This is a genomic window from Asticcacaulis taihuensis, assembly GCF_900100255.1.
Lineage (GTDB): Bacteria > Pseudomonadota > Alphaproteobacteria > Caulobacterales > Caulobacteraceae > Asticcacaulis > Asticcacaulis taihuensis.
Genome location: NZ_FMTS01000007.1, coordinates 56,672 through 114,342, shown reverse-complemented (window position 1 = coordinate 114,342; position 57,671 = coordinate 56,672). Strand labels below are relative to the sequence as shown.

46 protein-coding genes (1 of these 46 cut by a window edge) are annotated in these 57,671 nt (G+C 60.9%); 24 read left to right on the top strand and 22 right to left on the bottom strand.

All coding sequences use genetic code 11. The features are described 5' to 3' along the window. Nucleotides 1-471: the 3' portion of a hypothetical protein gene (locus BLO49_RS15725; protein ID WP_090650324.1), read on the top strand. 378 nt of this gene lie to the left of the window's left edge; only the last 471 of its 849 coding nucleotides appear in the window; its start codon lies off the left edge, out of view; it ends in the stop codon at nucleotides 469-471. Continuing rightward, complete coding sequence (locus BLO49_RS15720) at nucleotides 468-1,040, top strand: hypothetical protein (RefSeq protein WP_090650323.1); 573 nt, start codon at nucleotides 468-470, stop codon at nucleotides 1,038-1,040. The genes BLO49_RS15725 and BLO49_RS15720 overlap by 4 nt, the downstream gene beginning before the upstream one ends. Here the strand turns inward: BLO49_RS15720 and carA are convergent. Then, the gene (gene carA / locus BLO49_RS15715; protein ID WP_090650321.1) at nucleotides 1,037-2,212 is read right to left on the bottom strand and encodes a glutamine-hydrolyzing carbamoyl-phosphate synthase small subunit; all 1,176 of its coding nucleotides are present in this window, start codon (nucleotides 2,210-2,212) and stop codon (nucleotides 1,037-1,039) included. The two genes, BLO49_RS15720 and carA, sit on opposite strands and share 4 nt — an antisense overlap. A 185-nt stretch (nucleotides 2,213-2,397) precedes the next feature. Between carA and BLO49_RS15710 the strand changes: the two genes are divergently transcribed. Together BLO49_RS15710 and BLO49_RS15705 are read left to right on the top strand one after the other, a co-directional pair. Further along, complete coding sequence (locus BLO49_RS15710) at nucleotides 2,398-4,038, top strand: Na+/H+ antiporter (RefSeq protein ID WP_090650320.1); 1,641 nt, start codon at nucleotides 2,398-2,400, stop codon at nucleotides 4,036-4,038. Nucleotides 4,039-4,285: 247 nt separating this feature from the next. Continuing rightward, complete coding sequence (locus BLO49_RS15705) at nucleotides 4,286-5,509, top strand: glycosyltransferase family 4 protein (RefSeq protein ID WP_170828360.1); 1,224 nt, start codon at nucleotides 4,286-4,288, stop codon at nucleotides 5,507-5,509. An 11-nt stretch (nucleotides 5,510-5,520) separates the two neighbouring features. On the opposite strand, the gene BLO49_RS15700 is transcribed toward BLO49_RS15705, so the two are convergent. The 3 genes from BLO49_RS15700 to BLO49_RS15690 form a co-directional block, all read right to left on the bottom strand. Beyond that, complete coding sequence (locus BLO49_RS15700) at nucleotides 5,521-6,018, bottom strand: SRPBCC family protein (RefSeq protein WP_090650317.1); 498 nt, start codon at nucleotides 6,016-6,018, stop codon at nucleotides 5,521-5,523. Continuing rightward, the gene (locus BLO49_RS15695) at nucleotides 5,999-6,358 is read right to left on the bottom strand and encodes an ArsR/SmtB family transcription factor (protein ID WP_090650316.1); all 360 of its coding nucleotides are present in this window, start codon (nucleotides 6,356-6,358) and stop codon (nucleotides 5,999-6,001) included. The genes BLO49_RS15700 and BLO49_RS15695 overlap by 20 nt, the downstream gene beginning before the upstream one ends. Before the next feature lie 363 nt (nucleotides 6,359-6,721). After that, nucleotides 6,722-8,536 (bottom strand): glycoside hydrolase family 15 protein, encoded by a 1,815-nt coding sequence (locus BLO49_RS15690; RefSeq protein WP_090650314.1) that lies wholly within the window; start codon nucleotides 8,534-8,536, stop codon nucleotides 6,722-6,724. 428 nt (nucleotides 8,537-8,964) lie between these two features. Here BLO49_RS15690 and otsB point away from each other — a divergent pair, with 428 nt between their 5' ends. Beyond that, entirely contained in the window at nucleotides 8,965-9,792 is an 828-nt protein-coding gene (otsB, locus tag BLO49_RS15685) for a trehalose-phosphatase (RefSeq protein ID WP_245679064.1), read from the top strand. Then, nucleotides 9,767-11,164 carry an alpha,alpha-trehalose-phosphate synthase (UDP-forming) gene (gene otsA, locus BLO49_RS15680; protein WP_090650313.1) on the top strand — a complete coding sequence of 466 codons (1,398 nt, stop codon included), beginning with the start codon at nucleotides 9,767-9,769 and terminating at the stop codon, nucleotides 11,162-11,164. The genes otsB and otsA overlap by 26 nt, the downstream gene beginning before the upstream one ends. A 6-nt stretch (nucleotides 11,165-11,170) precedes the next feature. On the opposite strand, the gene BLO49_RS15675 is transcribed toward otsA, so the two are convergent. Further along, nucleotides 11,171-11,533 carry a hypothetical protein gene (locus BLO49_RS15675; RefSeq protein ID WP_090650311.1) on the bottom strand — a complete coding sequence of 121 codons (363 nt, stop codon included), beginning with the start codon at nucleotides 11,531-11,533 and terminating at the stop codon, nucleotides 11,171-11,173. 108 nt (nucleotides 11,534-11,641) lie between these two features. After that, nucleotides 11,642-12,646 carry a cellulase family glycosylhydrolase gene (locus BLO49_RS15670; RefSeq protein ID WP_090650309.1) on the bottom strand — a complete coding sequence of 335 codons (1,005 nt, stop codon included), beginning with the start codon at nucleotides 12,644-12,646 and terminating at the stop codon, nucleotides 11,642-11,644. A gap of 98 nt (nucleotides 12,647-12,744) precedes the next feature. Here BLO49_RS15670 and dnaG point away from each other — a divergent pair, with 98 nt between their 5' ends. The 3 genes from dnaG (at nucleotide 12,745) to BLO49_RS15655 (ending at nucleotide 19,874) form a co-directional block, all read left to right on the top strand. Continuing rightward, on the top strand, nucleotides 12,745-14,649 hold the full coding sequence (gene dnaG, locus BLO49_RS15665) for a DNA primase (RefSeq protein ID WP_090650308.1): 1,905 nt from the start codon (nucleotides 12,745-12,747) through the stop codon (nucleotides 14,647-14,649). A gap of 112 nt (nucleotides 14,650-14,761) precedes the next feature. Next, nucleotides 14,762-16,873 (top strand): RNA polymerase sigma factor RpoD, encoded by a 2,112-nt coding sequence (gene rpoD, locus BLO49_RS15660; protein ID WP_090650306.1) that lies wholly within the window; start codon nucleotides 14,762-14,764, stop codon nucleotides 16,871-16,873. 229 nt (nucleotides 16,874-17,102) lie between these two features. Beyond that, nucleotides 17,103-19,874 carry a PAS domain-containing hybrid sensor histidine kinase/response regulator gene (locus BLO49_RS15655; protein ID WP_090650304.1) on the top strand — a complete coding sequence of 924 codons (2,772 nt, stop codon included), beginning with the start codon at nucleotides 17,103-17,105 and terminating at the stop codon, nucleotides 19,872-19,874. A gap of 250 nt (nucleotides 19,875-20,124) precedes the next feature. Here the strand turns inward: BLO49_RS15655 and BLO49_RS15650 are convergent, their stop codons facing one another. After that, the gene (locus BLO49_RS15650; RefSeq protein ID WP_090650303.1) at nucleotides 20,125-22,497 is read right to left on the bottom strand and encodes a hypothetical protein; all 2,373 of its coding nucleotides are present in this window, start codon (nucleotides 22,495-22,497) and stop codon (nucleotides 20,125-20,127) included. Between the two features lie 391 nt (nucleotides 22,498-22,888). Then, nucleotides 22,889-23,398, bottom strand: a complete 510-nt coding sequence (locus BLO49_RS15645; protein ID WP_090650399.1) for a GNAT family N-acetyltransferase — start codon at nucleotides 23,396-23,398, stop codon at nucleotides 22,889-22,891. Nucleotides 23,399-23,524: 126 nt separating this feature from the next. Here BLO49_RS15645 and BLO49_RS15640 point away from each other — a divergent pair, with 126 nt between their 5' ends. Then, a complete protein-coding gene (locus tag BLO49_RS15640; RefSeq protein ID WP_090650301.1) occupies nucleotides 23,525-24,370 on the top strand; it encodes a sulfite exporter TauE/SafE family protein in 846 nt (281 codons plus the stop codon). An 87-nt stretch (nucleotides 24,371-24,457) separates the two neighbouring features. Next, on the top strand, nucleotides 24,458-25,942 hold the full coding sequence (locus tag BLO49_RS15635) for a hypothetical protein (protein ID WP_090650299.1): 1,485 nt from the start codon (nucleotides 24,458-24,460) through the stop codon (nucleotides 25,940-25,942). A gap of 37 nt (nucleotides 25,943-25,979) precedes the next feature. On the opposite strand, the gene BLO49_RS15630 is transcribed toward BLO49_RS15635, so the two are convergent. Further along, nucleotides 25,980-26,438 carry a hypothetical protein gene (locus tag BLO49_RS15630; protein ID WP_090650298.1) on the bottom strand — a complete coding sequence of 153 codons (459 nt, stop codon included), beginning with the start codon at nucleotides 26,436-26,438 and terminating at the stop codon, nucleotides 25,980-25,982. A gap of 128 nt (nucleotides 26,439-26,566) precedes the next feature. Between BLO49_RS15630 and pstS the strand changes: the two genes are divergently transcribed. After that, on the top strand, nucleotides 26,567-27,634 hold the full coding sequence (gene pstS, locus BLO49_RS15625; RefSeq protein ID WP_090650296.1) for a phosphate ABC transporter substrate-binding protein PstS: 1,068 nt from the start codon (nucleotides 26,567-26,569) through the stop codon (nucleotides 27,632-27,634). A 214-nt stretch (nucleotides 27,635-27,848) separates the two neighbouring features. On the opposite strand, the gene BLO49_RS15620 is transcribed toward pstS, so the two are convergent. Both BLO49_RS15620 and BLO49_RS15615 read right to left on the bottom strand, forming a co-directional pair. Further along, nucleotides 27,849-29,501, bottom strand: a complete 1,653-nt coding sequence (locus BLO49_RS15620; RefSeq protein ID WP_090650294.1) for an alpha-L-fucosidase — start codon at nucleotides 29,499-29,501, stop codon at nucleotides 27,849-27,851. Further along, complete coding sequence (locus BLO49_RS15615) at nucleotides 29,498-31,477, bottom strand: sialate O-acetylesterase (protein ID WP_090650293.1); 1,980 nt, start codon at nucleotides 31,475-31,477, stop codon at nucleotides 29,498-29,500. Before BLO49_RS15615 ends, BLO49_RS15620 begins: the two co-directional genes overlap by 4 nt. 242 nt (nucleotides 31,478-31,719) lie before the next feature. Here BLO49_RS15615 and BLO49_RS15610 point away from each other — a divergent pair, with 242 nt between their 5' ends. From BLO49_RS15610 to BLO49_RS15580, 7 genes are all read left to right on the top strand, one after another. Beyond that, nucleotides 31,720-32,778: a LacI family DNA-binding transcriptional regulator gene (locus BLO49_RS15610; protein ID WP_090650291.1), complete on the top strand. Its 1,059-nt coding sequence runs from the start codon at nucleotides 31,720-31,722 to the stop codon at nucleotides 32,776-32,778. Nucleotides 32,779-32,966: 188 nt separating this feature from the next. Further along, nucleotides 32,967-34,160: a fumarylacetoacetate hydrolase family protein gene (locus BLO49_RS15605; RefSeq protein ID WP_090650290.1), complete on the top strand. Its 1,194-nt coding sequence runs from the start codon at nucleotides 32,967-32,969 to the stop codon at nucleotides 34,158-34,160. Nucleotides 34,161-34,205: 45 nt separating this feature from the next. Further along, entirely contained in the window at nucleotides 34,206-34,967 is a 762-nt protein-coding gene (gene xylB, locus BLO49_RS15600; protein ID WP_090650288.1) for a D-xylose 1-dehydrogenase, read from the top strand. A gap of 114 nt (nucleotides 34,968-35,081) precedes the next feature. Beyond that, nucleotides 35,082-36,026 carry an SMP-30/gluconolactonase/LRE family protein gene (locus BLO49_RS15595; protein WP_090650286.1) on the top strand — a complete coding sequence of 315 codons (945 nt, stop codon included), beginning with the start codon at nucleotides 35,082-35,084 and terminating at the stop codon, nucleotides 36,024-36,026. Beyond that, a complete protein-coding gene (locus BLO49_RS15590) occupies nucleotides 36,019-37,806 on the top strand; it encodes an IlvD/Edd family dehydratase (RefSeq protein ID WP_090650285.1) in 1,788 nt (595 codons plus the stop codon). Before BLO49_RS15595 ends, BLO49_RS15590 begins: the two co-directional genes overlap by 8 nt. Nucleotides 37,807-38,143: 337 nt before the next feature. Continuing rightward, on the top strand, nucleotides 38,144-39,574 hold the full coding sequence (locus BLO49_RS15585) for a sugar porter family MFS transporter (RefSeq protein WP_090650283.1): 1,431 nt from the start codon (nucleotides 38,144-38,146) through the stop codon (nucleotides 39,572-39,574). Between the two features lie 104 nt (nucleotides 39,575-39,678). Next, nucleotides 39,679-40,530 (top strand): aldose 1-epimerase, encoded by an 852-nt coding sequence (locus tag BLO49_RS15580; RefSeq protein WP_090650282.1) that lies wholly within the window; start codon nucleotides 39,679-39,681, stop codon nucleotides 40,528-40,530. A gap of 92 nt (nucleotides 40,531-40,622) precedes the next feature. On the opposite strand, the gene BLO49_RS15575 is transcribed toward BLO49_RS15580, so the two are convergent. The 7 genes from BLO49_RS15575 to fucP form a co-directional block, all read right to left on the bottom strand. Beyond that, nucleotides 40,623-41,351 (bottom strand): SDR family oxidoreductase, encoded by a 729-nt coding sequence (locus BLO49_RS15575; protein ID WP_090650281.1) that lies wholly within the window; start codon nucleotides 41,349-41,351, stop codon nucleotides 40,623-40,625. 108 nt (nucleotides 41,352-41,459) lie between these two features. Further along, nucleotides 41,460-42,698, bottom strand: a complete 1,239-nt coding sequence (locus BLO49_RS15570) for a UxaA family hydrolase (RefSeq protein ID WP_090650280.1) — start codon at nucleotides 42,696-42,698, stop codon at nucleotides 41,460-41,462. Next, nucleotides 42,688-42,990: a UxaA family hydrolase gene (locus tag BLO49_RS15565; RefSeq protein WP_090650279.1), complete on the bottom strand. Its 303-nt coding sequence runs from the start codon at nucleotides 42,988-42,990 to the stop codon at nucleotides 42,688-42,690. Before BLO49_RS15565 ends, BLO49_RS15570 begins: the two co-directional genes overlap by 11 nt. Continuing rightward, nucleotides 42,987-44,027 (bottom strand): aldo/keto reductase, encoded by a 1,041-nt coding sequence (locus BLO49_RS15560; RefSeq protein WP_090650277.1) that lies wholly within the window; start codon nucleotides 44,025-44,027, stop codon nucleotides 42,987-42,989. The genes BLO49_RS15565 and BLO49_RS15560 overlap by 4 nt, the downstream gene beginning before the upstream one ends. A gap of 86 nt (nucleotides 44,028-44,113) precedes the next feature. Continuing rightward, complete coding sequence (locus tag BLO49_RS15555) at nucleotides 44,114-44,869, bottom strand: IclR family transcriptional regulator (protein ID WP_090650276.1); 756 nt, start codon at nucleotides 44,867-44,869, stop codon at nucleotides 44,114-44,116. A 9-nt stretch (nucleotides 44,870-44,878) separates the two neighbouring features. Next, complete coding sequence (locus tag BLO49_RS15550) at nucleotides 44,879-45,706, bottom strand: amidohydrolase family protein (RefSeq protein ID WP_090650274.1); 828 nt, start codon at nucleotides 45,704-45,706, stop codon at nucleotides 44,879-44,881. Further along, nucleotides 45,706-46,983, bottom strand: coding sequence for an L-fucose:H+ symporter permease (fucP, locus tag BLO49_RS15545; protein WP_090650272.1), 1,278 nt, complete (start codon nucleotides 46,981-46,983; stop codon nucleotides 45,706-45,708). Before fucP ends, BLO49_RS15550 begins: the two co-directional genes overlap by 1 nt. Nucleotides 46,984-47,134: 151 nt before the next feature. Here fucP and BLO49_RS15540 point away from each other — a divergent pair, with 151 nt between their 5' ends. Then, nucleotides 47,135-47,494, top strand: coding sequence for an L-rhamnose mutarotase (locus BLO49_RS15540; protein WP_090650397.1), 360 nt, complete (start codon nucleotides 47,135-47,137; stop codon nucleotides 47,492-47,494). A gap of 72 nt (nucleotides 47,495-47,566) precedes the next feature. Then, nucleotides 47,567-48,511 (top strand): Gfo/Idh/MocA family protein, encoded by a 945-nt coding sequence (locus BLO49_RS15535; protein ID WP_090650271.1) that lies wholly within the window; start codon nucleotides 47,567-47,569, stop codon nucleotides 48,509-48,511. Here BLO49_RS15535 and BLO49_RS15530 read toward each other — a convergent pair whose 3' ends face one another. From BLO49_RS15530 to pyk, 4 genes are all read right to left on the bottom strand, one after another. Then, entirely contained in the window at nucleotides 48,512-49,723 is a 1,212-nt protein-coding gene (locus BLO49_RS15530; protein WP_139159713.1) for a glycosyltransferase family 87 protein, read from the bottom strand. Then, on the bottom strand, nucleotides 49,723-50,985 hold the full coding sequence (locus BLO49_RS15525) for a glycosyltransferase family 87 protein (protein WP_090650267.1): 1,263 nt from the start codon (nucleotides 50,983-50,985) through the stop codon (nucleotides 49,723-49,725). The genes BLO49_RS15530 and BLO49_RS15525 overlap by 1 nt, the downstream gene beginning before the upstream one ends. A gap of 226 nt (nucleotides 50,986-51,211) precedes the next feature. Beyond that, nucleotides 51,212-51,547: a hypothetical protein gene (locus BLO49_RS15520; protein WP_090650265.1), complete on the bottom strand. Its 336-nt coding sequence runs from the start codon at nucleotides 51,545-51,547 to the stop codon at nucleotides 51,212-51,214. A 6-nt stretch (nucleotides 51,548-51,553) separates the two neighbouring features. Then, a complete protein-coding gene (pyk, locus tag BLO49_RS15515; RefSeq protein WP_090650263.1) occupies nucleotides 51,554-53,017 on the bottom strand; it encodes a pyruvate kinase in 1,464 nt (487 codons plus the stop codon). Nucleotides 53,018-53,472: 455 nt separating this feature from the next. On the opposite strand from pyk, the gene BLO49_RS15510 reads away from it, so the two are divergent. The 3 genes from BLO49_RS15510 (at nucleotide 53,473) to BLO49_RS15500 (ending at nucleotide 57,605) form a co-directional block, all read left to right on the top strand. Further along, nucleotides 53,473-54,861, top strand: a complete 1,389-nt coding sequence (locus tag BLO49_RS15510) for an MFS transporter (protein WP_090650262.1) — start codon at nucleotides 53,473-53,475, stop codon at nucleotides 54,859-54,861. 112 nt (nucleotides 54,862-54,973) lie between these two features. Then, entirely contained in the window at nucleotides 54,974-55,894 is a 921-nt protein-coding gene (locus tag BLO49_RS15505; RefSeq protein ID WP_090650261.1) for an ROK family protein, read from the top strand. After that, the gene (locus tag BLO49_RS15500) at nucleotides 55,863-57,605 is read left to right on the top strand and encodes a carboxylesterase/lipase family protein (RefSeq protein WP_245679063.1); all 1,743 of its coding nucleotides are present in this window, start codon (nucleotides 55,863-55,865) and stop codon (nucleotides 57,603-57,605) included. The genes BLO49_RS15505 and BLO49_RS15500 overlap by 32 nt, the downstream gene beginning before the upstream one ends. Nucleotides 57,606-57,671 lie beyond the last annotated feature (66 nt).

The window sequence follows — 57,671 nt, the reverse complement described above, 5'->3', positions numbered from 1 at the left end:
ACGGAGGCGCCAATGACTGAAACACCTGTAATTGAAACACCTGTGGCGGACGCTCAGGCCGACCTGCCGCCACCTGTTCAAAAGGCGCCGGTCAAGGATGCCGCTCCAGCGGTTTCCGCCGAGGCCCCGACTTCCGAACCCAAGGCCGCGGAGGCGCCCCGTAATACCCGGCCGAAATTTGCCTGGCCGAAACTGTCAATGCCCAAATTGGATGTGCCCAAATTCCACTTACCCGAAATCACCCTGCCCAAATTGACCTTTCCCGGCTACCTGTTACGGCCGGACCTCGCCTGGGCATGGATCGGCACGGCCCTGGTCGGTGTCCTGCTGTTTTTCGTCTGGCGCGGGCGCAGGCCGCGTTCGGAAATCACCTATGACCGGGTGCCGCAGGTCAGCGCGCGTTTCGTTTTCGGACCTAGTCGCCTCAGCGCCAGCGGGCCGCTGGTCATGGAAAGCGGAGGACACACATGACGCTGACGACTGAAACATCTGCGGCCGGCGCAATCTGGTTCGATGACCTGATCGATGCGGAAACCCGTGCCGAGATCGAAAAAGAGGTGATCGAAGCGGCGAACCGGGACCGCGTGCTGCGCGATCTCATCCTGACGACGCCCATCCTGCGCAGCGCGATCCTGAGGGCAGTCACGGCGGCCCTGCATTTCGATCCGCTGGCCCTGCTGGCCGATGGCTGGTGTACGGCGAAGGACATTCGCGCCGCCTGCCGCGAAGGCGGAAAGACCGGTGCGCCGATTGTGCTCAAACTGTCATCACACAGTATAGAACGAGATATTCACCCGGCCATCAAGGTGACCATCGGCTTTGAGAAAAGCTTCGATCTGGACGTCGGGCTGGGCCTGGCTGGGACGTTTGACGGCATCACCCTGACGATCCGTGACAGTAAACTGGAATCAGTCGGCGCCGGCACCTGCGGCCTGGCCCTGCTGGTCAGGGTGGCGGGCCGCCCGGTGATCAGCCGCGATATCACAACGCTGGACCTGCCGGCGGAATACCGCTTCGCCCAGCCGCTGGCTTTGCGTTAAGCTGAAACCTTTGCATTGCGCATGTTCTGGGCGAAGCGCTCGAAAAGGTAGAGGCTGTCCACCGGGCCGGGCGAGGCTTCCGGGTGGTGCTGCACCGAGAACACCGGCTTGCCGGTCATGGCGATGCCGCAGTTGGAACCATCGAACAGCGAAATGTGGGTTTCGACCACGCCCTCGGGGAGCGAATCGCGGTCGATGGCGAAGCCGTGGTTCATCGAAACGATCTCGACCTTGCCGGTGGTCTCGTCCTTGACCGGATGATTGGCGCCGTGGTGGCCCTGGCTCATCTTGATGGTTTTGCCGCCGAGCGCGATGCCGAGCATCTGGTGGCCGAGGCAGATGCCGAACACAGGCACGCCCGACTTCACGAGCTTCTGAATGACCGGCACGGCATATTCGCCGGTGGCGGCAGGGTCGCCGGGTCCATTGGACAGCAGAACACCGTCCGGCTTGCGGGCCAAAATATCTTCGGCCGAGGTCTTGGCGGGGACGATCTGTACCTCTGCCCCGATATCGACCAGGGCGCGCAGGATGTTCTGCTTGACGCCATAATCGATCACCACGACCTTGAATTCCTTTTTCGTGCCGTCGCTGAAGCCTTGCGGCCATTGCCACAGGTCGGTGGTGTAGGCGGCCGATTGCGTCACCGTGGCGTCGATGGCGAGATCGAGGCCGCCGAGGCCCTTCCATTCGCGCGCCTTGGCCTTCAGGGCTTCGAGATCGAAGACGCCGGAGGGCGAATGGGCGATGACGCCATGCGGCATCCCGTGTTCACGGATTTTCTTGGTCAGGGAGCGCGTATCGATGCCAGACAGGCCGACGACGCCGCGCGAGACCAGCCAGTCATTGAAGGACAGGGTCGAGCGCCAGTTGGCCGGCGGAGTGGGGGCGTCGCGGAAGATGGCGCCCTTGGCGGCGCGTTTCGGGTCATTCCCCAGTTGCTCGACATCGTCGGCATTAACGCCGACATTGCCGACATGCGGGAAGGTGAAGGCGATGATCTGCTCCATATAGGAAGGATCGGTCAGAATTTCCTGGTAGCCGGTCATGGCGGTGTTGAAGCACACCTCGCCCAGCGCCTCGCCCGTGGCGCCGCAGCCCAGGCCCTGATAGACCGTGCCATCCGAAAGGACCAATACGCCCGTGCAACCTTCCAAAAGCTCAGTTGTCATGGGGTATCATCTCCTTTTTGAAATAAAGCAGCGCCACCCGGCGCGCAAACGGCGCGACACATAGGCAGAGCGAGCCGAAAGGTCAATTGTTAATGACTAAAAAGACATCACGATTCCGCGCCTTTTGTAAGAAGGTGTGTAACACGGCATTGACCCCTTAGACTTTAATAGGGTCTAAGGCGAACATGGAAAGTGTTGCCATCTCCCTGTTTCTGTTGCTGGCCGTTGTCGTCAGCGGCTGGCTGTCGCGCCTGTCGCCCCTGTCCATACCGACACCGGTGGTGCAGATCGCGCTGGGCGCCGTTATCGCGCTTTCCACCGGCGCGGCGGTCGATCTGGAGCCGGACGTCTTCTTTCTGCTCTTCCTGCCACCGCTGCTTTTCTATGACGGCTGGAAAATCCCGAAGGAGGGTCTGTTCCGCGACAAGGGCACCATATTGCAGCTTGCCCTGGGTCTGGTGGTCTTTACGGTGGTGGGGCTCGGCCTGTTCATTCACTGGATGATCCCATTGATGCCCCTGGGGGCCGCTTTTGCCCTGGCGGCGATCCTGTCGCCCACCGATCCCATAGCCGTTTCCGCCATATCGACCAAGGTGCCGATCCCCAAGCGGCTCATGCACATTCTCGAAGGCGAATCCCTGTTGAATGATGCGTCGGGCCTGGTCTGTATGCGTTTCGCGGTGGCCGCGGTGGTGACCGGCAGTTTCTCGCTGGTCGATGCCTTTGGCGCCTTCCTGTGGCTGGCCATCGGCGGCCTGGCCATCGGTATCGGCGTCACCTGGGTGGTGACGCGTGTGAAGGGGCTGATTTCGCGCCGCATAGGCGAGGAGGCGGGGTCGCAGGTGCTGATCAGCCTGCTCATCCCCTTCGGGGCCTATCTGCTGGCCGAACGCCTGCATTGTTCCGGCATTCTCGCCGCGGTCGCCGCCGGCATAACCATGAGCTATGCTGAGCAAAGCGGTCAGGCCCTGGCCGATACCCGCGTTCGCCGCAATGCCGTGTGGGACATGATCCAGTTCACCGCCAACGGCATCATATTTGTGCTGCTCGGCGAACAGTTGCCGAGCATCGCCTCGCGTGCGGCCCATGTCGTCCAGTCCACCGGCCACACCGATCCGTTGTGGCTGATTGTCTATGTGGCGGCCATCAGCCTGGCTCTGATTGTCCTGCGTTTCCTGTGGGTGTGGGTGGCCCTGCGCTTCACCCTGTTCCGGGCGGTGCGTAAGGGATTGCCCGTGCAGCGGCCGAGCCTGCGCCTGATCGCCGCTACGTCGCTTGCCGGGGTGCGCGGTGCCATTACGCTGGCGGGTGTTTTGACCATTCCGTTTTTTGTCGCCGATGGCTCGGCCTTTCCGTCGCGCAACCTGATCATCTTCCTGGCGGCGTCGGTGATCGTCGTCTCCCTGCTGCTGGCCAGTATCGGTCTGCCTTTCCTACTGAAGAACCTGAAACTGCCGCCCGAGCCGAAAGCGCTGGCGGAAGAGGACAATGCCCGTGCCGCCGCCGCCGAAGCGGCCATTGAGGCGATTGAGCAACTTCAGAAAGCGAAGAAGGTGGGCCGCAACGAAACCGAACTATATGGTGAGGCCGCGGCCCGCGTGATGGAGGTCTATCGCCGCCGCATCGAAAAGCAGGGTCTCCAGGGCGAGGCGGTGTCGCACCTGCGCAAGCTGGAGGAGATCGAGCGGCAATTGCGCCTGGCCGGCATCCGCGCCGAACGTGACGTCTATTACGAACGGAGCCGCTCGCGGGAACTGTCCGACGAGATATCCCGCCGGCTGATCCGCGAAGCCGACCTGGCCGAGGCGCGTCTGACGGGCAGCTAGGTCGTCCTGCACTGACGAATGAGCATTTCGCCAGGGGCTGGAAGGGCATATGGCAGCGCAAATATCTGACCGACATGTAACCTTACCGTTGCAGTTGCGGAATATTTCGCCGATTAACTTTTCTTTTCAGACTGGCGTTATATTTACTTAAGCATAACGTATCGTGCCACGGCGCGAAAATGGGCGAAACATGCGGGAAATTGTTCAGACCACAGGTAGTATTGCAATGCCGGACAAGGTGGTTGTCATGACCGATACCTCCTGGCCGCTCGGCGGCGCGGAGGCGATGGCGCTGCTGTCGGCGCGGGTCATGGCGGACGCCGGCATTCCCGTCGTATTCATCGCCGGTGACGATGCCTCTAAATGCCCATTGATCGACAATAAAAACATAGAAATCATCGCCCTGGGCGGTGCGCCGCTGCTCGACAGGGCGTGGGCCGAGGCCGGCCTGGACGGGCTGCATAATGCCAGGGCCAAGAAGCTGATCGAGACATTTATCGCTGAACGCGACACACCGGGCACAGTCTACCATCTGCATAACTGGTCGCAGATTTTCTCGCCGTCGATCTTTCAGGCGCTGGCGCCCGTTTCGTCGCGCCTGTTCATTTCGGCGCACGACTTCGCCATCGCCTGCCCCAACCTGAGCTATTCCAACTACCAGAATAATGGCGCGATCTGTACGCTGAAGCCGCTCAGTATGGCCTGCATCGGCACCCACTGCGACCGCCGTGCCTATTCCCACAAGCTTTGGCGCGTTACGCGCTCACTGGCGCTGCGCCTCAACGCCGGCTTTGCGCGGACAAAGGCGTTGATTGGCATCATACACCCGTTCATGTTTGAGTGGTATGAGCGCGGCGGCATTCCGAAGGATCGTATTCGTGTCGTGCGCAATCCCGTCAACCCGTTCCGCGAGGCGCGCGTCGAGGCCGAAAACAACAGGGATTTCTTCTTCATAGGTCGTCTTGTATCGGAAAAAGGGCCTGACCTGGCTGCCGAAGCTGCACGCATGGCCGGTGTTCCGATCCGCATCATCGGTGATGGCGATCTTAGGGAAACCATGCAGGCCCAGTATCCCGAAGCGAAATTCGAAGGCTGGCGCAACCATGCCCAGATCGGCGAGTTGCTGAAAGACGCCCGCTGCGTCATTGTGCCAAGCCGCCTGCCGGAGACCTTTACCCTTGTGGCTCACGAAGCGCTGCGCAGCGGCATACCGGTCATCGCTTTCAACGATGTCGACGGTGTTGAAATGGCTGAACTTGGCGGCGCCATTGTCGTGCCGCCGCGCGAAGCGTCAAGTCTGGCCTGGGCCATCCAGCAAATGAAGGATGATGCGGCGGTCAGGACGATGAGCGACATTGCCTATCGTGAAGGGCACCGTTTTTCGAATACCAACGACAGTTGGCGTGATACCTTGCTCGGCTACTACAGCGAACTTTTGATCCAGAGCGGAATCGAAGTAGCTGTGGTTTAAGGAGCTATTTCTTAAGTGGCCTGTGTATGGTCGGTCAGCAATGCTTCCAGTTGCTCGAACTGCTCGCCGAAGCCGCTTGTGGCGCCGGAGATCATGGCCTCGTCGAGCGCTTCTTTCGACGGGTAAAGATCGCGCCAGATTACCAGAGTCCGGCCGTCGCGTTCCTCGAAGGTGACCGTGGTGACGGCGCCTTCGTCCTCGCCTTCCTCATTGGTCCAGACAATGCGGGCGTTCGGCACCACATCGAGATATGTGCCGAAGAAGGCCATTGGCTGTTCCATGGAGGGGTGGTTGATCACCAGGCGATAGCTGCCGCCGGTGCGCACATCCATCTCGCACGACAGGATGGTCATGCCGAATGACTTCGGCGTCCACCAGCGCCGGAACAGGTCGGGTTCGCTCCACGCCTTGAAGACGATATGCGCCGGACCGTTGACCGCCCGGGTGATGACGAACTCGCGGTCGGAAACGCGTTCCGCCGTTGTGGGGTTATTTTGGGTCTGGCTCATTGTTTAACTCCCTTTGTTTCAGTTCTTCGACAATCTCGTCCAGTGCCTCGAACCGCGCGGTCCAAAGCTGCTGATATTGTTCGATCCAGGCGGCTTCTTCCGCCATTTTCCGCCGGCCCAGCCGGCAGGTGCGCACGCGCCCGACCTTTTTCGTGACGACAAGGCCCGCCGCTTCCAGAACGCTGACATGCTTCTTCATGCCGGTCAGGGTCATATGAAAACGCTCGGCCAGATCAGTGATCGAGGCGTCAGACCGGCCAAGCTGCTCCAGCACCCCACGTCGGGTGGGGTCCGAGAGCGCGGCGAAGGACAAATCAAGGGGGGCTATATACTGAACCATTTAGTTCAGTATATAGCTTAAGGTAGGGTGATACGCAAGAGCCTGGTACGAAAAGGCATTCAGCAGTCTTAGCGGCCGTCTTGCTACAGCGTGGTCAGTTTAAGAAACAATCCGCAGATTACGCAGATTACGCAGATTACGCAGATTACGCAGATTACGCAGATTACGCAGATTTTTTAATGCATCTTCGATGCATGTGTCAGCCTGGCCGCGTATGGTTTTTCGACGCGAAGCGACAATCCGTTACAGGGAGGTTTGCCTTAAGTCCGCCGGTAAATATCAAAATAATCTGCGAAATCTGCGTAATCTGTGGATCACTTTTTAAGCGGCTCGACGCCTGCGCTAGCGCAACCTTGATGGGCGCTACCGCACCGTCGTCCACGGGCGGCTGAGCAGGACGGCGCAGGTGATCAGCCCGACCAGCGAATAGGTCTGCGGGAAATTACCCCACAGTTCGCCGGTATCGACTTTCACATCCTCCGACAGCAGGCCGGAATGGGTACGGCGCGCCAGCATGGCCTCAAACAGATCTCGCGCCTCCTCCGTGCGGCCCATCAGGTGCAGGGCCTCGATGTACCAGAAGGTGCAGAAATTGAAGGCGGTTTCCGGTTCGCCGAAATCGTCCGGTTCGACATAGCGGTAGAAGTTGTCGCCCTTACGTAGTTGTCGTTCGCACTCCTTGAAGGTGGCGACACAGCGTGGATCATCGGCCGGCAGGAAGCCCAGTTCGAATAGTTGCAGCAGGCTGGCATCGACCTCCTCGCCGCCGAAGGAGCCGGCGAAGATGCCCAGTTTTTCGTTCCATGCCTTTTCCTCGATCGTCTTGCGGATGATGCCCGCGCGTTTGCTCCAGAAGCTGCTGCGGTCCTTCAGGTCGAGCGACAGCGCCACATTGGCCAGCCGGTCGCACGCCGCCCAGCAAAGCAATGCCGAATAGGTATGAACACGCGCTATGGTGCGGAATTCCCATAGCCCGGCATCCGGCTTGTCGTAGACGTCAAACGCGCGATCGCCGACCTTTTCCAGGGCGTGGAAATCGGCCTCGGTGCCGACGCGCAGGAAGCGGGCATCGAAGAAGGACTGGGTCAGCGGCAGGATCATCTGGCCATAGACATCGTGCTGGTGATGCTCATAGGCCTGGTTGCCGACGCGCACCGGTCCCATGCCGCGGTAGCCCTTCATATCGGGCGCGATGCGCTCGGTCAGGTCGCCTTGTAGGGAGACGCTGTAAAGCGGCTGCACATGGCCTCCGGCCGCCTGGTCGGTGAGGTTGCGCAGATAGACGAGATAGCTTTCCAGCATGTCGGCAGCGCCCAGCCGGTTCAGCGCCCGCACCACATAATAGGCATCCCTGATCCAGCAGTAGCGGTAATCCCAGTTGCGGCCGGTATTGGCCGCTTCGGGGATCGAGGTGGTCATGGCCGCCACGATGGCGCCGGTGTCATCGTAGGAACAGAGCTTGAGTGTGATGGCGGCGCGGATCACCGCTTCCTGCCATTCCAGCGGGATGGTCAGGGTGCGCACCCAGCCCTGCCAGTAGGCGGCGGTGGCGCGCAGCATGTGCTCGGCATCGGTCAGCACGTCATTTGGGTAGGGCTCGTCCGGTCCCAGATGGAAGCCAAGCGGGCCTTCCAGCCGGAAGGTCTGGTCTTCGCGCAGGTAGGTGAGGGGGGCATTGGTGGTCAGGCGCATCACCGCCGGGCCGCACTCGTAGCGAATGTGGCTGGAGCCATAGGTGGCGGCGCCGAGGTCGCGCCCCCAGTTTCCGGTCGGCGCCATGCGGATACGGATGCGCGGCGTGCCCGAAACCGGCCGGATTAGCCGGTAAAAGGCCCAGGGCTTGTAGGTGCGGTTAAGGTGATGCAGGCGCGGGGCGAAGTCGATGATCTCGACCACGGCGCCGTGGCGGTCGCGCATTTCGGTGCGCAGCACGGCGGTGTTGCGAATATAGGCTTGAGTGGTTTCCGTTATGTCGGCCATCTCGACACTCCAGCATCCCGCGTTTTCTTGGCCGGCATTTTCGCTGCCGCCGCAGTTGGGTTCAAGCAGGGCGGAAAAGACCGGTTCGCCGTCGATGCGTGGATAGCAGGCCCAGACAAAGCGGCCCCGGCGATCAATCAGGGCGGTGGCGGCGCAATTGCCGATGGGGGAGAGGTCGAGATTGGTCTGTTCAGGCACGAGAACACTTTCCGAAAGTGTGACGCACTTTTCGGATTAAAAAGTGCGGTAAAGTAAAGAATTCAGAGCGCTTTCCGATCTGACGCATTCAGATCGAAAAACGCTCTGAATAGCTCCAGGCAATATATCTTGATACGGGAATGTGCATTCGCAGTGATCACAAAAACTCTCACAATCGATCACAGAAACGCGAGGTCGGTTGAAAAGAGTTTCCCATGGGTGCTAGGTTGATAGACGCATGGCTATACGGCCTCAAGACGAAAATATTGTCTTTATGGAAATTTTATTTTCCATATTCATCTCAATAATCTCAATAAATATTCTTATTTTGTCACAATTGAGGCTGGGCTGTACTTTGAAAACGATGGTCGGCAAAGCTATTTGCCGTATCCATCGGCGTTAATGAAGTGGAATGGGCTAATGAATATATGGAAAGTCGCAAACGGCAGGATGCCGCGCGGATGACGGTCGCCACAAAGATCAACGCCCTGATGCGCTGCGCCCTCGATGATATCTCCCTGTTTCTCGATCTCGACGGCACCCTGGCGCCATTTACCGACACACCGGAGGCGGTGGGACCGGATATTGCCCGCAATGCCCTCATCCGCAACTTGGCTATGCGTCTTGAAGGTCGCCTGGCGGTGGTCAGTGGCCGGCCGATCGCCGATATCGACCGCATTCTGGAAGGCGTGGTGCCGGCGGTGGCCGGCAGTCACGGCCTGCAACGCCGCGATGCCCGCCTGGATATGATCGTGGCGCCGATTCATTCCGGCGTGGCGCAGGCCAGACAGGAAATCGCCGCCTTCGTGCGCAAGTATCCGGAACTGCATGTCGAGGAAAAGCCTTTGAGCGTGGCCCTGCATTACCGTGCGGAACCGACCCTGGAACCGGTGGTCGATATCTTCGCCGAGGATCTGGCCCGCCGCACCGGCCTCAAGCTGCAACGCGGCGTCATGGTAATCGAATTCCTGACCCCCGGCATGGATAAGGGCCGGGCCGTGCGCGCCTTCATGGTCGAGCCGCCCTTTGCCGGCACGCGGCCGGTGTTCGTCGGCGATGACCTGACCGACGAGGACGGCTTCCGCGTGGTGCGGTCTTTCGGCGGCATCGGCGTGCTGGTCGGGGGTTTGCGCGAAACCTTCGCTGATTACCGCCTAGGCAATGTGGACGCCGTCCATCACTGGCTCGCGCGCGGGCTGCAAACTGAATGTCTTGAACTGGAGACCGCCATTGAGCCGTCTTATCGTCGTATCTAACCGCGTCAATCCGCCGGCCGATCCCGGTGTCGGCACCGCCGGCGGCCTGGCCATGGCGCTTTCGGCCGCCCTGCGCGAGGACAAGGGGCTGTGGTTCGGCTGGAGCGGCCATACGGTCGAGCCCTATACCGGCCAGATGTCGATGCAGGTGGTCGGCGGCGTTACCGTGGCCCTGCTCGATCTCGATGCCCAGGACGAGCAGGAATATTACAACGGCTACGCCAACCGCACCCTGTGGCCGCTGTTCCATTACCGGCCGGACCTGGTGAACTATGAGCGCAGCTTCGATGAGGGCTATGAGCGGGTCAATACGCGCTTCGCCGAGACCCTCCTGCCGTTGATCGGGCCGGACGATATCATCTGGGTGCAGGACTATCACCTGATTCCGCTGGGCCGCGAACTGCGCAAGCGCGGGGTGAAAAACCGCATCGGCTTTTTCCTGCATATCCCCTGGCCGGCGCGGCGGATTCTCTCCACCCTGCCGCGCCATGGCGAACTGGTCGAATCGATGTTCAGCTATGATCTGGTCGGTTTCCAGACCGAGGACGATGTCGAAGCTTTTACCGATTACGCCATCCATGATGCCGGGGCGGCGCTCGAAAAGGACGGCGTGATCAGCGCCTTTGGCCGCCGCATCCGCGCCCGCGCCTTCCCGATCGGAATCGATGCCACCGATTTCGAGGCCACGCTGAAAAGCGAACGCGCTGAGCTGTTCTACAAGACCATGCTGAACAGCCAGGCCGGCCGCAAGATGCTGCTGGGTGTCGACCGGCTCGACTATTCCAAGGGGCTGGAGGAGCGCTTCACGGCCTATGAAACCCTGCTGGCCAATAATCCGGGAATGCACGGGCACCTGTTCCTGTTGCAGATCGCCACGCGGTCGCGCGATGAGGTTGACGCTTATCAGGATCTGCGCGGCCGTCTGGATAACCTGTCGGGCAAGATCAACGGCGCCTATGCCACGGTCGACTGGGTGCCGCTGCGCTATGTCAATCGCGCCTATCGCCGTGATGAACTGGCCGGCATCTACCGCGCCGCCGATATCGGCCTGGTGACGCCCCTGCGTGATGGCATGAACCTGGTTGCCAAGGAATATGTGGCGGCGCAGGACCCGGAAAATCCCGGCGTGCTGGTCCTGTCGCAGTTCGCCGGCGCCGCCGAGCAGATGAAAGACGCGCTGATCGTTAACCCGCTCAGCCGCGAGGACGTATCGGAAGCCGTGCATCGCGGCCTGTCCATGCCGCTGAAGGAGCGCAAACGGCGCTGGGAATCGCTGATGGAGAACGTCCGCACCAACGATGTCTCGCGCTGGCGCGATGACTTCGTCGCCTGCCTGAAAACGCCGATCGCCGAACTGGCAGGAGTGGAATAAGCGCGGCTATTGGGAAGATGAACTGCCAGAGGACGCGCTTTGGGAGGCGCTGTCCGACGAAGCGCTCATAATGGTCATCCCGCCCATGTTGCTGGCGGGACAATTGTCCATGGTCCCGTGAGCGGGCATGTGGCTCTTGTCAGGCATCCCGCTCATATGGCCGTCCATATGACTCATGCTGCTCATTGACATGTTCTGGGACATGTTTGGAGACATGCTGTCACAGGCCATCATGGAGCTGCCGGAACTGGAAGCGCCCGCGCCCTGGGTATCAGCGGAGGGTGTTGATTGCGCCTGGGTGATAGCGGGCAGGGCCGCCACGCCGGTGAGGAAGGCAGCCGTGGCTGCCAGGGGCAGAAAGGCTTTCATGGGAAAATGTCCTTGTGAGGGATGCGCGCGCGGCACCCTATGCTTCCCCTTGTAAGGATGTGCGTTCTTTGTCGGCTGTTTAAAAGTAAACAGAACGTAAAAACGTCGTTATCTCGCAGTAGCGCGCAGGCCGTAGGGACCATCAACGATTTCCTGGCCACGACGGGTCAGTTTCACCTTGCCGTAGCTTTCCGACATATCGAGCACTTTCGTGACGCCGCCATTGCCTTTCCAGCTCCAGGTGATCCAGCCGGTGCCGGTGTCCTGCGCCGCCTGCATCAGGTGCAGGTGGTCGACAGCATTGCCATCCTCGATCAGTTCCTGATCACCGAATTCTCCCAGCAGGAAGGGCACGCCTTCACGGCGCAGATCGGCGATGTTCCGGTCGATCTTTTCCGGCGAATTCCACGGCTTATTGTAGGCATGAACCGATACGATCAGGTTATGCAGCGGGTCGAGCGCCTGCAGGGTCTTGCCGCGCCCTTCGAGGAAGCTGCCGGTCGCCTGTCCGCAATCGGCGGCATCGATCACGATCGGTGCGCGATAGCCGCGCGTGCGCATGGCGCGGATCAGGTCGGTATAGGTCGCCATGTAGCTGGCGTAATTGTCCTTCGAGCTACCCCACTCATTGGCGATATTGAGCATCAGGTACGGTTGATATTTCCGCTCGCTCAGCACGTCGGCCCAGCGCCGCAGCCAAAGGTCGCCGGTATCCCGCCGCAGGCGGGCACTGTCGGTGCCGCAGGTGATATCCTGTTCCCAGTAGAAGACCATGACCGGCAGCTTCAGGGCAACGGCCTTGTCGAGCGCCTTTTTCAGATCTTTCGCCGAGGTGTTGCGGCGCAGTTGCAGGCGGATGATATTGGCGCCGGTCGAAGAAATCGCCTTGATGGCCGGCAGGGCGGCTTTCGGATTGTCGCCATATTGGAGATTTATGCCACGGGCGATGAAGGCGGTGCCGTCCGGCCTGAGGATTTCGCTGCCTTCGGTATGGAAAACCGGCGCCGGGGTTTTGTGCAGGGCATCAAGGGCCGATTGCAGGGTGGTGCAACCCGACACCGTCAGTGTCAGGCATACGGCCGCCAATGCCTTGATCCAGTGTTTTACCGCCATTCGCAGATTCTCCGCATCATCGGGAGAATGGCGGCAAAAGTTTGCCAAGATGATAATATCTGTTCTTCATTTTGACAGCGAAATGCCTATATAGGCCGGTGCGGTTCGATGATCATTTTCTTGAAGAGCTAAAGACGCGCCTGCGGCCCTCGGAGGTCATAGGCAAGAGCGTCAAGCTGCGCAAGAATGGACGCGAATGGGTGGGTCTGTCGCCTTTCAGCAAGGAAAAGACGCCCTCCTTCTATGTCAATGACGAGAAGCGTTTCTTCCATGATTTTTCCTCCGGCAAGCATGGCGACATCATCTCCTTTCTGCAGGAAACCGAACGGCTGAGTTTCAACGAGGCGGTCGAGAAACTGGCCGCCGAAGCCGGCATGGCCCTGCCGGTCGATACCCCCCAGGCCAAGGCGGCCGAGATGAAGCGCCGGGGGCTGACCGACTGGATGGACCTGGCGCAGAAGTGGTTTGTCAGCCGGTTGCAGGACAAGACGCCCGCCGCGCAGAATGCGCGCGACTACCTGGAGCGGCGCGGATTATCAAAAGAAGACATCGTCACCTTTGGCCTGGGCTATGCCCCGCGTGACCGCACGGCGCTGAAAGATGCGTTGGTGCAGCGTGGCGCCAAGGTCTCCGAACTGGTCGAATGCGGCCTGCTGATCGAGATCGAGGGCGGCTCGGCCCCCTATGACCGTTTCCGTGACCGCCTGATGTTCCCGATCGAGGATCAGCGCGGCATTGTCGTTTCCTTCGGTGGGCGGGCGCTTAATCCGGACGACAAGGCCAAATATCTCAATGGGCCGGAAACGACCCTGTTCCACAAGGGGCAGATGTTGTTCGGCCTGCCGAAAGCGCTAAAACTGCTGGGGGCGCAGGAAACCCACGCAGAGCTGGTGGTGGTCGAGGGCTATATGGACGTCATCGCCTGTCAACGCGCCCATGTGGCGGCGGTGGCGCCGCTGGGCACGGCCCTGACCGAGGAACAGATCGAAATCCTGTGGCGCCGCCACCCCGAACCGACCCTTTGCTTCGATGGCGACAAGGCCGGGCAACGCGCGGCTTCGCGTGCCCTGGATCGGGCGTTGCCCAAGCTCAAGCCCGGCCGGTCTTTCAAGGTCTGCCTGATCACCGGCGGCAAGGACCCGGACGATGTGCTGCGCGAAAAGGGGGCGCTGGCCCTGCGCGAGGCGCTGAAGGAGACGCGGCCGTTCGTCGAGGTGCTGTTCAGCCGCGAGGCGGAAGCCGAGCCGCTCGATACGCCGGAACGCAAGGCCGGTTTCAAGAAACGCCTTCGCGCCCTGGCGGCGCAGATCGAGGACAAGGACCTAGCCGAAGCCTATCGCCAGGACCTGCTGGAGCGCTATGACGCGCTGGTGGCGCCGCAGAGGCAAGCCGGTTTTCAGGGGAAGGCGCCCTTCGTTCCAAACCAGGGTGCGGCGCCGCGAAAAGCCTGGCAGCCGGGGCAAAAGCGCGAAATCTATATCCCGCCGGCCATGGAAGAAACACGTCGCGCGGCGGTCAATCTGTCCTCTGCCCTCGATCCGACGGCGGCCAGCCTGGCGCAGGGCCTGGTCGATAATCCGGACTGGATGCTTGACCAGGTGGAGGGGTTGGAAGCCTATGGCTTTGGCGACGACGCCCTGGCGCCCCTGGCAAAGGCGCTCATCGCGCTCAGTTTTCAGCACGAAGGGCTTGACAGGCCCGCCTTGAGTCGCCATCTGCAAAAGCAAGGACTTGGTGCATTGTTAAGCGAGATACAGAAGGCGGCCCTAAAGAGCGGCGCGCCATTCCTCTCACCGGACATATCTTCAGCTGATGCCCATGCCCGCTGGTTACAGGCGTTCAACGCGGTCTCGCGTTTGACGGCCTTGGATCGTGCTTTGAATTCGGCCCGCGAACAGGTGGGGACAGAATTTTTTTCACGGCTCAAGCTCGAACGCGATGCCCTGCGGAAGTCCTTGAGAAGCGGACAAATCTGGCAGGACGGCGACGAAAGCCCAACCTAAAAAGCATGACAAGTCATGTGGTTAAGCTTTCGTTCAGACTGTTTTCAATAAGACACATGAGCGGCTCCTGAATTTTCAGGCACGTTGCGGAGACCCATATGAGTGTGACAAAATGAGCACGGCGACAGAAAAACCTGAAAATGAGGCTTCGTCCGACGGTCCCTTGCTCGACCTGACCGATTCCGCGGTCAAGAAATTCATCAAGGCGGCCAAGGCGCGCGGCTACGTTACCATGGACGAGCTGAACAAGGTGCTGCCGTCGGAAGAATTCACCTCCGAGCAGATCGAAGACACCCTGGCGATGCTCACCGAGATGGGCGTGAATGTCATCGAGTCCGAGGAAGAGGCGTCCGAGGGCGGCGAGGTCGTCGTCCGCGAGGAAGCCGGCGCGGTGGTGGAAACCACCAAGACCTCGAACTATGATCGTACCGATGACCCGGTGCGCATGTATCTGCGCGAAATGGGCTCGGTCGAGCTTCTGAGCCGCGAAGGCGAAATCGCCATCGCCAAGCGCATCGAGGCCGGCCGCGACACCATGATCCGCGGCCTGTGCGAATCGGCGCTGACCTTTGAAGCCATCATGATCTGGCGCGAGGAACTGGGGTCCGGCCGCATCCTGCTGCGTGAAATCATCGACCTGGAAGGCACCTATGGCGGTGGCCCGCAGGAAGGTCCGCCGCCCGGCGCGCTCGGCGAAGACGGTGAGGAAATCGAGGAAGTGATCCAGCCCGGACCGCGCCCGCAGCGCTTCGTGCCGCCGGTCATCAAGATTCCCGATCCGGAGCCGGTCAAGCCGGAGCCGAAGCCGGAATCGAAGGCCGTCTCCGAAAAGGTGGTCGAGCCGAAAAAGCGTGCCTCCGGTGACGAGGACGACGACGACGATTACGTCCCGATGGACGAGGAAGAAAAGAAGCCTGAGCCCGAGGAAGAGGAAGAGGACGATTTCGACGATGGCGCCGGCCCGTCGGTTTCGGCCATGGAATCGGAACTGCGCGAAGGCGTGATGGCGACGCTCGACGCCATTGCCGGCGAGTTCGAAACCTATCGTCACACCCAGGAAAAGATGCTGACCGCCAAGCTGGAGGGCCTGCCCCTCGATCCGGCGGATCGCGCGGCCTATGACGAGGTTACGGCGACGATCACCCGCCACCTCAAGACGCTCAAGCTCAACAACCAGCGGATCGAAGCCCTGGTCGAGCAGCTTTACACCATCAACAAGAAGCTGATGGGGCTGGAAGGCCGCCTGCTGCGCCTGGCCGATAGTTACGGCATTTCACGCACGGAATTCCTCACCGCCTACTATACGCGCGAACTCGATCCCGCCTGGGGCGACAAGGTGCGCGACATGGGTATCCGCTGGCAGAAGTTCATCGATAATGACGGCCCTGCGATCAACCGCATTCGCGGCGAGGTCACGCAACTGGCCACCGATATGGGCGTGGCGGTCGATGATTTCCGTCGCATTGTCGGCACGGTGCAGAAGGGCGAGCGCGAAGCTCGCCAGGCCAAGACCGAAATGGTCGAGGCCAATCTGCGCCTCGTCATTTCGATCGCCAAAAAGTACACCAACCGCGGTTTGCAGTTCCTCGACCTGATCCAGGAAGGCAATATCGGCCTGATGAAGGCGGTCGACAAGTTCGAATACCGCCGCGGCTACAAGTTCTCGACCTACGCCACCTGGTGGATCCGTCAGGCGATCACGCGCTCGATCGCGGACCAGGCCCGCACCATCCGCATCCCGGTCCATATGATCGAGACGATCAACAAGATCGTCCGCACCTCGCGCCAGATGCTGCATGAGATCGGCCGCGAACCGACACCGGAAGAACTGGCTGAAAAGCTGGCCATGCCGCTGGAAAAGGTCCGCAAGGTGCTGAAGATCGCCAAGGAACCGATCTCGCTGGAAACGCCGATCGGCGACGAAGAAGACTCGCACCTCGGCGACTTCATCGAGGACAAGAACGCCGTCCTGCCGATCGATGCCGCTATCCAGTCCAACCTGCGCGAAACCACCACGCGGGTTCTGGCCTCGCTGACCCCGCGTGAAGAACGGGTTCTGCGGATGCGTTTCGGCATTGGCATGAACACCGACCACACTCTGGAAGAGGTCGGCCAGCAGTTCTCGGTCACCCGCGAACGTATCCGTCAGATCGAGGCCAAGGCGCTGCGTAAGCTCAAGCACCCGTCGCGGTCACGGAAGCTGCGGTCGTTCCTGGATTCGTAACTTATGGGGTTTGGGGCCTGCGGCCCCATAACCTTGCCTTATTCAAAGAAAAACCCGGCCTTTTGGGGCCGGGTTTTTCTTTGAAAGAGTGAAGACTTGGGGCCGCAGGCCCCAAACCCCATAAGTCATCGAACAGACACGATCCACATTGATCCTTTATGGCAAACTGTCATGATTTGTGACAACGCAGGGGGGCGCCTGCGGAGTTCTCAGTGGGGTTCAGGGGCATATGCCGCTCAGCAAACTTTCGCCAGGCGAACAGGCTGATTTTTTCCGTCTCGTGCTCGATTCGACCGTCGAAGGCGTCTGCACCCTGGATCGGCAGGGGCGCGTTACCATGTGCAACGCCGCCTTCCTGCGCATGTTCGGCTTTTCCGAAACCGATACCGTCATTGGCACCGTGGTGCATGACCGCATTCACCATCATCATGCCGATGGCAGCCTCTATCCCCTGGACGATTGCCCGCTTTACCGCGCCTCCTTGAGCGGTGAAGCCTGCCATGTGCCCAATGACGCCTTCTTCCGCCAGGATGGCACCTCCTTCCCGGTCGAATACCGCGTCCAGCCGCTGAAAAGGGACGGGGACGTCACCGGCGTGATCTGCACCTTTGTCGATATCAGCGAGCGCGTGGCGCAGGCGCAAAGCCTGGCGGCGATGCAGAAGGTGGCCGATTCCACGTCCGACCGCCTCAGGCTGGCGCTCGCTTCCGGCGCCGTGCTAGGTACCTGGTTCTGGGATGTGCCGCGGCAAAAGGTGACCGGCGATGAAGGCTTTGCCCGCACCTTCGGCGTCGATCCGGCCGCAATGGCCGAGGGCGTACCTTTTGAAGCCATAGGCGCAGCCGTTCACCCCGATGATCTGCCCGGACTGATCGTGGCCGTTGAAAAAACGATGGCGACGGGTGAAGCGTGCGTCATCGATTATCGCGTTCGCAAAGGTGACGGCTGGCGCTGGGTCAATGCCACCGGCAAGGCGGTGCTGGATGGTAACGGGCAGGCGATCAACCAGTCGGGCATTGTCATCGATATAGATGACCGCCGTCGCACCCAACTGGCGCTCGACGAAAGCCACCACCAGCTCAGGATGGCGCAGAAGGTCGGCGGAATCGGCGTGTTCGCGGTTGCGGCCGGCGCCGACGACCTGACGGTTTCGGAAGAATTCTGCACCATTTTCGGTCTCGACCCCGCCCCGGTGGTATCGCTGAGGGCGGTCGCCGATCTGGTCCTGCCGGAAGACGCCGGGGCGCAGTCGACAGAGAATGACCGCGCCGAAGGCACAACGCCTTCTGAAACCGAATACCGCATCCGCCGGCCCGATGGCGAGGTGCGCTGGATATACCGCCGGGCAGAGTTCATCCGCGATGGCGATGGTCGCCCGTCACACATGGTCGGCATGGTGCAGGACATCACCGCCCGCAAGATGGCCGACCTGCGGCTGAAGGAAAGCCAGGCATACCTCAACCTGATGCTGGAAAGCGTGCAGGATTACGCCATCATCTCGCTCGATGAGGCCGGACGCATCATGCTGTGGAATTCCGGGGCGCAGAAGATCTTCGGCTACAAGCCGCAGGACGTGATGGGCAACCATATCGAGGTCATCTTCACGCCAGAAGACCGCGCGCATGGCGCGCCGCGCACCGAACTGGCCATGGCCGCCACCAATACCCGTGCCTCCGATGAGCGCTGGCATCTGCGCCAGAGCGGCGATCGCTTTTATGCGTCGGGCACCATGGCGGCGATGTATGATGAGGAGGGCCGCGTCAGGGGGTTTATCAAGATCGCGCGCGACATGACCGCCCAGCAGCAGGCCCAGGAAGCCCTGCTGGAAGCGCGCAATGCCGCCGAGGCCGCCAATATCGCCAAGACGGAATTCCTGGCCAATATGAGCCACGAGATACGCACGCCGATGAATGCCATCATCGGTCTTTCGACCATCCTGTCCAAAAGCCAGCCCCTGACGCCGCGCCAGACGGAATATATCCGTACCCTGTCCAACAGTGCCGACAGCCTGCTGGCCCTGATCAATGACCTGCTGGATATTGCGAAAATCGAGGCGCGAACGGTCGAGCTGGAGCATATTCCTTTCAGCCTGACCCGGCTGATGCAGGAGGTGGCCAGCATGATGGCCGTGTCGGTGCGCGACAAGGGCCTGACCTTCACCGGCGATGGCGAATGCGTCGAGGAGCGCATGTTCATCGGCGACCCGACGCGCCTGCGCCAGATTATCGTCAACCTGTGCAGCAACGCCATCAAGTTCACCGAAAAGGGCGGCGTCCATGTCGGCATCACCTGCCATCCATCGGACCTGCCGGACAGTGAAATGGTCTGCATTTCCGTCACTGACAGCGGCATCGGCATCGCACCGGAAAAGATGGAAACCATCTTCCAGAAGTTCGTTCAGGCCGATACCAGCATCAACCGCAAATATGGCGGCACCGGCCTGGGGCTGGCCATCACCAAGACCCTGACCGAAATCATGGGCGGCAGCATCTCGGTCAGGAGCGAGGTGGGCGAGGGTTCGGTCTTCGAGGTCTGCATTCCGCTGAAGATCGCCACCAGTGACCAGGTGAACCGGACGGAATATTCGATCCACGCCATTGTTGACAATACAGTCGAGGCCCATGTCCGGCCCCATGTCCTGCTGGTGGAGGATTACGAGCCGAATATCCTGGTCGCCACCACCTTCCTGGAAGATTTCGGCTACTATGTCGATGTCGCCAATAACGGCATGGAAGCCTTCGAGGCTGTAAAGAAACGCGCCTACGTGGCCGTGCTTATGGATGTTCAGATGCACGGCATGAACGGTCTGGACGCCACCCGCCGCATCCGCGAATGGGAAGAGGCCGAGGGGCGCCCGCGTGTGCGCATTATCGGCATGACCGCCCACGCCCTGGCCGGCGACCGCGAGCGCTGCCTGGCCGTCGGTATGGACGACTACATCCCCAAGCCCTTCCGGCCCGAGGAACTGCGCCGCAAGATCGAGCAGGGGCAGGTGGCTTAGGTGTTGTCGGGCATTATCGGGGACGCCAGCGGTACAGGCTGCGTTATATCCGCGTTTGGCCCAAAGGCGACATAGCCACTCGCGAACAAGCTTCCGCTTTGTGCACACTATCTGAACAACGGCAATTGTCGAACTCGTTTTGCCGTTCATCCCTCGGGTAAACTGCCAAAAGCTGCCGTTCAACGGCTTACACGTTAGTCGGCTCCTGGGGCCACGACAGTGTCGAGCTGGCGGACGATGAATGAGGCCTCTAAGCCTTGAGGATGCCTTTCGCATAGATCTCCGGCTCAATCTTCTCGGACAGAGCACGATAAGACGAGTCGATGTCACGTGGGCGCGCAGAAACTACTATGCCTTGGCCGACCAACGCCTCGAGCGTGTTGCGGATCTGGTACCAGCCAACGTCGGCTCTGTTGAGCTTGAACTCGTCGCGAATACTCTTCGCGATTTGCTTCTTCTCGACGGCTTTGAAGTACGCCGCCCACACCTTTCGCCCATCAGCTAGAACCTTTTTGGCTTCCTTTGAGAGCTTTAGGGTCGCGAGATGGCTGGACATGAAGTCAGATTCGAAGCGGCTTAGAGCCCCCACTTGGTCCTCGGTGTAAGGGATAAAATGGTTCACCAGTGACCAGCTCTTTCCCTGCCACATGAGGCCATCGGCACCAGCAGAAAGGTTTCTGTTGTTGAAGAGCATCCAGACCAGGCAATCGTTCGCCATCTCTTTGGGGATGTCCTGCGAAGGGATAAGGAACTGGTCGCGATCATTGAGCCAAGTTTGGCGGATGATACGTTTGGCTGTAAAAACAACCGCAGATTGCCAGAGGTTTTCTTCGGTCACTAGGAAACCTCCAGCACTGGCGTAACCCGAGGAAAATAGCACGGTGTTACCTGCATGCTGAAGGTCAGAACCATTGCTGATCATGCCGCCAATCGCGCCCTCTGCCCAGCGTGTACCGCGTACATCGCCAGTGCGTGTGGTCGGCTCCAGCGCGTTTGTGAGGGGCAACGCTGGTGTCGAGTTCGGCTTGGTGCGCTTGATCCAGGCGTTGAGCAACCTGTCTTTGGGGACGTCGTAGAACCGTTTTGCCCCGATCGGTTGGGCATGCTTGTTCAGCACCTCAGCTTCGATCTCGAATGGCTCCTTGCGCTTCTTGGCTGTGTCCCACACCAGAAAACCGATGGGAAATTCGCCCTTCAACCCATCGAAAGCACGGCTGGGGACAACGAAGCCACCCAAATATTGAGCATTCCATTCGTCACGGAAGTCGTCGAAGTTGGGAGCGTTGACGTACTTGAGCTTCGAGAACATGGCCACGATTGCATTGGGGAGCTCGGCTTGGATACGCAGTAGGAACTGGATGAACAGTTCTCGGCGCGCGAAACCAACGTCACCGCCAAAAGCACGCCCCACCACCGTGGTCGCTACCCCCGTACCGGCATTCATGGCCTCAGCATATGGAGGGTTGATTAGGACGACGATCTTCTCCTTGGCGGCAATGGCGTCGCGGAGCTCCTGCGGGAGCTTGTCCGTGAGGCTATAGTCGATCTTGCCATCTTCGGTGACGTCGTCGTTGAGGTAGTCGTACTGGAACCGGTGAGCGGCCACGCAGGTCTTGGTGGCCTTCATGACGTCGACATCGGACTGGTCGAGGGTCGACATGAAAAGGTTGCGGTGGTTAGAGTGCTTGACCTCAAGGTTTCCCACTCCGCAGCACATGTCCCAGACCTTGTACTTCTTCTGCCAGTTCTTCCCCAGCACAAAGGCCAAGTGGTCATAGGCTTTGTCGACGACATGCAGCGGGGTGTAGAAAGCCCCCTTAAAGACACGCTCCACAACCGGGATCAGGCTGTCTCTGCGCTCGAGGATGTCGTTCCGATAGTCCTTCTTGGGAGGCCGGTGGTAAATCGACCAGAAGCGCCGGTAGCCTTCCACGTTGCGTAAGGCATGCAGCTTGCCGTGTAGGTCGAACACCGGATCACCGTCCATGAAGAGCAGCTTGGCGGTCAGATCCTTGTGCGTCGAAACGGTGCCGTCGTTCATGATGTCGGCGAAGAAGAGAAGGTTAAAGCTGTCCTCCTCGACATCCTCGATCTCCTGGCCGACCATCTCCACCCACTTGTCGAACACTTGTTTGAGGTTGTCCGGAGTGATCTGAGTACGGATGATTGCGCCGGACGCGATCGCGTCCTTTACTGTCGTGACGAACTCTGCGGCATCATTTTCGATATTGAAGGCAACGAAGTGGGTGCCGATGTGTATCGAGATCGCGTCCACGGCCTCCTTTGGCACCGCTGAGGCGGACTTGCCCCACTTGATGGTCTTCTTGGCCAAGAACGGGATGACGTGGCTGCTCTGCATTAGGGCGGCCTTACCTGTGTCCATAACGCACAGTAGCGCTGGAACGTGCTCGCCCTTGTTCAGCGCCACCTGCACATAGTGAAGCAACTGAGTGAACATTTCATAGAAGGTCCAAGAATCGTTGGCCTTCGCCTCAAACCAAACCTCTTTGGTCTGGATATCGATGATATTCTTGGAGTAGCTCTTCAGTCCGAGAGCTTTAATGTAGGCGTCCTTGACGTCTTCTTCGCTCTTGGACTTCTGCAAATCGGCGTAAAGCCCCACGTTCGATACCTTCCGATGTACGAAGCTGTCCCTCAGTAAGGGATGCACAGTGATTTATCAACGGCAACGACTCCAACAAAATAGCATAGGCCGTTCTGCCTTAACCGGCACAAGCGGCGCGTATTTGTTCTTGTCGCTTTCTGAAGATTCTTCTACCAGACATTTCGCTACCGGCCACAAATAAGTCAGTCAGTTTTAACGTTCCGATGACTGCTCATGGCGCGAGGGCGTGTTCTGTAGTCCTTCGCGCGATTTGACGTAGTCAATATTGGCACGGCTGTCCGATGTCGCCACGGTAATGGCTGCTTTCGGACGATTCTTTGTCAACTGCTACCGACGTAGTTCTCTTTCCGCCTTGGGGCGCAAAGCTTTCTGATTAACACAGATTAGGTCAGTCTGTCGGAAGAGGTGGCTGAACCGTGACCTGCAGATACCTGACGCCCTTGCCGCGATCGGCCAGATGCGCCCGGCCGACCTCGGTAAAGCCCAGCTTTTCATGGAAGGCGTCCGAGGCCGGATTGGGGGGATCGTAATTGACCTCGCAGACGACATTGTCATGGCCGGCGGCGCGGGCGACGGCGAAAACGGCCTCGTAAAGCTGCCGCGCCAGGCCCTCGCCGCGCCGGGCGGGGCTCACCGCCACGCGATCGACATAGACGAAGCGTGGATAACGTGACTTGAACCACAGGAAGTTAGGGCTATCGTAGAGCGTATCCTGGTCGCAGACGATCACCAGTCCGTCGCCATCATCGATCGTGGCGGCGAAGAAGGCGGTGCCGATCAGGCGCTCCAGCCCTTGCCGGGACAGGGAAGACAGTTCCGTGGCGTGGTCTTCGTTCAGCCGGTGCAGGGCATCAAGAAGAGGGGCTGGCAGGGGCGCGGTCAGGTGAGTAAGGGGCATGATATCCTCCATACCCGTAAGCCTCTCTAACGGGTAGCGCCAATTTATTTGATTTGTCTCCGGCGGCGGGGGCTTTATGGTGCCGGCTCACGAAAAGCTCAGCCTGCACGGGACAGCCCTCGCTTCATGACCCAGTTCGATCTGCCCGCGTACCTGACCAACCTGGTTTCGGGCATCCATATCAACCCGCTCTATTCGCTGTCCGGTCTGCTGGTGGGTATCCTCGTCGGCCTGACCGGCGTCGGCGGCGGTTCGCTGATGACGCCGCTTCTGGTGCTGTTGTTCCATATCCACCCGGCTACCGCCGTTGGCACCGACCTGCTCTATGCCTCGATCACCAAGGGGGTCGGCACGGTCATTCACGGTTTCAAGAACACCATCAACTGGATGATTGTCGGCCTGCTCGCCCTGGGTTCGATCCCGGCCACGGCCGCCACCCTCTATGCCGTCCATTATTTCGGTAAGTCCGACGCCGTCTCCTACCTGATCACCCATGTGCTCGGCTACGCCCTCTTCGTTACGGCCGCCATGCTGCTGCTGCGCGGCCTCATCCACAAGCTGGCGAAAAAGCGCCAGGATAAGGCGATCGAGGAGCACAAGCCGCTCCATACCGGCCGCCGCGCCTTCCTGACCGTCCTGACCGGGCTGGTGCTCGGCTTCCTGGTGTCGCTGTCCTCGGTGGGCGCCGGCGCGCTGGGCGTTACCGCCCTGATCCTGCTCTATCCGCAATTGCCGACCGTAAAGATCGTCGGTTCGGACATCGCCCACGCCGTGCCGCTCACATTCCTGGCCGGTCTCGGCTATTTCTATATCGGCAATGTCGATTTGAGCCTGCTGGCCTCGCTCCTGACCGGCTCGATCCCCGGCATCATCATCGGCTCGATGTTTGCATCAAAGGTGCCGGAAAAGGTGCTGCGCGCCCTGCTGGCGGCGGTGCTTACGCTCGTCGGCTTCAAGCTGGTGACCGCCTGATATCTTCCCCCGGCAGATTCCGCTTGTGACGCCGCGGATTACCGTTAATCTGTGTTAACGGTCATTGACGACCAGGCTGGGGGGCTTATGCGCGTATTGTCAAACATCATGGCCGGACTTGCGGCGCTGGCGGTAGGCTTTTGCGCCCTTCCGGCCCTGGCCGCGCCGCCGGCGAGCAGCAGCGGCACGGCTGTTGCCATCATGCAGGCCACCGCCGCCACGCAGTCGGGTGATTGCGCCGCCGCCATGGCGCCGCTCAACCAGCTCTGGCACGATCCCTATCTCGAACAGAGCGATCCGAAACTGGCGGCGCAGTTCCGCTTTCAACTGATCGCCTGCACCGCTCAGCCTCAGGGCATTCCGGCCGCCCTGGCGCTTTCCGCCGAAAACATAACCCGTGCCTATGACATCAATGCCTATGACCTGCATGTCTTCCTGCAACTGATCGGCGGCAAGGGCGATGAGGCGACCGCGACGCTTAATGCCGCCCTGACACAGTTCCCGGCGCAGGCGCCTGACCTGACCGATATGAGCGTCATCGGTGTGCTGATCGCCAACCGTGAAAGCCACCCGGAGGTCGCCCAGGCCGTGCTGAACCGCCTTGAGGAAGGGCGCTGGCAGATCCACGATATTTCCGGCCGGCCGCTGATGGGGCTGCTGCGGCTCGAAGGTCTGCGCGCGTCGGTCAAGGCGGGTGATACGGTCCATGCCGACCTCTATCGCGCCGACCTGAAAAACGATGCGCCCTTCTACATCGTCAGCCAGGGCGATGGTGATATCAGTCAGGCCGCCGTGCCTGCCGAACCGGTCCGGCCGGTGCTCAACCGCGAGATCGAAGAGGTGAAGGCGGTCATCACGGCCAATCCGGCCAACCTGTCGGCGCTGGCCTATCTGATGCACCTGGAAATCACCAACGACCAGAACGCCCTGGCCCTGACCCAGCTTGGCGGCATACTCGATCTGGTCGATAAGTACGGTCTGGACAAGTTTTCATCGCCGGACGCTTATCCCGGATTGCTGACCACCACGGCCGAGCTTTATGCCCGCATCGGACGTTTCCTCGAAGCCGGCACGGCCTATGAGGCGGGGGCCAAGGCCCTGGGGCCGGAAAAATCGGCCGACCTGCTGCTCTCCTACATGAATTTCCTCGTCGATCGCGGGCAGGATACCGATGCCCTGGCCGTCAAAGGACGCATCACTGCGCCTGACGCTGCCCAGCAGGCGACGCTTGCCATGACCGAAGCCTGCGCGCGGGCCTATGGCGGTGACAAGGCCGGCTTCGCCGCAAGCATGGCCACGCTGTCCGGGCAAAACCTGATGCAGGTCAAGCCGTTGCTTTGTGCCGGCGACAGTGATAGCGCTGCGAAGGTTTTGATTGCCGCCATGGCCGATCCGGCGACGCGTGACACGATGATCGCCTTCATGCAGGAGGGCTTGCCGCCCATTTCCGTCAGCAACCGTGATGACGCCTTTATCTCGGCCCTGCTGGCGCTGAAAAAACGGCCGGATGTGCGGGCGGCGGCCGAAGCCAGCCATATCATCATCCGCCAATGGCCGGTACGGCTGAACTAAGGCTTTGCTGTCTCTGCGGCACTTCCTGCGTCGTCATCTATTTCAACCCGCACCAGATATCGACCGGCTTTTGCTGTGCTGTCTTCACATAGTCCTGGAAGACGCTGCACCCGATGCGGCCGGATGTGTCCTTCACGGTGATCTGCACCAGCGGGGCGCCGCCGGTAATATCCTTGACCCGATCCTTTGGCATCCCTGCGCCGGTCATATGGACGTTTTGGTCCGTGGCGCTGACCTTGACTGTGTCGGTACTGAATTCGATAACGCCGGCCGCCGTTGCCTGATTGGCGGTTTCGGGGCGCGGCAGGCCGTAATATTTTGCAGCAATGGTCACCTGTTTCAAAGTATCTGCCGCTTCCGGCTTGATATGCAGGGCGATATCATAGGCAAAATCAGCCGGTTTCGCTGCCACCGGTGGCGGCGCTTCGGCTGGCTTCGGCGAGCATTGTATCAGGGGCAACGCCATCAGGCCGGCGGCAATGATCTTCCAGGACATGACGCACTCCCTTTATCGCTTTCTTATATGTTCAAGCCAAATTGCGAACGCCGCTTTTATACTGTATTGGCGCAGGTGTCACAATTACGGTCCCTAGTGGCGACGTTTGGAAATATCTGGAGAAAACCATGTTCAAGCCGGTTCTCGCATTCACCCTCATACTGGCGCTGGCAGCCTGCAGTCCGTCCAAGCCCGCCGGCGACGCCGCATCCACCGCGCCCGCAGGCGGCATTTCCGGCGCCGGCGCCACCTTCCCTGCGCCGGTCTATGCCGCCTGGGCCGCCAAGTACAAGACCGAAGCCGGCACGACCATGAACTACCAGGCCATCGGTTCCGGCGGCGGCATCAAGCAGATCGAAGCCGGCACGGTTGATTTCGGCGCCAGCGACAAGCCGCTGAAGCCGGAAGACCTGGACAAGAACGGCCTCTACCAGTTCCCGACCGTGATGGGCGGCATCGTGCCCCTGGTCAACCTGCCGGGCATCGAGCCGGGCAAGCTGAAGCTGAGCGGCCCTCTGTTGGCCGATATCTTCCTCGGCAAGGTGAAAGCCTGGAACGACAAGGCGATCACGGCCCTTAACCCCGATCTCAAGCTGCCCTCGACGCCGATCACCGTGGTCCACCGTTCGGATGGTTCCGGCACCTCCTTCCTGTTCACCACCTATCTGTCGTCGCAATCGCCGGAATGGGCGTCCAAGGTCGGCGGCTCCGACGCCGTCGAATGGCCGACCGGCATGGGCGGCAAGGGCAATGACGGCGTCGCCGCCTTCGTCAAGCAGACCGTAGGTTCGATCGGCTATGTCGAATACGCCTACGCCAAGAAGAACGGCGGCACCTTCGCCCTGGTCAAGAACAAGGCGGGCAATTTCCCGCAACCGGCCGCCCCTTCCTTCTCGGCCGCTGCCGCCAGCGCCGACTGGAACCACGCGCCGGGCAACTACATGCTGCTGCTCGACCAACCGGGCGCCGACGCCTGGCCTTTGGCCGGCGCCACCTTCATCCTGGTCCACAAGACGCAGACCGATGCCGCCAAGGGCGCCGCCGTGCTGAAGTTCTTCGACTGGGCCTATAAGTCGGGCGATGCTGACGCCGGTTCGCTCGACTATGTGCCGATGCCGGATTCGGTGAAGACCATGGTTCGCCAGCAATGGTCGGCGGTACAGGCCGATGGCAAGCCGGTTTATACGGCGCAGTAAGTTTCCTGACGCTCAAATGAAAAACCCCGCGATCACAGATCGCGGGGTTTTTTAGTTTATAAATCCTCCCCTCCTAGAGGGGAGGTGGCGAGCAAGCGAAGCGCGTCGAGACGGAGGGGTAAAACCGGCGTCGAATATGGCGCTTGTGGCTGTTATCCCCTCCGGCGGGACTTCGCCCGCCACCTCCCCCTCCAAGAGGGGGAGACCTAAAGTCTTACACCAGCCCCGAACCCGTAATCTTCAGCACCGGCGTAAAGGCCGGCTTCGCGTCCGGCAGTTTCACGCTCAGTCCATCCATGCCCAGCTCGAATTTCAGCGGTTCGGCATGGCCCAACAGTTCGACCTTTTCAACCGTGCCCTTTCTCTGTGGAGAGCCCTCAGCCATGGAATAGATTTGAACGTAACTATTCTCCGGCCAGTCCTGCACCAGGGCATACAAGGCACCTGCTTTCGTGGTGAAGCGGATGTCCTCATGGCTGAACGGCTTGGCCTTCCATTCATCCATGTCGCCGGCCGCCGGCGGCGCGAACGGGCCTTCGCCGAAAATATCCCACGGACGGGTGGCGAAGATGGCCTCGCCATTGACCGCCATCCAAGCGGCCATATCGGCCAGGATCGCTTCTTCCTTCTCGTCGATCGAGCCATTGCCGCGCACCGGAATGCTCAGCAGCATATTGCCGTTCTTGGAAACCACGTCGGCCAGGCGCTGGATAACCTCCTTCGCGGTCTTGTAGCCATTGCGCTCATAGAGCGGCCGGTCATAGTGCCAGTTGCCGATACAGGTGCAGGTCTGCCACGGAATCTCGCGCAGGCGGTCGGAATAGCCGCGTTCGACATCCTCAGTGATGGCCTTGCGTTGCAGGTCGTTCAGGCGCTTGCCGGTGGCCACCACGTCGAGCTTGCCGTGCCACTTGTAGCTGGCATTGTAGTAATAGGCCGTGGCGTCGAGACCGGCCTGTTCCAGCGGCAGGGTGGTGTTGTCGAAATAGACGAGATCGGGCTGGTACTTGTCGACCAGGTCCTGTTGGCGCAGCGCCCATTTTTTCACGAAGTACGGATCGCCCGGTGGCACGGTTTCCGGCCACTGGCCGGAATGGCTGTCGTTGTAAGCCTGCATATCCTTGATGGTGGTGATCCCATCGGGCGGCACCAGATCGCCTTCGGGGCCGACATAGAGTTCGTGCGGATCGTAACCTTCCCACCACTTGCCCTTGCCGTCTTCCTTCTTCACGCGGTAGGCATCATAGCGCAGGCCGCGCGCCGGCCCTTCGGCATCATAGCCAAAGGCGGTTGCCCACCAGTGCCAGGCGTGGGCGCCGTGGTTGGAAACGCCGAAGCGCAAGCCTTGCGCCCGCGCCGCCTTCGCCCAGGTGCCGACCACATCGCGCTTCGGGCCAAGCTTCGTGGCGTTCCAGTCCTGGTACTTCGAATCGAACATGTCGAAATTGTCGTGGTGATTGGCCAGCGAGACGAAATACTTCGCGCCCGCCGCCTTGTAGAGCCCGATCAGGCGATCCGGGTCCCACTGGTCGACCTTCCATTGACCGATGAATTCCATGAAACCGAACTGCGCCGGATGGCCATAGGTCTTGACGTGATGGTCATAAACCCCGTTGCCCTGCTGGTACATCTGGCGGCCATACCAGTCGCCGTATTCGGGTACGCATTGCGGCCCCCAGTGCGCCCAGATGCCGAGCTTGGCGTCACGGAACCACTCCGGCGTCTGGTAGCTTTCGGCCAGCGACTCCCACGAGCCCTTGAAGGGTGCTTTCGGGGCAGCCTCAGCGGCGACGGGGGCGATAAAGGCGGCGCCCCCTGAAAACGTGGCGGTCGCGGAGGCCAGGAGGTGTCGGCGATTCAGTTTCATTGGCTGACTTTCAGTTCGAACGGCACGGCGGGCTGGTCATCGCCGCTGTAGAGGTTGGTGAAAGGCGCGTCGGACCAGGCATAACGCACTTTGATGGTTTCTTGGCCGGTTTCCGGCGAATTGGCGCCCTTGAGCACGACGCGGTTGCCGTCGACCACGGCGGTGACATAGCGGCAGGCATCCTGGGCGTCGCAGGCTTCGAACCCGATGGCGGTATCGGAACTGTAGGTTTTCAGGCCGTTGTCGGCATAGCGGAAATTGACCACGAGGTCGGGGCCTGCACGCGTAACCGAAATGGCTTCCGGCCCGGTCGGGGCAACGGCCTGTCCGAAGACGAGATGATCAACCGCGCGGGCAGCGCGCAGGCCGATGATGTTCTTCTGTGTCGGGTGGATATCGCTGCGGTCGCCGAAATCATGGCTGACGATCAGGGCGGCGTGCGGATCGGCGTCCACGGTCAGGCGCTGGGCTTCACGCAGTTCCGCCCATTGAGAGACGCCGGGGGTGGTGGAAACCGAGCCATAGCTCGAAAGCTGCACGATCAGCATGGGCAGGTCGGGCGCGGCAAAGCTCTTGCGCCAATCGGCCATCAGCATCGGCAGCAGGGTGCGATACTCAGTGGCGGCATCGGCATTGGATTCGCCCTGATACCAGGCCGCGGCCTTCACCGTATAGGGCGCCAGCGGTGCGGCCATACCGTTATAGAGGGTATTGAGGCTGGTCGGCACATCCCAGGGGGCTGCGGGGATCGTCAGGCCTTTCGCCGCCATGCCGGTCTTGTAGGTCCAGTCAGCGGAGAGCGGAATGGCCTGGCCGTCGCTGGTCTTGACGAAGCGCATATCGGGCGTCCCGGTCAGACCGCCACTGCCCAGTATACGCAGGACGATGACATTTTCCCCGGCCTTGAAGACGCCGGCCGGCACCTTGTAGTCACGCCATACCCAGTTGATGCCGCTGCTGCCGACCCATTGGCCGTTGACCCAGGTGGTATCGAAGGTGTCGACGGGCCCAAGCGTCAGTTCATTGGCCTTGGCGGCCTGATCGGCAGTGAGTGTCACGCGGGTGCGCAACCAGACCACGCCATCGAAGGCCTTGAGATCGGCGGCATCGCCGTCCTTCCAACCGCCGGTGACTTTCAGGTGCGACCATCCGGAATCGTTGAAGGCCGGCGAAATCCAGGCCCGCTGGGTCTTGGCGGATTTGTCATGCGCGTCCCACCAGGCTTCCTGGGCTTTGGCATGGGCGGCCTGGGCCTTTTCGGGGCTTGCGCCGTACTGCGCCACCGCATCGACGCCGGCGGTATAGGCGGGAAGGGTGCGTAAGGCGGCCGGGCTGATCCAGCTCTGGATGGTGGTGCCGCCCCAGTCGGTGCCGATAAAGCCCACCGGCACCTTGTGTTCCTTTTGCAGGGCCTTGCTCATATAGTAGCAGACGGCCGAGGCATCTCCGGTGGTGTCCGGGCCGGCCACCTTCCAGACGGGCACGGTTTTCAGGTCATCGCGCGGGGCGGCCGCGCTGTCCTTCTCGATATTGACGAAGCGGAGATTGGGGTTGGCCGAGGCGCCGATCTCGCCCCAGGCGCCGGTCGAGAGGCGCGCCGGAAATTCCATATTGGACTGGCCGGAGCAGAGATAGACGTCGCCGATCAGGATATCATTGAGCGTTGTGGCCCCCTGTCCGTCGGAAACCGTAAGCGTGTACGGGCCGCCGGCGGTCAAGGCGGGTAGGGCGGTTTTCCACTTGCCGTCGGCCCCGGCCGTGGCGCTGGTGGTCTGGCCGTTGATGGTGACGGTCAGGGCGGCATTGGGCGCGGCGGTGCCCCAGATATTGACCGCCTGATCGCGTTGGAGCACGGCATGGTCGCCAAAGATGCGGGCAAACTGCGGTGCGGTTTGCGCCTGAGCAGCGAAAGACAGGGTGGTCAGCAAGCCCGTGGTCGCGACCAGGGTGATGATTCGGCGGATATCGGGCCGCATGGCGGGCTCCCTCGCTATATTTTGTTTGCGGCGCGCTCTTACCGGCGCCCGGTGTTATAGCGTCAAATTATCGCCCGATTTTCAAGTGTTTTTTGTATGATATTTTCGTTTGCTAAAATATTTTCATTCGTGAAATTTGATGAAATCAGTTGCCTCGGAGACCGGTTTTGCTCATTTATTTGCCAAGAAAGCGATTGCATCCTATAGATTCGCAAATAACGGAATAGAACGGGGTACTGGGTTTGGCGCGCAAGGTCGGTCGGCGAGGGGGCAATATCGTCACCATTCATGATGTGGCGCGCCATGTCGGCGTCTCCCCGATGACGGTGTCGCGGGTTATCAACGGCGAAAAAAACGTCCGCGAGGAAACCCGCGCCAAGGTGATGGCCTCGGTCGAGGCCCTGAACTATTCGCCTAACCTGGCCGCGCGGTCCCTGGCGACGCAGGATTCGGCGCGCATCGGCTTGCTCTATTCCAATCCCTCCGTCGCCTTCCTCAGCGAGTTCCTGCTCGGCATTCTGTCGGAAAGCTCGCAAAGCGGCGCGCAACTGCTGATCGAAAGCTGTGAAGGCCCCGAAGGCGCCACCGCCGCCCTGGAAAAGATGAAGGCCGCTGGCTGCGATGGGGTCATCCTGTCGCCGCCACTCAGCGATTCCACGCGGGTCGCCAAGATATTGCAGGACATGAAGATGCCCTTCGTCGGCGTGGCCATGGCCAGGCCTGACCCGAACGTCTCCTGCGTCACCATCGATGATTTCAAAGCCGCCGGCGCCATGACGCGTCGCCTGATCGAACTGGGCCACCGTGATATTGGTTTCATCAAGGGGCACCCGAACGCCTATGCCAGCCAGATCCGTTATGACGGCTTTGCTGCCGCCATGGAAAAGGCCGGCCTGAAGATCGATCCCGGCCATGTGGCGCAGGGCTATTTCACCTATCGCTCCGGCTTCGATGCCGCCGAGCGGATGCTGAGCCAGAAGGTGCGCCCTACGGCTATCTTCGCCTCCAATGACGATATGGCCGCCGGCGCCGTGGCTTCCGCACACAGGCTGGGCCTGGAAGTGCCGGAAAAGCTGACCGTGGTGGGGTTCGATGATACGGCCATGGCCTCCAGTGTCTGGCCGGAACTGACGACCGTGCGCCAGCCGATCTCCGACATGGCCGGGCTGTCGGTCCGACTGCTCCTCGATCAGATCAAGGGGCACCGTTCCGGCCGTCCGTTTGAGGCCGTGCGCGAGGTCCGGGACTTCTCATTGATCGAGCGTCAGTCGTCCGCCGATATCGGAAGCGCTTCCAGTTGATTTGCGCGGATAAAATTATATTTATGGGCAGGAAATAGTGTATTTCTGCTTGACATAAGTGGCTGTCTGCCAGATTGGTAGCGCTAACAAACAGGCTGTGACCTGCGAAGGTTTAATGACGGCTGCAAACGGGTAGAGAAGACGCGGATGAGGTTATCCGCCCAAGCATTGAAGGATTTAGTGAGATAATGCCTGATTTTCTGCCTGTGGACTGGCGTGAAGCGACGCTTATTGGCCGCATCGAGACCGCTGACGGTCCGACGCCTATCATGATCAAAAACGGCGAAGTGTTCGACATGTCGCCGATCGCGCCTACCGTTTCACAATTGCTGAAGGTCTGGCCTGAAGCCGGCGTGCCCGAAGGCGGCCTGCCGTTCGGTGGTTTCGAGGATTTCGAATTTTCCAAAACCTGGACGAAGGACGGCTCGGCCGCCCATCGCACCGGCAACCAGCTTCTGTCCCCGATTGATCTGCAATGCGTGAAGGCCGCTGGCGTGACTTTCGCCGTCTCAGCCGTTGAGCGCGTGATCGAAGAGCGCGCCCGTGGCGATGCCGACAAGGCCCAGGCTATTCGCAACGACCTGGCCGAGCGCGTCGGGGGTGATATTCGTTCCGTCAAGCCGGGTTCGGAAGCGTCGGCGCGCCTGAAAGCCGCCCTGATCGCCGATGGCCTGTGGTCGCAATATCTCGAAGTCGCCATCGGCCCGGACGCCGAGGTCTTCACCAAGTCGCCAGTGCTGTCATCGGTTGGCTGGGGCGATGAGGTCGGTGTGCGTTCTGATTCGACCTGGAATAATCCGGAACCGGAAGTCGTCATGGTCGTCACGCCGGAAGGCCGTGCCGTCGGCGCGACACTGGGCAATGATGTCAACCTGCGCTGCTTCGAGGGGCGCTCCGCTCTCTTGCTCGGCAAGGCTAAGGACAACAACGCCTCCTGCGCGCTTGGTCCCTTCATCCGCATGTTCGACGACAGCTTCACCATCGATGATGTGCGTAACGCCGTACTTGACCTCAAGATCGACGGCCCGGAAGGCTACGAACTGGTCGGCCGCTCGACCATGAGCGAGATCAGCCGCGATCCGCTTGACCTGATTGGCCAGGCGATGAGTGAGCACCACTATCCGGATGGCTTTGTCCTGATGCTCGGCACCCTGTTTGCGCCGACCCAGGACCGCGATACGCCGGGTCGGGGCTTCACCCACAAGGTGGGCGACGTCGTCAAGGTATCGTCGCCGAAGTTCGGCTGCCTGGAAAACCGCGTGACGACGTCGAAGGATGCCCGCCACTGGACTTTCGGCATCGCTGACCTGATGCAGAACCTGGCCGATCGCGGCCTGCTGAAGGCGCGCAACAGCGAACAGAGCCATAAGAAAACCGCTTAAAAATTACCTCAGAAGATACCTCCTGCAAAAGTGAGTACAGTCCCTATGACTACCCCCGCGCCGTCTGCCATCTATCCCAGTCTCAAGGGCCGCAAGGTGTTGATCACCGGCGGCGGCTCCGGCATCGGCGCGGGGCTCGTCACTGGTTTCGTCCGCCAGGGCGCGATCGTGCATTTCATCGACCTGGTCGATGATGTCAGCGCCACGCTCGATACCGGCGTGCTGGGTCAGAAGCCGGTCTTCCACAAGTGCGACCTGACCGATACGCCTTTGCTGGAAAAGACCCTGGCCGCCATCCTGGCCGACGGCCCGATCCACATCCTGCTCAATAATGCCGCGCGCGATGACCGTCATTCGCTGTCGGAAGTGACCTCGGAGTTTTTCGACGCCAATATCGCCGTCAATCTCAAGCACATGGCCATGTGTACCCGCGCCGTGGCGCCGGGCATGAAGGCAGCCGGCGGCGGCGCCATTCTCAATTTCGGCTCGATTTCATGGCATCTCGGCCTGCCGGACCTGGTGCTTTACGAAACCGCCAAGGCGGCGATCGAGGGCTTCACCCGCGCCCTGGCCCGCGAACTGGGGCCCGACAATATCCGCGTTACCACCATCATTCCCGGCAATGTGAAAACCAAGCGTCAGGAAAAGTGGTACACGCCGGAGGGCGAGCGCCAGATCGTCGAGGCGCAGTGCCTGCCAGGCCGCATCGTGCCGGAAAACGTGGCAGCCTTGGCCATGTTCCTGGCGTCGGACGACGCCGCGCTCTGCACCGGCCACGGTTACTGGATCGACGCCGGCTGGCGGTAGATTTGTTGCAAAGCTTCTCTCTTGTACCTCCCTGATTTGTCGGGGAGGGGGACCGCACGAGCCGCGAAGCGGTGAGATGTGGTGGTGGGGTTTCTTAATTTCAAAGAGACAAACATGACCGACCTATTCCAACCCACCTGCGTCTGGGATTTGAAAGCCACCCTTGGCGAAGGACCGGTCTGGTCTGCGAAGGACCATGCCGTGTGGTTTGTCGATATCAAGAAACAGCACGTTCATCGCTATGATGTGACGACCGGCGGCCATCAGACCTTCAACGCGCCCAGCCCCTGCGGCTTCATCGCGCCCAAGCAGCGCGGCGGCTTCATTGTCGGCTGCAAGACGGGTCTTTACGATTTCGACCCTGTTTCCGGCGCCTTCGCCTTCCTGAGCCATGTCGAACCCGGCCTGCCCGGTAATCGCCTGAATGATGGCTATGTCGATGCGCAGGGGCGCCTGTGGTTCGGCTCGATGGATGACGATGAAAATCATCCGACTGGCAAGCTCTATCGTTATGACGCGCGCGGGCTGAAGATGATGGACGATGACTATGTCATCACCAATGGCCCGGCGGTCTCTCCTGATGGCCGAACGCTCTATCACAACGACACCCTGAAAAAGATTATCTTCGCCTTCGATCTGAGCGCTGACGGCCACCTCTCAAACAAGCGTGTTTTCGCGCAACTCGATCAGGAAGCGCCGGCCGATGTCTCCAGCCCGGTCTGCTACGCCGGCGACTTTGCGCGTCACAGTGAACATGGCGACGGCTATATGGACGGCCCGGTGGTCGACAGCGCCGGCAATGTGTGGAACGCGCTCTTTTTCGGCTGGGGCGTCAACTGTTACGCGCCGGATGGCCGCCTGATCCGCCGCGTCAAATTTCCGGTGTCCAATGTCACCAAGATCGCTTTTGGTGGGCCGGACCTGAAAACCGTCTACGCCACCACTGCCGCCAAGGGCTTGAGCAACGAAGACCTGCAAAAGCAGCCTTTGGCCGGCGGATTATTCACTTTCCAGACCGATATCGCGGGCTTGCCGCAGAACGAGATCAGCCATGTCTAAACGTATCCCCGCCACTCCCAATGGCCGTTTCCGGTCTCAGGAATGGTTCGACGCCCCCGGCCATATCGACATGGCGGCGCTCTATCTGGAGCGCTTCATGAACTACGGCCTCACCCCCGACGAATTGCGTTCGGGGCGACCGATCATCGGCATCGCGCAATCTGGCAGCGACCTTTCGCCGTGCAACCGCATCCATATGGAACTGGCCAAGCGCACCCGCGAAGGCATCCGCGACGCCGGCGGGATTTGCATGGAGTTTCCGGTTCATCCGATTTTCGAGAACTGCCGCCGCCCGACGGCCGCCATCGATCGCAACCTGTCGATGCTGACCCTGATCGAGATTTTGCACGCCTATCCGCTCGATGCCGTGGTCCTGACCACCGGCTGCGACAAGACCACGCCTGCCGGTATCATGGCCGCCACGGCTGTCGATATCCCGGCCATCGTGCTTTCCGGCGGACCGATGCTTGACGGCTGGAATGACGGTGAACTGGTCGGTTCCGGTACGGTCATCTGGCGGTCGCGCCGCGCCCTGGCGGCGGGTCAGATCACCGAGGAGGAATTCTTCGATGCCGCCCTGGCTTCGGCGCCTTCGGCTGGCCACTGCAACACCATGGGTACGGCCTCGACCATGAACGCCGTCGCTGAAACCCTGGGGCTTTCGCTGCCCGGCTGTTCGGCCATTCCGGCGCCTTACCGCGAACGCGGTCAGATGGCTTATGAAACCGGCCGCCGTATCGTCGAAATGGCCTATGAAGACCTGAAGCCATCGAAGATCCTGACCAAGGCGTCCTTCACCAATGCCATCGCCATGGTGGCGGCGACCGGCGGCTCGACCAACGCCCAGCCACACATTGTGGCCATGGCGCGTCACGCCGGCGTGGAGCTGAGCGATGCCGACTGGATGCAGGCGCACGACATTCCGCTGATCCTCAACATGCAGCCTTCGGGCAAGTATCTTGGTGAGCGTTTCCATCGTGCCGGCGGCGTGCCGGCCATCCTGGCCGAACTGCTCGATGCCAACCTGATCGATGGGGCGGCGGCTACGGTTACCGGCAAATCGATCGCTGAAAACAATTCCGGCAAGAACAGCAGGGACCGGGAAATGATCCGGACGGTCGCCGATCCGATCATGGAACGCGCCGGCTTCATGGTGCTGAAGGGCAACCTGTTCGATTTCGCCATCATGAAAACCTCAGTGATCTCGAAGGAATTCCGTGATCGCTATCTCAGCGAGCCGGGTAACGAAAATGTCTTTGAATGCAAGGCGGTCGTATTCGATGGCTCGACTGATTATCACAACCGCCTCAATGATCCGGCGCTTGGCATCGATGAGCGCACCATCTTGGTGATCCGTGGCTCCGGCGTTGTCGGCTGGCCGGGTTCCGCCGAGGTGGTCAACATGCAGCCGCCCGACGCCCTGTTGAAACGCGGCATCACTTCCCTGCCGACCCTGGGCGATGGCCGCCAGTCGGGCACCTCGGACTCGCCGTCCATCCTCAATGCCTCGCCGGAATCGGCGGTAGGCGGCGGCCTGGCCTGGCTCCGTACCGGCGATATCATCCGCATTGACCTGAACAAAGGCACCTGCGACATGCTGGTCGAGCCCGATGTTATCGAAACACGCAAAAAGGACGGTTTGCCGCCGGTGCCCGAAAGCCAGACGCCGTGGCAGGAAATCTACCGCGCCACGGTATCGCAACTGCACACCGGCGGCGTGATGGAGCCAGCATTGAAATATACGAAGATCGCCGAAAAGTTGCCCCGGCATAATCACTGAGAAATCAGGTGGATGTTTTGGGATGCCGTAGGTCGCGTCAGTGATTATGGCAAAATGAAAAATGTCCATAACAATTAAACAGGCAGAAGGGATGGTGCGGTGCGTCATCCCTTCATCATTGTTAGCGTTAACAGTTTTCGCGTGTAACCAGGCGAATTTTCGCCTAAGTTATTAGATTGTATCGCTCTTTTCGGTCACTATGCTTGCGCAAAAGCCAAGAGCGAATTAAGGTTTTATAAACGCGCAGATAACACCGGACACAGGGAAAGATCCGGCGAGGGCGCGTCAGGTTAGGGAAGGCGGACATGTCGTCCGCTCACAAGGGAGTTTTAGGGGTATGTCCTCAACAACCAAGTCCGTGAATATGGGACTGGTCATGGGTCTCGCCATCGGCGCGGCCCTGGGCGGTCTTTTGTTCGGTTACGACACCGCCGTCATTTCCGGCGCCGTCGAAGCCATCGATCACAATTTCGTCCAGCCGCGCACCGAACTGAGCGAACTGGCCCGTAACGCCATGACCGGCAATGCCGTCGGCATCGCCCTGTGGGGCTGTTTCCTCGGCTCGCTGATCGCCGGTCCGCTGGCCACCGCCATCGGCCGCCGTTCGGGCATGATGATCGCCGCCGTGCTGTTCTTCATCTCATCGATCATGGCCGGCTATCCGGAACTGGGCCTGGGCCCGATCGGCGGCATGGGGCCTGACGCGCTCACCCCCTTCATGGTCTATCGCTTCCTCGGTGGCTGCGCTATCGGCATGGCCTCGCTGATTTCACCGCTCTACATCGCCGAAATCGCCCCGGCCAAGCAGCGCGGCCTGCTGGTCACCTTCCAGCAGATCGCCATCGTCGGCGGCATGTTGCTGGTCTATTTCGTCAATCTGAAAATCGGCGAAATGGGTGACGATGCCTGGGTTCTGGCCACCGGCTGGCGCCACATGCTGGCCTCTTGCGCCATTCCAGCCGCCCTGTTCTTCCTGGCTGCCTTCTTCATGCCGGATACCCCGCGTTGGTACGTCATGAAGGGCCATGAAGAAAAGGCCATGAAACTCCTCACCTCGCTTGATGGTCCCGAAGTCGCCAAGGATACCATGGCGGAAATCAAGGACAGCCTCAAGGAACATTCCGGCAAGCTCTTCTCCTTCGGCGCCGGCGTTATCGTGGTGGGCGTGCTGCTCTCGGTCTTCCAGCAGTTCGTCGGCATCAACGCCGTGTTGTATTATGCCCCGCTGATGTTCAAGAATATGGGCTCCGGCACCGATACGGCCCTGCTGCAAACCGTGATCGTTGGCGCCGCCAATGTGCTGTTTACCCTAGTCGCCACCGTCACTGTCGATCGCTGGGGCCGCAAGCCGCTGCTGATCCTCGGTGCCCTGATGATGGCTGTTTCCATGGCGCTGCTGGGCTATTTCTTCCAGACACATACCGAAGGTACGGCGCTGCTTTACGCCGCCATCTTCTATATCGCCGGCTTCGCCCTGTCGTGGGGACCGGTCGTCTGGGTGTTGCTGTCGGAAATGTTCCCGAACTCGATCAAGGGACCGGCCATGGCCGTCGCCGTCGCCGCGCAGTGGATCTCCAACTATATTGTCACCGCCTCGTTCAAGGTGGTCGATGGCGATACGGCGATCAATGCGGTCTTCAATCACGGCCTGAACTATTACGTCTACGCCGCCTGCTCGGTCCTGGCCGCGCTGTTCGTGTGGAAGTTCGTGCCGGAAACCAAGGGCAAGACGCTTGAGGCCATTGAAAGCCTCTGGAAGAAGTCCTAAAAGACTGCGGGGCGGCGCAAGGGAAAGGCGCCGCCCTTTGTTTTTCAGTTAAGCGATAAGCGCTCAAGCGGCGATAGCGGTAGCGCAAACAAAAAAGAGATAAAATGCTGCGCTTAAGCTCCGGCGATACCCTTCTCGACATAAACCCCGATGTGGCGGGCAGTATTTCGCGCCTGACCCGTAAGGGTGTCGATGTTATGCGCCCGACGCCGGAAGGGGCGACGGATGCCCTGCAAACGGCCTGTTTTCCACTGGTGCCTTTCTGCAACCGCATCCGCAACGGCAAATTTGTTTTCGAGGGCCACAAGGTTCAGCTCCCCCCCAATCTCGGCGACGGGCACCCGCATCCGCTGCACGGCCAGGGCTGGCGCCAGCCGTGGCGGGTCATCGAGGCGACCTCATCGCGCGCCGTCCTGGGCTATCACCATTTCGCCGATGAATGGCCGTGGGAATATGAAGCGACCCTGATCTACGAACTGCGCAGCGAGGGGCTGCGCGCCTTCCTCAATGTCAAGAACCTGTCGAAAGCGACCATGCCTGTGGGCCTGGGCTTTCATCCCTATTTCAACCGAAAGCCGGACTCGCGCCTGAAGGCGGCGGTGGATGGCGTGTGGATCTCCGACGAGGAGACCCTGCCGCGCAACTGGCACGCCGGCGTGCTGAAAAAGGACTGGACGCACGGCGACACGGTGGCGCACGAGATAACCATCGATAATGCCTATACCGGTTTCAAGGGCCGTGCCGAAATCTACGAAGGCGACCGCCTGACGCACACGATGCGCGCCTCGCCGGATTGTCACTGGCTGCATGTTTTCGTGCCGGTGGATGGTGATTATTTCTGCATAGAGCCGGTCAATCACATGCCCGATCCGTTCAACCAGCCGAATTCAGGGCTGAAATGCCTGAAACACGATGAAACGGCGATGGTGTGGATGGATATCGCTTTCCACGGCTAAACGCGGTTCTTTTTCCCCGTGGCGGCGTCACGGAGGGGAGGTCGGGGGGCGCTTGCTCTGTCGAGTAACGGGTCAAGGGGCTGTGCCCCTTGCTAGTTGATCCAGCCGCCGTCGATAATATGAATCTGGCCGGTGGTGAAACTCGATTCATCCGAGGCCAGGTAGAGCGCCAGATTGGCCAGTTCGCTCGTCCGGCCCAGGCGTCCCATGGCCTGGCGGGCATTGAATTCGGCATATGCTTTGTCGAAATCACCGGTATCGCGCAGGCGCTGGAGCAGGGATGGCGTCTCCACCGTGCCAGGGCAGATAGCGTTGCAGCGGATGCCTCGCATGACAAAATCGGCGGCCACGGCCTTGGTCAGGCCGATGACACCCGCCTTGGTGGCGCCATAGGCGAAGCGGTTGGGAACGCCCTTGATCGAGGAGGCGACGGACGACATGTTGATGATCGAACCGCCGCCAACTTTCAGCATATTCGGCAGGATGGCGCGGATCATGCGGTACTGCGCCGTCACGTTGAGATTAAGCGCGAACTGCCACTGATCCTCGTCGCAATCGAGAATGGTGCCGGCATGGACGACACCGGCGCAATTATAGAGCACGTTCACTTCGGGAAATTCGGAAGCGATGGCCTTGACCGCATCAGCACTGGTAACATCGAGCGCGCGCGTCGTGGCGCCCTCAAGCCCGGCCAGGGCCTCGGCATTGATGTCGGTTGCGATGACAGTGGCGCCTTCCTTCAGGAAGAGTTCCGCCGTGGCGCGACCGATGCCCTGCCCGGCGGCGGTAATCAAGGCGGTCTTGCCGGTTAAACGTCCCATTCAAAAACTCCATATTCATATTCTCCAATACTCAAAAATCCTTTTGAGTATTGGCAAGTGCGACCGCACGCCGCCCACTTTTGGGCGAGCCACGCGGCTCTTGAGCTCTTAAAAAGCTTGCTTGCCCCGAAGAGGTAAGCAAGCCGGACCAACCGGATCGAACGTCTTGTAGGTCAGGATGAATTCCTGGTGGCCCATCTGTTCGCTCAAGGTTTGCTCGCCGGCCGCCACGCGCAGCACCCGGTCGGTGATCTCGGCGCCGACCTCATCGAGCGTGGCGCGGCCTTCCATGATGCGGCCGGCATCGATGTCCATGTCGCCTGACAGCTTGCGGTAGGTTTCCGGATTGGCGCAGACCTTGATGACCGGCGAAATGGCCGAACCGACCACCGAACCGCGGCCGGTGGTGAAGAGCGTCAGATGCGCCCCGCTGGCGATCATTTCGACGATCTCGGCATTGTCGGAGATATTGGGGAAGCCGAAGCGCGGCTCGCCATCGGGCACTACGTCCAGCAGGTAAAGACCACCGGAGGGAGGTACGTCACCCGGCTTGATGATGCCGCAGATCGGCGCCGAGCCCGACTTGGAATAGGCGCCCATCGACTTCTCTTCCTGGGTGGTCAGGCCGCCCTCGGCATTGCCGGGCGCGAACGAGCCATAGCCCATGATGGTGTAATATTTCTCGGCCTTGAGCACTGAAGCTTCCAGTTCGGCGCCGAGTTCGGGCGTGATGGCGCGCGAGGCCATGATCTTCTCGCAGCCGACCAGTTCGCCGGTTTCCTCGAAGATGCAGGCAGCGCCGGCGGCGCCCAGGGTATCGAAGGCGCGGCCGACTGCCGGATTGGCGGTGATGCCTGAGGTGCCGTCCGAGCCGCCGCAGATGGTGCCTATGACCAGTTCGGAGACGCTCATGTCGCCGCGCGGCGTCTGGTTGGCGATGGTCTGGATGCGGCGAACAGCCTCGACGCCCTTGCGGATGGTTTCCAGCGTGCCGCCCTCGTTCTGGATGACATAGGTCTCGACCGGTCGCCCGGAGCCTTCGATGTGATGTTTGAGGGCCTCGCGGTTGAAGCCTTCGCAACCCAGTGACACGAGTACTGCGCCGCCGACATTGGGATGGGTACACAGGGCTTCCATCATCTTGTAGGCGTAGTCGTTCGGATAGCATCCGGGGAAGCCGATCAGATGGACTTCGCTGTCGTCGCACTTGCTGACGATCTGGCGCGCCACATGGTGGGCGCATTCGACCAGATAGACGACGCAGATGACATTGCGGATACCCTTGCGGCCGTCGGGACGCAGCCAGGCCTGGAACGGTGTATTAGTGTCCCCAATCCTAGTGACCATGACCGGTGACCTCGCGCGTATGACTCTTGATATAATCGCTCTGCATATTGTGCATGTGAATGTGGGCGCCGCGGGCGGCATCTGTCTTCATCGAGCCGATGGGGGCGCCGTACTTGATGATCTTTTCACCGGCCTTCAGGTCGCGGCGGGCGATCTTGTGGCCGACTGTGATCTCATCGGGGAGAACGACAATGTCGCCGTCCAGCGTGATCGACTGGCCGCGGAAGGCGTGCTGGCGGCAGACCAGCACATTGTCGTCCGGATGCAGCAGGATGAAGGGGCCGGTATTCATGACAGCACTCGTGTTTTCGGTATGGGCGCGCGGTCGTGCAGCAGGCCACCGGTTTTAAGATCGTCCCACAGGGCGGATGGAATATCCTGCGCCAACAGGGCCACATTGCCGGCCACCTCGGCGGCGTCGGCCATGCCCGGAATGACGCAGGCCACAGCCGGATGGGCGAGCGGAAATTGCAGGGCGGCGGCGGCGAGCGGCACGCCATGCGCGGCGCAGGCTGCTTTCAGTTCCGTGACGCGGTCGCAGATTTCCGGTGGCACGCGTCCATAATCATAATGATCGCCACCTATCAGGATGCCGGAATTGAACGGGCCGCCGACGATCACCGAAACGCCTTTTGCCTCACACAGCGGCAGGAAGCTATCAAGCGCGCCCTGTTCCAGCAGGGTATAGCGGCCGGCCAGAAGCACAACATCCAGATCGGCATGGACGAGGACTTCTTCGCAGACCTGCCATTCATTGACGCCGAGACCGATCGCCCCCACCAGTCCCTGGGCCTTCAGGTCCTGCATGGCGCGCAGGCCGCCATCCAGGAAGGCTTTCATGTGGCCCGCGGCGTCATCGCCATGCGTCACTGTGCCCAGGTCGTGGGCCAGCAGGATATCGATTTTTTCACGCCCCAGGCGCCTCAAGCTGCTTTCGAAAGACCGCATGACGCCGTCATGGCTGTAATCGAAGACGGGCTCGAAGGGGTCGCCATCGATGAAGCCGTGGCGCTCGGTGCCGGCCGGGGGGGGCGCCACCGGCGTCAGGACACGGCCGACCTTGGTGGAAAGGGTGAGGCTGGGTTGGCCGGCAAGCGACTTTCCGAGGGTTTGGCCGACGCGGCGTTCCGAAAGCCCCTGGCCATAGTGCGGTGCGGTGTCGATATAGGCGATGCCGCTGTCGAGGGCGGCCTGAAGGCAGGCTTGCGCCGTGTCGTCGGGAATGGCGCGATAGAGATTGCCGAGCGCCGCGGCGCCGAAGCCAAGCGCCGTCACCTCGACGGAGGTCGAGCCCAGCCTGCGGCGGGGAATGGGGTACGCGGTCGTCAATTTGCGGCGTCTGCTCTGGTCTGTTTAAGTTTGAAATTATTCTTATATGTGAAATTAATAGCGATAGCGCCGCCCTGAATCAAGGGCTATCCGCCGAGTGTCTTGCTTAAAGTTTTGGCTGTAGCCTTCAGGCGCACCAGGGCGTCATCGAGGGTAATGCCGTCCTCGATGTGAATCCACGGCATGGTCAGGGCGGCGACAACCCCCACGTCGTTGATCACGGGGCAGGAGATATCGGTGATGCCGTCGATATAGCTGGAGGGCGCGGAGAAATGGCCCTGGGCCAGGGCCTTTTCCGCCTGGGCCTCAAAGGTGGCCCATTCGTCCGGCGAGAGGCCTGGCTTGAGCAGGGCGCGCCACTGCTCGCGGATCTTCGGTTTCTGGAAGGCATAGATCAGCAGGCCGGAGGTCGAATGGGCCAGCGGCCGCTGGTAGCCGACGCGCACCGAAAAGCCGACATCGCCGGGCGCCTCGATGCGGGCGATGACCACCATGCGGTCGTCCGAGGCGATGGCGAGGTGACAGGCCTGGCGGGTCTGGTCGCTCAAGGTCTGCATCAGCGGCAGGGCACTGGCCAGCAGGTTCTGGCTGGGACCACGCGAAATGCCGAGCGAAAACAGCTTGTTGGTGAGCTCAAATCCTTCGCCGCTGGCCGACATCCCGACATAGCCGCGGATTTCCAGCACCTGCACCATGCGGAACAGTTCGCTGACCGACCGGTCCAGCCGCGCCGATATCTGCGACAGGGTCATAGGTGACTTGGCGGTGGCCAGGAGCTCCAGGACATCGAGACCTTTTTCCAGCGCCGGGGCGCGGTATTTGCTGGTGGCTTTATCGGACATTATATGACCTTACAGTTTGTAGAATCGGCGGGCTGTTTCGCCCATAACCGCATTCTGTGCGGTTTCCGGTTTGCCGTCCAGCCAGCGCAATGTCCAGTCATGCCAGTGGCGGTAGCTGTCTTTCAGCAGCACGACCGGCCAGTCCGAGCCCCACATCAGGCGATCGGCCCCAAAGACGGCCAGCAGATGTTCGGCGCAAGGCGTCAGAACGTCTTCAGCCTGTCCGTCCGCCATCTCGGTCAGCAGGCCGGAGAGCTTGCAACTGACGGTGCCGTGCAGAGCGACCTTGGCCATTTCCTCGCGCCACCGCTTCATACCGTCCGGATCGCCGAGCGGCGGCTTAGCGCCATGGTCTATGACGATGCGCAGGTCCGTATACCGGCGCGCCAGTTGGCCGATAAAGGGCAGGTGCCGAGTATAGACAAGCGCATCGAAGGTCAGGCCGTGCGCGATGATAGCTTCCAGCGCCGGCTGGACATCGTCGCGCAGGATCCAGTCCTCCTGAGCCAGGCCCTGAAGCATGGGCCGCAGCCCCTTCAGTTTCGGTTGCTGTGCCAGCCGGGCGATGCGCTGCGGGGCGTCCGGCGCGGCGAGATCGGCCCAGCCGACCACGCCTTTGATCAGCGGCGTGGTGGCCGCGACCGCCAGCATCCAGTCGGTGTCGGCATCGGCGGGTTGTGACTGCACCAGAACGGTGCCGGTGATATCCAGCCCCTCGCAGGCGGTTGCCAGATCATCGGGGACGAAATCGCGGTGGATTACGCTCAGATCCGGCGTCGGCCATTCGTGACCGTTTTGGCCGATCCGCCACAGGTGCTGGTGGGAGTCGATAGTCATCAATGGCTCTTGGTCATGTCGACCTTTGCCGATTTCGAGCCGAGACCGTAGAGCGCGATCACCACGAAACAGAGCAGCGGCACGAAGATGGCCGTTTTGATGTGGCTCATGTCCGAGACCTTGCCCATGACGGCAGTCAGCGCCGCCCCACCGATAATGCTCATGACCAGGAACGAGGCGCCGGTCTTGGTCAGTGGCCCCAGGCCGCGTACCGAGGTGGCGAAAATGGTTGGGAACATGATCGACATGAACAGCGAGCAGCCAACCATGGCGTAGAGGCCGTACTGGCCGCCGGCTGTGGCGGCATAGCCGGTCAGGGCGATATTGATGACCGCGAAGACGCCCAGCAGTTTGGTAGCCGGCACGAAACGCAGCAGGCCGGTGCCGATGAAACGGCCGATGGCAAAAAGGATCAGGGCGGCGATGACATAGCTGGCGGCCGCCTTGTCGGTGATTCCGATTTCCGACTGGGCATAGCGGATGGTATAGCTCCAGACGCCGACCTGAGCGCCGACATAGAAGAACTGCGCCACCACGCCCATCAGGAAATGCTTGTGCTTCAAAAGGCCGCCGAGCGCTTGTCCGGTGGTGAGTTTCGCCTCGTCGGCATCATGCGTGTTGACGGTGGCAGCCCTTGGGAATTTGGTGAAAATGACGAGAACGGCCCACAGCAGGATAACGGCGCCGATGATCAGGTAAGGCGTCTGCACCGCCTTGGCCTCGCGCACGAAATCGGCCGCGTCCAGCTTTTCGATGCCGGAGAGAATGAAGGTCTGGCCGATCCACAGCCCAACCAGTGAACCCAGCGGATTGAACGCCTGGGCCAGGTTGAGCCGGAAGGCGGCGTGTTTTTCATCGCCCAGTATGGTCATTAGCGGATTGGCCGAGGTTTCCAGGAAGGCCAGGCCAGACGCGATGACGAACAGGGCGGCGAGGAACCAGTTGTATTGGCGGATTTCGGCTGCCGGGTAGAACAGCAGAGCGCCGAGCGCGAACAGGCAGAGGCCGGTAATGACCACGGCCTTGTAACCGAATTTGCGCATGAAGAAGCCGGCGGGCAGGGCCAGCAGGAAATAGCCCATGTAAAAGGCCGACTGCACGAGTCCCGACTGGAAGTCGGTCAGGGTGAAGGTCTTCTTGAACTGCGGGATCAGGATGTCGTTGAGATTGTTGGCCATGCCCCAGAAGAAGAACAGGGCCGTGATGAGTATGATCGGCCAAATGGCCGCGAAACCTTTGGGTGATTTGGTCTCTGAAGTATCTGGTGTCGAATCCATGCAGCGATGTCCCTGTATTTTCAGCCTTGCGGGCCCTTTATGGCTTCATTTAACATCACATATGAATCGGAACGTCAAATATGAAATTTCGTGAGGGGTTTGCGCTCCGAATAAAACTTCAATATAAACTCAGACAAAATTGGAAACGCTGATGACTACCTCATCTCAAAAGCTTGTCTATGCCCTCGATCTGAAAGACGATCCGGCGCTGATCGAGCGCTATAAACAATGGCACGCGCCCGGCCAGGTACCGGTCGCCATCAATGACTCGATCCGAAAGGCCCGCATCGAGGCGCTGGAAATCTATCTGGTCGGCAACCGGATGTTCATGATCCTGACGCCCGGTCCGGACTTCGACCCCGTTGCCAAGGCGGCGGCCGATGCGGCAAGCGAAGAGGTGCAAGCATGGGAAACCCTGATGTGGGACTTCCAGCAAGCCCTGCCTTTCGCCGCGCCTGGTGAGAAGTGGCTGCCGATGGAACGGATTTATTCGCTCGCCGAGCAGAATTAATTATACTACAATTTACAAACGAACGCGGCCACGCTAAAGGACGCCGCAAAGAGTACTCAAGGAAACGCGACGATGGGACTGTTTGGCAAGAAACCTTTGAAGATCGGCCTGATCGGGCTTGGCAAGATTGCCGTCGATCAGCACATCCCGTCGATCCGTGGTAATAAAAACCTGGAACTGGTGGCCGGCTGTTCGCCGCACGCGCGCCCGGAAGGCGTCAATGCCTATCCCGACATGGACGCCATGCTGAAGGCGCATCCGGAAATCGAAGCGATTGCCATCTGCACCCCGCCGCAGATCCGCCATAAAATCGCCAAGGCGGTCATCGCCACCGGCCGTCACGTCTTCCTCGAAAAGCCGCCCGCCGCCACGCTGGGTGAAGCCGAAGCCATCAAAACCCTGGCCGCCGCCAAGGGCGTGTCCCTGCTGGCTTCATGGCACTCGCGTTTCGCCCCGGCCGTGGAAACGACCCGCAAGTGGGTGTCCGAGCGTCCGATCAAAAGCATCACCATCCACTGGAAGGAAAATGTCCGCCAGTGGCACCCCGGCCAGAAATGGATTTTCGAGGCCGGCGGCATGGGCGTCTTCGATCCCGGCATCAATTCGCTGTCCATCCTGACGCGCATCCTCAGGGATTCGGTGATGGTGAAGAAGGCCGACCTGCATATTCCGGTCAATTGCGATGCGCCGATCCAGGTCGAGATGGACATGCAGACCGAGGCCGGTTTCCCGATCCGCGCCGAATATGACTTCCTGCAGGCCGGCATCCAGACCTGGAGCATCTACGTCGAATCGGTGGCCGGTGAAAAGCTGACCCTCTCGATGGGCGGCACCGAGCTGGAAGTCGACGGCAAGACCCTGATGAAGGAAAAGGAAGCCGAATATTCCGGACTCTATGCCCACTTCTACAACCTGATCCAGAAAAAGGAATCGGACGCCGACTTCTCGCCGCTGCGTATCGTGGCCGATGCCATGCTGCTCGGTAAGCGCATCGCGGCGCCTGAGTATATTGAGTAGTCAGTTTGTGACAGGCGTGCCGATAATCCGGCGCGCCACCAGTATATAAAGAATCAGCAGCACCAGTGGTGCCGGCGGCAGATGCAGGTTCAGCGCCAGTGAGCGCGCGAACAGCGGCAGGACGAACACCACCAGCGCCAGGGTCTTTTCCCATGGCCGGAAGCCGCCTTTCAGGCCATTCACGACCAGCCAGCCGAGTGGAATGGCGCTGAGCAGCAGGTCGTAATCGAGCATGAAGGGCGATATCAGCAGGGTGGCCGAGACCATCAGCGCGCTTAGCGCAAAGGCATCCGGCTTGCAGCGCCAGGCGATCAAACCGGCGGAAACGATCACGCCCAGCGCCAGCACAGCTTGCGCGCCATAGGCCAGCCAGAGCGGCAGGTTCCATACCCGCAGCGCGGCGAACAGGCTCTGCATCCGGCCAGGCGAGACCAGCCCGGTTTCCAGCGTGCGGCGCGCCAGTTCGCTGTTGTGCCAGAAATTGAGATAGCCCTCCGTACCCACCAGACCCCAGGCCGCCAGGCTTAAGCCCGCCGCGCCCACCGCCGCGCCGGCGAAGGTCTTCCACCGTCCGGACGCCGCCAGAACGAACGGCAGGGTCAGGCCCAGTTGCGGCTTGATGACCAGCAGGCCGAGGATCAGCCCGGCGACGAACGGCCGCCGATCGAGCCACAGGCAACCGCCGAGAAACAGCGCCGTAGTCAGGGCGGCGTTCTGGCCGTTGCCGATATTGATCCACAAGGCCGGGAAGGCCAGCAACGGGATCAGGCCGATTGCCAGTGTCGCCTGCTGTTTCAGCCAGTGCCGGGCCAGCGCCACCGCCGCACCGGTGGTGCCGGCCAGCCACAGGCACAGTGACACGCCATAAGGCAGAACCGCCAGCGGTGCGCAGACCAGCAGGTAGGCCGGCGGATAAAAAAAAGCCCAGAATCCGAGTTGCCGCCCGAAGATCGCATCCTGCGCCGCCTGATGGGCATACGGATCCCACGCTTGCGCCGCATGGCCGGTCAGGGCCAGTTTTGAGGCCGCGTAGAAGCTCATGAAGTCGGTGCCGAGCGGTTTGCCAGTGGGATCGAGGCCGCCGTGCGACAGGCCGATCCAGACGGCGAAGCCAATGACCTGCGCCGCGAACAGGATCAGGGTGTAGGCCCTGACACGCTGCCGGTCCAGCCAGCCGGCATCCCTGACAAAGGCGGGTAAGCGGCTGGCCATCAGGCGGCGCAAGCGGATGCGGCCGGCAGGGCGGCCGGCACGGTTTCAGCGGTCCTGATGCGCCGGATAACAAACGCGAAGACGATCAGCAGGAGCAAAGGCGCCATCGGCAGGTGCGCCACCAGGGCCAGTTTACGCGCGGCGAGCGGAAACAGAAATACCAGCAAAAGGCACAGCTTCTCCCAGTTGCGAAAGCCATCCTTCGCGCCGGTCAGCACCAGCCAGCCGAGCGGCAGGGCGGTGACCAGCAGGTCGTAATCGAGCAGGAAGGGCGTGGCCAGCACGGTCGCCGAAATGGTCAGGGCGCCGAGCGCCAGACCCGTGGGGCGATACCGGAAGGCGGTCCAGCCGGCCAGGCCCAGCATGGTAAGGGACAGCACCCCCTGCGCGACATAGGCGGTGGTCATGGAGGCGCCCAGCATCCGCAGACCGGCATAGAGGCTCTGCATCAGGGCGGGATCGACAAGCCCCTGATTGAGCACCTCGCGGGCATAGGCGCTGTTGGCGAAAAAGGCCGCATAGCCCGCTGTTCCCACGGCCAGCCAGGCCACGCCGCACACGGCCAGCGCACTGAAGCCGGTGGCGAAGAATGTCCGCCAGCGTTTCGGTTCCGCCAGCGCCGCGCCGCCGAGCACGAACGGCAGGGCCAGGCTGAGTTGCGGCTTGATGACCATCAGGCCGAGAATCAGTCCCGCCACAATCGGGCGGCGGTCCATCATCAGGAAGCCGCCGGTCAGGATGGCCAGGGTCACGGCGCCATTCTGACCGCAGCCGATATTGATCCACAGGGCCGGGAAGGCCAGAATCGCCACCAGCGGCATGGGGCCTTCCGGGCGCACACGGCGAAAGAAGGCGCGCAGCAGGCCCAGCGCCAGGGCGGCCGTGCCGGTCATCCAGCCAAGCGCCGCCCAGCCATAGGGCAGGAGCGCCAGCGGCCAGCACAGCAGCAGATAGGCCGGCGGATAGAAGAAGGTGAGGTAGTCATGCGGCCCGCGGAAAAGGCTGTCTTCGGCAAGGGCATGGGCGGCGAGGTTCCAGGCATCGGCCGGATGACCGGACAGGGCCAGTTTTGAAGCGGCATAGAAGCTGGTGAAGTCCCCGCCCAGCGGGTCCGGGCCGGGGGCAAGGACGGCGAAGCGCAGCCAGAACCACAGGGCCATGAGGAGGAAGGCGACCAGGCCCATCAGGCTGTAGACGCGCCCGCGTTCGCCATTCAGCCAGTCGGCGCGGCGGAGCGCATCTGGGAAGCGGGCAGCAGGCATGAAAAAGGCTCCGAACGTCTGATGTCCGGAGCCTAATTGGAAAGCTTTGATTTAACGTTACCCAGTGAACACGACGGTAGGTGGTGCGACTAGGAAGAAACCGTGCTTATGTTTAATCGAAAATACCGCCGTCGTCTTTTGGTGCCGTTACTACACGATGGAAGGAGACGAGATTATCCTCCGCACCGTTGACTAGGCGCTTATAAACTTTTGCCGGCGGGAAAACCTAATCATCTTCTGCCAACTGCAAGCCTAAAGCATGAAACTCCTCATTTATATTCCAGCTTCCGCCCATTTTGCGACGGATTACCTCACCAAGATAGCCACCTAAAAGTTTGCTCATACTATCAAGTTGGGCGTCTGAAGGTCTTGGTTTGAAAAACTTGCTCAGAAAACTTTTCGGAAAGCTTTTGTGTAGTTGGGCAGCAATAGCTTCTAATTCATCAAGGCTTTCCGGTGAGAAATCCAGGACCTTACCGTAAGTGTCACGAGCATAATCAACCGCATCAGCGGCGTAGGCTTCCATTGCATCGTTCCAAGTAGGCTTAGCTAAGTCAGCCATACTTGCTTACTTCTCGCTGTCGTCGAATTCGGCTTCCTGCGCATTGGTGCGGGAGACGCGGGCGACGCGCAAAGAGTTGGTCGAGCCCGACTTGCCGAATGGCATCCCGGCGACGATGACAATATCCTGGCCCGGCTCGGCAATGCCTTCGGAGCGCGCCAGCTTTGAAGCGACGGCGACGGTCTCGGTCATCGAGTGCGTGATCGGCGTCAGGATCGGATGCACGCCCCAGGTCAGGGCCAGGCGGCGGGCAGTCTCGACATTCGGCGTCAGGCCCATGATCGGGGCGGTCGGGCGTTCGCGGGCGACGCGCAGGGCGGAACTGGAGGAATTCGTCATGGCGGCGATGGCCACGGCGTCGATGGTCTGGGCCACCTGGCGTGCGGCCGCCGCGATAGCGCCATTGGTCGTCTTTTCCGGTTCCGGGCGGCGGCGGTCGGTCAGGTTACGCCAGCCGTCATCGGTTTCAACGCGGGCGACGATGCGGTCCATGATGGTGACGGCCTCGACCGGGAACTGGCCGGCGGCGGTTTCAGCCGACAGCATGACGGCGTCGGCGCCATCAAACACGGCGGTGGCGACATCGGAGGCTTCGGCGCGGGTCGGGGTTGGGGCCGAGATCATCGATTCCAGCATCTGCGTGGCCACGATGACCGGCTTGCCCGCGGCGCGGGACGCCTGGACGATGCGCTTCTGGGCCAGCGGCACCTCTTCCGGCGGCAGTTCGACACCGAGATCGCCGCGCGCCACCATGATGGCGTCGGACAGGCGCACGATTTCATCGAGATTGTCGAGGGCCTGCGGCTTTTCCAGCTTGGAGAGCACCCAGGCGCGTCCCTGGATGATTTCCTTCGCCTCAAGCACGTCTTCCGGGCGCTGCACGAACGACAGGCCGATATACTCGACGCCACGCGACAGGGCAAAGGCCATGTCCTCGCGGTCCTTCTTCGTCAGGGCGGGGATGGGCAGGACGACATCCGGCACATTGACGCCCTTGCGGTCAGACAGGCGGCCGCCATTGACGACGATGGTTTCCAGGTGATCTTCGCGCACATGGGTGACGCGCAGTTTCAGCTTGCCGTCATCGAGCAGCAGGTGCGAACCGATCTGGGCAGCGGCGATGATTTCGGGGTGGGGCAGGTTGGCTCGGCGCGAATCACCCGGTGTCGGGTTGAGGTCGAGACGGAAATTCTGGCCGTTGGTCAGCACCACGGCGCCGCCCATGAAGCGGCCGACGCGCAGCTTCGGGCCCTGGACGTCAGCCAGGATGCCGATCGGATGCTTTGACTTGGCTTCCAGTTCGCGGATCAGATCGATATTGCGGCCGTGGTCTTCGTGGCTGCCGTGCGAAAAGTTGAGCCGGAAAACATCGGCGCCGGCCTGGAAAAGCTGCGCCAGCATTTCGGCATTGGAACTCGCAGGCCCCAGGGTGGCGACGATCTTGGTTTTACGGCGGCGAAGGATTTTCAATTCTGATCTCACGGATTTAAAAGACAATCCTGGAAGCCTTTTCGGCGGATTGCCGGGCACTGCGCGAATAGCGTTTTTCGCGTGCGACAAAGCCTTTATTCTCCCGCCGGGTCAAGTTTAATTTTATGCTGCGCCGCAAGGCGTGACAGCGCTGTCTAAATTTATTTTCCTGTTGAAAAATTGTCATATTTAAACGGCGGCAAGGCTTGTTTTCTCCCCGGCTATCGTTTTTTCCTTTTACGACAAGGCAGATTGCTCGCCGGCGAGGCGCGGCCACTTGTCAGACAATTATTTTGAATATACCTCTAACGCCGGGTTGGAGATGGAATTGCTGCACTGCGCAACGTTTTTCATTTGCCAACACCGCAAAAACACGTTTTTTGCAATTTGATTTATTTAACCGGTGAAGGCAGCTTGCGCGCACTTCACCCATAACAGTGCAACAGGCAGGTCATATGTCCGATTCTTCATCCGCAGCGCCAAAATCGGGAGGCGGTGGCCTCTTACTGGCGGTTATCTACGTCACGTGTCTCTTCTTTATCTGGGCCTTCGTCACCAACCTCATCGACCCGCTCGTCAAGAGCATGAAGGTCATCTACACGCTCACCGACTTTGAAACCCAGCTCAACCAGTTCGCCTTCTTTATCGCCTATGGCATCATGTCGATTCCCTCGGCGGCCTATCTGGCCAAGAACGGCTACGCCAAGTCGATCGTGCTCGGCCTCGTCGGGATCGTCGCCGGCTGCCTGATCGCTTATTCGACCGCTTTCTCGCACAACTTCATCACCGTCCTGCTCGGCCTGTTCGTCGCCGCTTCGGGCATCACCCTGTTGCAGGTCGCGGCCAATCCGCTGATCGCTTCGATGGGCGATCCGAAGGGCTCGCACTTCCGCCTCAACCTGTCGCAGGCGTTCAACTCGATGGGCGCCTTCCTGGGCGGCATCTTCGGCGCCAAATATCTGCTCAAAGGTGACCTGTTCATTCCGGACGCCACGATCACCCAGGCGATGAAGGATACCGGCCTCAGCTTCGTCACCAACGTCTACCTGTTGCTCGCCGTCGTCTTCGCCGTTTTCACCCTGGCCGTCTTCCTGGTGCGCAACACCATCACGCACCATGCCCCGAAAATGGCCGAACACGCCGAATCGCCGTTCTCGGCCCTGAAGTCCAAATGGGCCAATCTCGGTTCGCTCGGCATCTTCCTCTATGTCGGCGCCGAGGTCTGCGTCATTTCCGGCATGATCTTCTTCCTGGAGCAAAAGCAGATCCTCAACGTGCCATCGCAGGTCGCCGGTTTCGTCGGCCCGGTCTTCATGCTGTTTGCCATGTTCGGCCGTTTCGGCGGCTCGGTCCTGTTGCGCAAGTTCAAGGCCACGTCCATGCTGGCTTTTGTGGCCACCTGCGCGTCGATCCTCTGCCTGATCGTCATCGCCACCTATTCGATGCCGGCCACCCCGCTCGGCGGCACCATTGGCCTGCCAAGTGACAACGGCGTCTTCAACGCGCCGCTGACCACCGGCTTCATTCCGGGCTGCGCGGCCATCCTGATCGGCCTGTTCAACTCGATCATGTTCCCGACCATCTTCACCATCACGCTCGAACGCTCGACGGCCCCGGCCTCGGCCACCTCCGGCCTGATGTGCATGGCCATCTGCGGCGGCGGGTTCATCTCGATCCTGTACGGCTTCACGGTTGACCAGCTTGTGGCGCATTTCCCGATCGGCGCGCGTTCGCTCGCCTTCGGCGTGCCGCTGATCTGCTACCTCTACGTCCTGTGGTTCTCGCAGGCCGCGAAGAAGGCCCATGTCCACGTCATCGAAGAAGGCGTGAGCGTCGGCCACTAAATACCGAGGTCGGAAATAAAGCCCCTGAAAATGCCTGCCCGGCGTTTTCAGGGGTTTGCTTTTTGTATTAAATAAAATAAAAATAAGAAAAAACGGGGACGAGACAAAAGACATGTTGCATATCGGCGTTGATTTCGGCGGAACGAAAATCGAGGCGGCGGCCCTGTCGCCCTCTGGTGAGTTCCTGGCCCGGCACCGGGAGCCGAACCCCGGCACTTATGACGCCGCTCTGACACTGGTGCGTGATCTGATCGCCCGCGTCGAATCCGAAGCCCGCGCCAAACAACCCGGCCTCGGGGGCAAGACCATCGGCATTGGTTCGCCCGGTTCGGCCTCACCGCGTCACGGCCTGATGCGCAATTCCAATTCCACCTATCTCAATGGCCGGCCTTTCAAGACCGATCTTGAAGCCGTACTGGGCCAGCCGATCCGCCTGGCCAATGACGCCAACTGCCTGGCCCTCAGCGAGGCCAAGGATGGCGCCGGCGCAGGTGAGGCGAATGTCTTCGCCGTCATCATCGGCACCGGCTGCGGCGGCGGCGTGGTGGTGAATGGCCATCTGGTCGAGGGCGCCAACGGTCTTGCCGGCGAATGGGGCCATATTCCGCTGCCCTGGCCCCTGCCTGAGGAAAATCCCGGCCCGAAATGCTGGTGCGGCCTGCATGGCTGCCTGGAAACCTGGATTTCCGGCTCCGGTTTCGCGCGTGATTTCCATACCGTGACCGGCCGCTCGCTCAAAGGCGAAGAGATCATCGCCGCCATGCGCGCCGGTGATGCCGAGGCCGAAGCCTGTTTCGACCGCTGGGTGCGCCGCCTGGCGCAGGCCCTGGCCGTCGTGGTCAATATTCTCGACCCGGACGTGTTTGTCTTTGGCGGCGGCATGTCGAATGTGCCCGAAATGTACGACCGCCTGGCGTCGCGCATCGAGCCGCTGGTCTTCACCGATCGTTGGGAATCCAAATTCGTGCCCGCCAGATGGGGCGATTCCTCCGGCGTGCGCGGTGCGGCCTATCTCTGGGCGCAAGGTCATTAAGGTGAAGGCGGGGCTGGCGGGGCTGTGTCTGCTGGCGGCGCTCACCGCCTTACCCGCTTTTGCTCAACAGCCGTTACGCGGTCCCGATGGCCGCTACCGCATGATCCTGCCGGGAAAAACTTCTGCGAAACCGGTTCAGCCGGTGCCACCGCCGCCTGTCATAAGTTCTGCGCCGCCCGAAAGCGGCCTTGTGGCGCCCAGGATCGAAGTACCAAAGATCGAAGCACCGGCGCCGATACCGGCTGGTCCGCAGCCCGATGTCATCGTGCCCGTCACTGGCGGGCAGATCGGCGGCGAAGCCTGGACCGACGGCACTTTCGCCTTCAAGGCCGTCCCCTTTGCCGCGCCGCCCGTTGGCTCCTTGCGCTGGACCCCGCCGCAGGACGTGGCGGCCTGGCAAGGCGTGCGGTTCAGCAAAGCCAGTGCGCCGGGATGCCTTCAGGCCGATTATGGCTGGCAGACCAAAATCTCCCAGGCCAGTTCGGAAGACTGCCTCTATCTCGAAATCCGCACGCCGTCGCTGAGCCGTGAGGCGAAAAAGCCGGTCATGGTCTTCTTCCATGGAGGGGCCAACCGCGCCGGGGCGGGCGAGGGGACCATTTCTTCGGATCTTGGCAAGCGCGATGTGGTGCTGGTCACCCTGCAATATCGCCTGGGCGTCTTTGGTTTCCTGTCTCATCCAGCCCTGACCGCCGAGCAGGGTGGCGCATCGGGCAACTACGCCCTGATGGACCAGATCAAGGCTCTGCAATGGGTACGCGATAATATCGCCCGTTTCGGCGGTGATCCGGATAATGTGACGATCTTCGGCCACAGCGCCGGCGGGCAGGATGTCGGGCTGATGCTGGCCTCGCCGCTGGCGCGCGGCTTGTTCAATAAGGCGATCGAGGAAAGCGGCACGCCGCAGTTCGGCTTCGCGCCGCGGACGCTTTCGCAGAACGAGGCCCTCGGCATAAGGTTGGCTGAGCAGTTCAGCCATGATCCCGCCGATAGCGCCAGGGCCCTGGCCGATCTGCGCCGGGCGCCAGCTCTGGCACTGCAACAGGCGGGTGACAAGCTTGAGCCACCGATGGAGGATGCCGGCTTTATCTGGGACCAGGCGACGATAGATGGTCATGTGCTGCCGAAATCACCGGCGGAGGTTTTCAGGGCCGGCGAGGGGGCGAAGGTACCGCTGATCATCGGGGTTTCGGCGCGAGAGCTGAGGCTGGCGGATGTCAGCGCCTCGCTCTATGGCGCCATCGCCACGCGCTTTGGCGACAATCGCGGCAAGGCCCTGCGCTTTTACAAGCTCGATGTCGATAAGACGCCGAAAGCCGATCCGGTGCTGGGAGAGGTGCCGCTGCAATTATCGACCGACCTGATGCTGCGGTGTCCGGCCGACTGGATGGCCCGGCAGGTCACCGCCAATGGCCAGCCGGCCTGGCTCTATCAGCTTGATATTGACGCCGACCCGAAAGTCGATGTCCATCATGGGTCTGAACTGAGTTTCGTCTTCAATGACCGTCCGGAAGGCGTGAAAAAAGACCGCTGGCCGGCTTTGATGGATTACTGGGTGCAATTTGCCAAAACGGGTAATCCCAGTGGCAAGAAGCTCGATGAGTGGAAGCCCTATGGCCGCAAGGGGCGTTATATCGAATTTAGCCGCAAAGGCAGCCGGACCGACGATGGTATGCGGACGGATATCTGTGCGCTGCTGGATCGGCCCTGATCTCTTATCCTCCCCTGCGAAGCGGGGGGAGGTGTCGAGCAAGCGCAGCGCGTCGAGACGGAGGGG

Excerpts from the sequence above, each read along its gene's own strand:
- BLO49_RS15720 (WP_090650323.1), top strand. The coding sequence starts at position 468 with ATGACGCTGACGACTGAAACATCTGCGGCCGGCGCAATCTGGTTCGAT.
- carA (WP_090650321.1), bottom strand. The coding sequence starts at position 2,212 with ATGACAACTGAGCTTTTGGAAGGTTGCACGGGCGTATTGGTCCTTTCG.
- BLO49_RS15710 (WP_090650320.1), top strand. The coding sequence starts at position 2,398 with ATGGAAAGTGTTGCCATCTCCCTGTTTCTGTTGCTGGCCGTTGTCGTC.
- BLO49_RS15705 (WP_170828360.1), top strand. The coding sequence starts at position 4,286 with ATGACCGATACCTCCTGGCCGCTCGGCGGCGCGGAGGCGATGGCGCTG.
- BLO49_RS15700 (WP_090650317.1), bottom strand. The coding sequence starts at position 6,018 with ATGAGCCAGACCCAAAATAACCCCACAACGGCGGAACGCGTTTCCGAC.
- BLO49_RS15695 (WP_090650316.1), bottom strand. The coding sequence starts at position 6,358 with ATGGTTCAGTATATAGCCCCCCTTGATTTGTCCTTCGCCGCGCTCTCG.
- otsB (WP_245679064.1), top strand. The coding sequence starts at position 8,965 with ATGGAAAGTCGCAAACGGCAGGATGCCGCGCGGATGACGGTCGCCACA.
- BLO49_RS15675 (WP_090650311.1), bottom strand. The coding sequence starts at position 11,533 with ATGAAAGCCTTTCTGCCCCTGGCAGCCACGGCTGCCTTCCTCACCGGC.
- BLO49_RS15670 (WP_090650309.1), bottom strand. The coding sequence starts at position 12,646 with ATGGCGGTAAAACACTGGATCAAGGCATTGGCGGCCGTATGCCTGACA.
- rpoD (WP_090650306.1), top strand. The coding sequence starts at position 14,762 with ATGAGCACGGCGACAGAAAAACCTGAAAATGAGGCTTCGTCCGACGGT.
- BLO49_RS15655 (WP_090650304.1), top strand. The coding sequence starts at position 17,103 with ATGCCGCTCAGCAAACTTTCGCCAGGCGAACAGGCTGATTTTTTCCGT.
- BLO49_RS15645 (WP_090650399.1), bottom strand. The coding sequence starts at position 23,398 with ATGCCCCTTACTCACCTGACCGCGCCCCTGCCAGCCCCTCTTCTTGAT.
- BLO49_RS15640 (WP_090650301.1), top strand. The coding sequence starts at position 23,525 with ATGACCCAGTTCGATCTGCCCGCGTACCTGACCAACCTGGTTTCGGGC.
- BLO49_RS15635 (WP_090650299.1), top strand. The coding sequence starts at position 24,458 with ATGCGCGTATTGTCAAACATCATGGCCGGACTTGCGGCGCTGGCGGTA.
- BLO49_RS15630 (WP_090650298.1), bottom strand. The coding sequence starts at position 26,438 with ATGTCCTGGAAGATCATTGCCGCCGGCCTGATGGCGTTGCCCCTGATA.
- pstS (WP_090650296.1), top strand. The coding sequence starts at position 26,567 with ATGTTCAAGCCGGTTCTCGCATTCACCCTCATACTGGCGCTGGCAGCC.
- BLO49_RS15620 (WP_090650294.1), bottom strand. The coding sequence starts at position 29,501 with ATGAAACTGAATCGCCGACACCTCCTGGCCTCCGCGACCGCCACGTTT.
- BLO49_RS15615 (WP_090650293.1), bottom strand. The coding sequence starts at position 31,477 with ATGCGGCCCGATATCCGCCGAATCATCACCCTGGTCGCGACCACGGGC.
- BLO49_RS15605 (WP_090650290.1), top strand. The coding sequence starts at position 32,967 with ATGCCTGATTTTCTGCCTGTGGACTGGCGTGAAGCGACGCTTATTGGC.
- xylB (WP_090650288.1), top strand. The coding sequence starts at position 34,206 with ATGACTACCCCCGCGCCGTCTGCCATCTATCCCAGTCTCAAGGGCCGC.
- BLO49_RS15595 (WP_090650286.1), top strand. The coding sequence starts at position 35,082 with ATGACCGACCTATTCCAACCCACCTGCGTCTGGGATTTGAAAGCCACC.
- BLO49_RS15590 (WP_090650285.1), top strand. The coding sequence starts at position 36,019 with ATGTCTAAACGTATCCCCGCCACTCCCAATGGCCGTTTCCGGTCTCAG.
- BLO49_RS15585 (WP_090650283.1), top strand. The coding sequence starts at position 38,144 with ATGTCCTCAACAACCAAGTCCGTGAATATGGGACTGGTCATGGGTCTC.
- BLO49_RS15580 (WP_090650282.1), top strand. The coding sequence starts at position 39,679 with ATGCTGCGCTTAAGCTCCGGCGATACCCTTCTCGACATAAACCCCGAT.
- BLO49_RS15575 (WP_090650281.1), bottom strand. The coding sequence starts at position 41,351 with ATGGGACGTTTAACCGGCAAGACCGCCTTGATTACCGCCGCCGGGCAG.
- BLO49_RS15570 (WP_090650280.1), bottom strand. The coding sequence starts at position 42,698 with ATGGTCACTAGGATTGGGGACACTAATACACCGTTCCAGGCCTGGCTG.
- BLO49_RS15565 (WP_090650279.1), bottom strand. The coding sequence starts at position 42,990 with ATGAATACCGGCCCCTTCATCCTGCTGCATCCGGACGACAATGTGCTG.
- BLO49_RS15555 (WP_090650276.1), bottom strand. The coding sequence starts at position 44,869 with ATGTCCGATAAAGCCACCAGCAAATACCGCGCCCCGGCGCTGGAAAAA.
- BLO49_RS15550 (WP_090650274.1), bottom strand. The coding sequence starts at position 45,706 with ATGACTATCGACTCCCACCAGCACCTGTGGCGGATCGGCCAAAACGGT.
- fucP (WP_090650272.1), bottom strand. The coding sequence starts at position 46,983 with ATGGATTCGACACCAGATACTTCAGAGACCAAATCACCCAAAGGTTTC.
- BLO49_RS15540 (WP_090650397.1), top strand. The coding sequence starts at position 47,135 with ATGACTACCTCATCTCAAAAGCTTGTCTATGCCCTCGATCTGAAAGAC.
- BLO49_RS15535 (WP_090650271.1), top strand. The coding sequence starts at position 47,567 with ATGGGACTGTTTGGCAAGAAACCTTTGAAGATCGGCCTGATCGGGCTT.
- BLO49_RS15530 (WP_139159713.1), bottom strand. The coding sequence starts at position 49,723 with ATGGCCAGCCGCTTACCCGCCTTTGTCAGGGATGCCGGCTGGCTGGAC.
- BLO49_RS15525 (WP_090650267.1), bottom strand. The coding sequence starts at position 50,985 with ATGCCTGCTGCCCGCTTCCCAGATGCGCTCCGCCGCGCCGACTGGCTG.
- BLO49_RS15520 (WP_090650265.1), bottom strand. The coding sequence starts at position 51,547 with ATGGCTGACTTAGCTAAGCCTACTTGGAACGATGCAATGGAAGCCTAC.
- BLO49_RS15510 (WP_090650262.1), top strand. The coding sequence starts at position 53,473 with ATGTCCGATTCTTCATCCGCAGCGCCAAAATCGGGAGGCGGTGGCCTC.
- BLO49_RS15505 (WP_090650261.1), top strand. The coding sequence starts at position 54,974 with ATGTTGCATATCGGCGTTGATTTCGGCGGAACGAAAATCGAGGCGGCG.